Origin of the sequence: Rhodobacter ferrooxidans (assembly GCF_000176015.1) — a bacterium.
GTDB classification, from domain to species: Bacteria; Pseudomonadota; Alphaproteobacteria; order Rhodobacterales; family Rhodobacteraceae; genus Pseudorhodobacter_B; species Pseudorhodobacter_B ferrooxidans.
Genome location: NZ_ACYY01000025.1, coordinates 1 through 49,810 on the forward strand (window position 1 = coordinate 1; position 49,810 = coordinate 49,810).

Sequence of the window (49,810 nt, forward strand, 5' to 3'; positions counted from 1 at the left end):
CCCCGCCAGACTGTCGCCGCGCGCCCGTGCGGCAAAAGTTCAGCGCCATGCGGTGACTGAGCACCGGCCGCGCCAGTGCCGCCACATCGGCCACCGAAGGCGCCAGCCGCCCGTCCAGCAGCGCCCGCGCCCGCACCGTCAGCATCAGTGCCTGCGCCGCCCGCGGCCCGGGGCCCCAGCTGAGCACATCGCCAAGCCCTGCGCCTTCGGCCTCGCCGGGGCGGCAGGCGCGCACCAGATCGAGGATCGCCTCGACCACGGTATCCCCCACCGGCATCCGGCGGATCACCGATTGCGCATCCAGCACTTCGGCTGCGGTAAACACCTGATGCACCTGCGCATCTTCGGCGCCGGTGGTGGCGATCAGGATATCCCGCTCGGTGGCGCGGTCGGGGTAATCGACATCGACCTGCACCAGAAAGCGGTCCAACTGCGCCTCGGGCAGCGGATAGGTGCCTTCCTGTTCGATGGGGTTCTGCGTCGCCAGCACATGGAACGGGCGGCCCAGCGGGCGGTGTTGACCGGCAATCGTCACCTCCCGCTCCTGCATCGCCTGCAACAGCGCCGACTGGGTGCGGGGCGAGGCGCGGTTGATCTCGTCGGCCATCAGAAGCTGGCAGAACACCGGGCCTTCGATGAAGCGGAAGGCCCGCGCCCCCCCGGCCCCGGTATCCAGCACTTCCGACCCCAGGATGTCGGCGGGCATCAGGTCGGGGGTGAACTGGATGCGGTTGCCCTTCAGCCCCAGCACCGTGGACAGCGTATCGACCAGCCGGGTTTTCCCCAGCCCCGGCAGCCCCACCAGCAGCGCATGGCCGCCGCACAGGATCGAGCCCAGCACCAGGTCGACCACCTTGTCCTGGCCGATGAACCGGCGGTTGATGCTGGACTTGGCCGCGCCCAACCGGTCGGCAAGGGTTTCGATCCGGGCAATCAGGGCATCGGCCATGACAAGGCACTCCATCTGTGGTTAGGATCGCATTAGACCGAAAACCGGCACCGGGCACAAATGACAAAAGCATGAGCCTTGAAATGATCGTGAAACCATCGGCGGAAGGCGTGCTGGCAGCGGCCAGCCAGGCGGTCAAGAAGGGTCCGCCACCGCTGCACCTGTGGAATCCGCCGTTCTGCGGCGATCTGGACATGCGCATCGCCCGCGACGGCACCTGGTTCTATCTGGGCACGCCGATTGGCCGACCCGCCATGGTCAAGCTGTTCTCGTCGATCCTGAAGCTGGAGTGCGGCAAGTATTTCCTTGTCACCCCGGTCGAGAAAGTGGGAATAGTCGTCGATGACGCGCCCTTTGTGGCGGTGGATTTCGACGTGACGGGGGCGGGGCAGGATCAGATGGTGACCTTCACGACCCAGGTGGAGGACCGCGTGACCGCGGGGCCAGAGCATCCGATCCGGGTGGTGCGCGACCCTGTAACCGGCGAGCCGTCGCCCTATGTGATGGTGCGGGCCGGGCTGGAGGCACTGATCGACCGCAAGTCGTTCTACCGACTGGTCGAGATTTGCGAGCATGCCAAGCATCAGGGGGCCGACTGGTTCGGCGTGATCTCGGGCGGGCAGTTCTTCCCGGTGATCCCTTCGGCAGACCTGCCCTGATGCCGCGGTTTGCTGCCAACCTGACGATGCTGTTTGCCGAATATCCGGTGCTGGAGCGGCCTGCGCAGGCGCTGAAGGCGGGCTTTGACGGGGCCGAGGTGCTGTTTCCCTATGACCATTCCCCCGCCGACTGGCAGGCGGCGCTGCAGGGGTTGCCCTTGGCGCTGATCAATGCGCCGCCCGGCGACTGGGCCTACGGCGAGCGTGGCTTTGCCGCCGTGCCGGGGGCAGAGGCGCGGTTCCGCGACAGCTTTCTGCGGGCCATGGACTATGCCAGCAAGCTTTCGGTGGACCGGGTGCATGTGATGTCGGGCGTAGCCAAGGGGCCGGTGGCCGAGGAAGTGTTTCTGGCCAACATGGCCTGGGCCACGGCGCAGGCCCCCGAACAGGCGCTGACGCTGGAGCCGCTGAACCCCACCGACATGCCGGGGTATTTTCTGAACGACTATGATCAGGCGGCGCGGCTGATCGACGATCTGGCAGCGCCCAATCTGGGGCTGCAGTTCGACCTCTGGCACGCCGCCCGGCTGCACGGCGATGCCGACCGGGTTTGGGAACGCCATGCCGCCCGCGTCAACCACATCCAGATCGCCGGTTTCCCCGACCGCACCGAACCCGGTGGCGGCGGTTTTGATCTGCGCGGCTTTCTGGGTGCCTTGGATACCGCGGGCTACACCGGCTGGGTCGCCGCCGAATACCGCCCGCGCGCCCGCACCGCCGCGGGGCTTGGCTGGCTGGCGGCGCTGCGCCAGACCGACCTGATCGGGTCGTGAACCCTTGCCGAGCCGGGTGGGATCGCTATCATGTGCCGCCAGACCTTGAACCCAGGAGCCAGACATGACCCTCAACGCCCCCGAGACCGCCCTCGTCTCGACGTGGAAAGTCGCCTGTGACGGCGGCGAAGGCGCCTTGGGCCATCCGCGGGTCTGGCTGTCGATCCCCGAGGACACGGGCTTTGTCGAATGTGGCTATTGCGACAAGCGTTTCGTGCATGAAAGCGCCAAAGACCGGGTGAAATAGGCCCTCATCGGTCCGTGCCGTCCCTCTTCGGTGCGCGAAGAGCGACCGCAAGGAAGCAATGAGCAGCGAAGGGAAACCGCGCGATGAGTTTCGGCAAGGGCCACCATCTGCACCTGATCGACGGCTCGGCCTTCATCTTCCGCGCCTATCACGCGCTGCCGCCGCTGACCCGCAAATCCGACGGCCTGCCGATCGGTGCTGTGGCCGGGTTCTGCAACATGCTGTTCCGCTATGTCGAGGACAACAAGCAGGGCGACGCCCCCACCCATGCCGCGGTGATCTTTGACCATTCCGCCAAGACCTTCCGCAACGCGATTTACCCCGCCTACAAGGCCAACCGCCCCGAGCTTCCCGAAGACCTGCGGCCGCAGTTCCCGCTGACGCGGCAAGCCACCCGCGCCTTCAACATCGCCTGCATCGAGGCCGAGGGCTACGAGGCCGACGACATCATCGCAACGCTCGCCTGCCGGGCGCGGGCGGCGGGCGGCACGGTGACAATTCTCAGCTCCGACAAGGACTTGATGCAACTGGTGGGCGACGGGGTCGAGATGCTCGACCCGATGAAGAACCGCCGCATCGGCCCGGAGGAAGTGTTCGAGAAGTTCGGCGTCGCCCCCGACCGGGTGATTGACGTGCAGGCGCTTTCCGGCGATTCGGTGGACAACGTGCCGGGCGCGCCGGGGATCGGGATGAAAACCGCCGCCCTGCTGATCCAGGAATATGGCGATCTGGAAACCCTGCTGGCGCGGGCGGGCGAGATCAGCCAGCCCAAGCGCCGCGCGGCCTTGCAGGACAATGCCGAGCTGATCCGCATCTCGCGCCGTCTGGTGGCGCTGGATTGCGCCATGCCGCTGGAGGTGACGCTGGACAGTCTGGAAGTTCACCCGCCGCAGCCCGAGGCGGTGCTGTCTTTCCTGAACGCCATGGAGTTCCGCAGCCTGACCACCCGCGTCGCCGCCAGCCTGAAGGTGGCAGCACCACCGATGGAAGCAGCTCGCGGCGCCGAGGTGACGGGCGCGCATGATGCCCCCGAGGCCGCCCCTTCCCTGCCCTTCGACACCGCCGCCTATGAATGTGTGCGTGATGCTGCGGCGCTGGAACGCTGGATTGCGGCGATCCGCGAGCGGGGCGTGGTGGCGGTGGATACCGAAACCACCAGCCTGGACGAGATGCGCGCCGAACTGGTCGGCATCTCGCTCTGCGTTCAGGCCGGGACTGCCTGCTATATCCCGCTGGGGCATCGGCAGGGCGGCGGCGATCTGTTCGGCTCCTCGGCGCTGACCGAGGGGCAGATGCCCGTGGCGCAGGCTTTGGCGCTGCTGAAACCGGTGCTGGAGGATGATGCCATCCTCAAGATCGGCCAGAACATGAAATACGACGCCAAGATCCTTGCCCGGCTTGGCATCAGCGTCGCCCCGATCGACGACACCATGCTGATGTCCTATGCCATGCACGCAGGCCTGAACAGCCACGGCATGGATGCGCTTTCCGATCAATACCTTGGCCACCAGCCGATCGCGATCAAGCCGCTGCTGGGCTCGGGCAAATCCGCCGTCACCTTCGACCGGGTGCCGATTGATCAGGCGGTGGCCTATGCCGCCGAGGATGCCGATATCACCCTGCGGCTGTGGGAATTGTTCAAGCCGCAACTGCACCGCGCTCATGTGACCACGGTTTACGAAACCCTCGAACGCCCCTTGGTGCCGGTGCTGGCGCAGATGGAAATGGCCGGGATTCAGGTGGACCGCGACACGCTTTCCCGCATGTCCAACGCCTTCGCGCAGAAAATGGCGGGGCTGGAGGCGGAAATCCATGACATGGCCGGCGAGAAATTCAATGTGGGGTCCCCCAAGCAGCTTGGCGAGATTCTGTTCGACAAGATGAGCCTGCCCGGCGGCGAAAAGGGCAAGACCGGCGCCTATGCCACCGGCGCCGACGTGCTGGAAGACCTTGCCACCGAACACGAATTGCCGGGCCGGGTGCTGGACTGGCGGCAGCTTTCAAAACTGAAATCCACCTATACCGACGCGTTGCAAGACCATATCAACCCGGAAACCGGGCGGGTGCACACCTCGTATTCGCTGACCGGGGCGGTGACCGGGCGGCTGGCTTCGACCGACCCGAACCTGCAGAACATCCCGGTGCGATCCGAGGAAGGCCGCCGCATCCGCGAGGCTTTTGTGGCGCCGAAGGGGCGGCGGCTGGTCAGTCTGGATTATTCGCAGATCGAGTTGCGGATTCTGGCGCATGTGGCCGACATTCCGGCGCTGAAACAGGCGTTCCGCGAGGGGCAGGACATCCATGCCATGACAGCCTCGGAAATGTTCAACGTGCCGCTGGACCAGATGACCCCCGATATCCGCCGTCAGGCCAAGGCGATCAACTTCGGGGTGATCTACGGCATTTCCGGCTTTGGCCTCGCGCGCAACCTGCGCATCCCGCGCAGCGCGGCACAGGGCTTCATCGACCGCTATTTCGAGCGGTTCCCCGGCATCAAGGGCTACATGGACGACACCGTGGCCTTCGCCAAGGCCAACGGTTTTGTGCAAACCCTGTTCGGCCGCAAGATCCACACGCCCGAGATCAACGCCCGCGGCCCGGGGGCGGGCTTTGCCAAACGGGCGGCGATCAACGCCCCCATTCAGGGCACCGCCGCCGACGTGATCCGCCGCGCCATGGTGCGGATGCCTGCGGCAATTGCCGGGATCGACGCGAAAATGCTGTTGCAGGTGCATGACGAGCTGCTGTTCGAAGTGGCCGAGGACGCGGTGGATACGCTGATCCCCATCGCCCGCGAGGTGATGGAAACCGCCTGCGACCCGGCGGTGCATCTGTCAGTGCGGCTGACGGTCGAGGCAGGCCACGGTGCCAACTGGGCCGAGGCGCATTGACGACATCGCCACGTCAGGCCGTCGCCGTTCATCTTCGCCCAAATATCCATCCGGCCTCAGCCACCGCGCAATTCGGCCGAGATTCGCACCGGCCCCGCCACCCCCTTCAGCTTGGCGCGGTAGATCACCAGCCCCTCGGTCACCCGCATCACATAGGTGCGGGTCTCGGCAAAGGGGATGGTTTCCACCCAATCGACCACATCGACTTCCGCCCGGCGCGGGTCGCCAAACTCACCGATCCAGCGCCGTGGCCGCCCCGGCCCGGCGTTATACCCCGCCGCAATCATCGCCACCGAAGGCCCGAACTCGTCCAGCAACTGCTTCAGATACCCCGCCCCCATCGCGGCGTTGTAACCGGGGTCCGAGGTCAGCCGCCCCACCGCGTAAGGCAGGCCCAGCTTTTCCGCCATCAGCTTGGCGGTGGCGGGCATCACCTGCATCAACCCCCGCGCCCCGGCCTTGCTGCGCGCCGCGGGGTCGAACTCGCTTTCCCGCCGCGCAATCGCCAGCGCCAGCGCCCGCGACACCGCCAGCCCGTCCGGCACCAGATCGGTCAGCGGGAAATAGGCGCGCGGGATGATCACCCCGCGCTCTGCCGCCTGCTTGGCGATCAGCAGCGCGATATGCGGCTCGTGGATGGTCAGCGCCAGATCGGCCAGTTGCGCCAGTTCCCGGTCGGTCAGGCTTTCGGCCAGATGCAGGAAGAACCGCTTGGCCAGCGTGCGGTCGCCCGCCTTGGTCAGCAACAGCCCCGCCTCCAGCACCGAGGAATGGGCAAACGCCGCCTCGCGCCAATCGGCGGGGCGGGTGTTGTCCAGCAGGCTTGCGTCCAGCGTCAGCCCCAGCTTTTCGGCGGCGAGTTGGCCGTAATAGGCGGTCTGATAGCGGGCGGCGTTGCTGAAATGCCCCCGCGCCGCCTCGGCATTGCCGCGCGCCTCTTCGGCCCGGCCCTGCCAATAAGCCGCCTTGGCCAGACTGATCGGGGTCGATACCGCCGCCTGCATCCTTGTGAAATGCCGCAGGGCGGTTTCGGGGTCGTCCAACTTGCGCAGGGCGATGAAGCCCGACAGAAACTCCAGATCGGCATAGTCGGTGCCCTCGCTCAGCCCATGGCGCGAGGCGACGCGGTAGGCGCTCTTGCCCTGCCCCGCCCGCGCCAGAAACCGCGCCAGCACGCCGCGCCGTTCCGCCCAGGCCGAGGCATCACCCAAGCTGTCGCCACTGCGTTCCAGGATCAGCGCCGCCGCGTCTTCCTCCAGCCCCTGCTTCATCCGCCACAGAAACCGCTCATGCGCGAGGCCGGGATGCCCCGCCAGATCCGCAGGCACCGCCTTGACCAGCGCCGTCACGCCATCGGCCTGCGCCCGCAGCGCCAACCGCGCCTTGGCCAAGGCCCGCCAACCCGGCGAGACCAGCGGCAGCATCCGCCGCGCTTCCTCCGGCTTATCCTGCCACAACAGCCGGTCCAGCCGCGCCTCGTGCAACGGTGCCAGCGCGCGGGGATACAGCGCCAGCAGCGCCGCCTGATCCTCGGCGGTAAAGCTCAGCGCGCGCCAGGCCCGCTTGGCCTCCGCCTCGGCCTCGGCCCCGCGCCCCGCCGCCTGCAAGGCCTGCGCCAGCGCCAGGGCGCCGGTGCCGGTGACAGGCGAGGTGCCGTCGAAATAGCCGATCACCCGCGACGGCGTGGAAGACCGCGCCACCGCCACCTCGCCCTTCTGCCGCAACAGCGTCAGGCCCGGCCAATCCGGCCTGCGGGCCAGAAACGCCTCATAGTCCCCCAGCAAGCCTTCGCCCGCCCGCAGCCGCTGCCATTCGACGATGTCGCGCCCCACCGCCCCCGCCGGTTCCGCCGCCGCCTGCGCCCCCGGCCAGTCCTTCGCCTCGGCCCGGATCAGCGCCAGCTTCAAGGCGTCGGCCTGATCGGCACGCGCAGGCATTACAGCAAGAACCAGCGCCACAGCCAAAGCTGCGGCAGGCCAACACGGGCGCAAGATGCGGGAAATCAGGGTCATGGCGCGAATCTGCCACCTGCGCGCCGCCACCGCAACTCACATCGACGCCAGTGGCAAACCGCCGCCGGGGCAGGGCGAAAATCCTTCCTTCAAGGATTTTCTCTGCGCCAACTTGGCAAGGCCAGCGCCCGGCGCTAGGAAGGCCGGAACTGAACCGGGGCGACTCGTTGCCCCCTGATGGAGATGCGTGTCATGATCAAAGGGTCCATTCCTGCCCTGGTGACGCCGTTCAAGAACGTCGCGCTGGATCTCGACACGCTGAAACAGCTGGTCGAATGGCAGATCTCCGAGGGTTCCAGCGGCCTGGTTCCGGTCGGCACCACTGGCGAAAGCCCGACGCTCAGCCACGAGGAACACCGCACGGTGATCGAGGTGGTGGTGGCCACCGCCGCAGGCCGGGTGCCGGTGATCGCCGGGGCAGGCTCGAACAACACCGCCGAGGGTATCGGCCTGATCCGCCATGCCGAAAAGGTCGGCGCCACGGCCGCACTGGTCGTCACCCCCTATTACAACAAGCCGACGCAGGCCGGGTTGATCGCGCATTACACCGCCCTGCACGATTGCTGCAACCTGCCGATCATCATCTATAATATCCCCGGCCGCTCGGTGGTGGACATGTCGCCCGACACCATGGGCGCTCTGGCAAAGCTGCCGCGCATCATCGGCGTCAAGGATGCCACCGGCAAGATCGAGCGGGTGTCGCAGCAGCGCGCCACCTGTGGTGCCGATTTCATCCAGTTGTCGGGCGAGGATGCCACCGCCCTGGGCTTCAACGCCCATGGTGGGGTCGGCTGCATCTCGGTCACCGCCAACGTGGCGCCGAAGCTCTGTGCCGAGTTTCAGGCGGCCACCTTGGCGGGCGACTACGCCAAGGCGTTGCAATTGCAGGACCGCCTGATGCCGCTGCACGAGGCGATCTTCATCGAGCCGGGGCTCGTCAGTGCCAAATACTGCCTGTCCCTGTTGGGCAAATGCAGCGAGGACGTGCGCCTGCCGCTGGTCGGCCTGACCGAGGGTGCCAAGGAAAAGCTGCGCGCCGCGATGCGCCATGCCGGGCTGATCTCCTGAGCCACACCCCGCTGCACGGCGGCAATCTGCGCGGCGCGGTGCTGATGGTGGCCGCGATGGCGGGCTTTGCGGTCGAGGACATGTTCCTGAAATCCGCCGCCAAAACCCTGCCGGTCGGGCTGATCCTGATGATCTTCGGCACCGGCGGCATGCTGGCCTTTGCCGCCCTCGCCGCCCGCAAGCGCCAGCGCCTCCTGCACCCGGCGATCCTGTCGCGCCCGATCCTGACCCGGTCGGTGTTCGAGGTGATGGGGCGGCTGTTTTACACCCTGGCGCTGGCCTTCACGCCCTTGGCCAACGCCTCGGCCATCCTGCAGGCCACGCCCTTGGTTGTGGTGGCAGGTGCCGCACTGGTGTTTGGCGAAAGCGTCGGCTGGCGGCGCTGGCTGGCGATTGCCGTGGGGTTCGCGGGCGTGCTGATCATCCTGCGCCCGGGGCTGGAGGGGTTTACGCCGCTATCCTTGCTGGCCGTACTGGGCACGCTGGGCTTTGCCGGGCGCGATCTGGCCACCCGCGCCGCACCACAGGTCCTGTCGAACCTGCAACTCGGGGTTTACGGTTTCGCCATGATGGTGCCCACCGGGGCCGGGCTGCTGGCCTGGTCGGGCGGGGCGGTCTGGCCGGATGCCGTGACGGTGGGCCAGATGCTGGCCGCCACCGTGTTCGGCGTCGCCGCCTATTACGCGCTGACCGCCGCGATGCGGATGGGGCAGGTCTCGGTGATCACGCCGTTCCGCTATACCCGCCTGCTGTTCGCGCTGATCCTGGCGATGCTGGTGTTTGCCGAGCGTCCCGACGCGCTGACCCTGCTGGGGTCGGCGGTCATCGTTGCCGCCGGGCTTTATACCCTGCTGACCTCGCGCAGCCGCTAGACGAATCACCACGCCGTTCCAGCGACAATCCACCCCTGTGGCCGGAATTGTTGCTTAACAAATCCCTAATAGCAGCGCCGTCCCTGCCAAATCCGCCGCCCGCCGCCGCACCGTTTCGCGCCTGCGAACAATGCCCAAGCCGGGCCGCATGCGCGACGAAAAAATGGCAAAATCCGGGTGCTTTCTGGGCGCAAGGTCAGGTTGACCGCCACAGATGTTAAACCCCGTTAAAACCCCCGAGAGGAACCCGCCATGTTCATGCAAGACATCTCCCGCACCTCGCTGCACACCGCCGTTGCCGCTCCTGCCGCCCACGCCAAGACCGCACCGCAGACCCGGCTGTTCAGCGGCCTGACCGCCGGCACGCTGGTGGAAACCGCCACCGGCTGGCGCGGGGTCGAAACCCTGCGCAGCGGCGACCGGGTGCAAAGCTTTGATGGCGGTTTGCGTCAGGTGGTCGGGCTGGACCGCGGCTGGCTGCTGCCGGGCGAGGCGGCGCTGCTGCTGGTGCCGGGTGGCGCGTTCGACAATTGCACCGACCTGACGCTGGCCCCTGACCAGCACCTGCTGATCGACACCGAAGGCGATGCCGAGCTGCCCGATGACGCCATGGCGCTGATCCCCGCTGCCGCACTGGTCGGCTTTCGTGGCACCAGCCGCCTGACGAAGCACCAGCCGGTTGAACTGATCACGCCGCTGTTTGCCGATGTCGAGGCGATCTGGACCAACAGTGGCACTCTGCTGCACTGCCCGGCGATCAAGCATGGCGCAGGCCGCCTGCCGCAGGGCGACGATTTCACCCGGCTGGACCTGACTGCCGCCCGCGCCCTGCTGCGCCGTCTGGACAGCCGCAACAGCCCGCTGCCGGCCGCCCTGCGCTTTGCCTGACACCACGCGGGCCGCGTGGGCCAAAGCCTGCCAGTCGATTCTGAATCGACAGGCAGGCTTTGGTCGTTTGATTTTCCGCCTGTCGGGCGGCAAAACCGGTTCCCACTTTTGCCTGCCAGGCGTCAGTCCCCCCGCGGCCGCCGCGCCGCCATCTGCCCCAGCCGCACCACCCGCAGCGCCTCGACGAACGTGGCGGTCAACATGCCGAAGTTCAGAAAACCGTTGGTCGAGGCCAGACCCGCCAGCAACCGCCACTCGTTCGGCAACAAAAGGTCACCGAAGCCCAGCGTGGTATAGGTGACCAGCGAGAAATAGACCGATTCCTCCAGCGTCGGAAATGCCCCCAGGCTCCAGAACGCAAAGGCCCAGATCCAGACCCCGGTGGTCACCACCAGCAGCACCCACAGCGACACGCCGGTAATTACCAGGACCAGCTTCGGACGATGCGGCTCTCGCACCAGCCAGGAATGGTTGCGGGAAAACACCTCCTCCATCAGCAACGCCGACAGCGCGCTGATCAGGATCGACACCAATAGCAACCCGGTGCCAAGGGCAAGCTGGATGAACAACGGTTTCTCCTGCGGCAAGTTTTGCCTGACGTTACCCACAAGTCCCGGCTTGCCAAGGAAAATCCGCGCCCGCTGCGGCGGCAAATGCGCCGCACCCGGCAGAGGCGGCGGGCCAGCCATCTGGACTCTGCGCCCCCCCTCGCCTATCTGCATCGCATCATGGCCGAAAAATCCGACCCCAATTCCAAGCTGATCGCCGAAAATCGCCGGGCGCGTTACGATTTCGCCATCGAAAGCGATATCGAGGCGGGCATCATGCTGCTTGGGTCCGAGGTCAAATCGCTGCGGCTTGGCGGGTCGAACATCGCTGAAAGCTATGCCTCGGTGGAAGGCGGCGAGCTGTGGCTGATCAACGGCTACATCGCCCCCTATGTGCGGGCCAAGACCTTCGGCCACGAGGAACGCCGCCGCCGCAAGCTGCTGGTTTCCAAGAAGGAACTGGTGCGGCTGTGGAACGCCACCGCCCGCGAAGGCATGACCATCGTGCCGCTGAAGATGTATTTCAACGACCGCGGCATCGTGAAGATCAAGCTGGGCATCGCCAAGGGCAAGAAGAACCAGGACAAGCGCGCCACCGAGGCCAAGCGCGACTGGGACCGCCAGAAAGCCCGGCTGATGAAACAGAACGGCTGAAGGCCCTGCGGCAATGCATCGGGCTTGCCTGATCGCCGGGCGGCGTTTAAGTCGGTCAGGCAGTCGCAAGGAAGCCCATATGCAGCCGTTTTCGCCCGCCGACGACCCCAGAACGCTGGTCTCTACCGACTGGCTGGCCGCCCATCTGGCCAACCCCGACCTGCGGGTGCTGGATGCCTCGTGGTATCTGCCCGACGCCGGTCGCGACCCCCGCGCCGAATATGATGCAGGCCACATCCCCGGCGCCCGGTTCTTCGATCTGGACGAGATCTCCGATCAACGCTCGGCCCTGCCGCACATGGCGCCGACGCCCGAGAAATTCGTCAGCCGGATGCGGGCGCTGGGCATCGGTGACGGCCATCAGGTGGTGATCTATGACGGTTCCGGCATCTTTTCGGCGCCCCGCGTGTGGTGGACCTTCCGGCTGATGGGCAAGCTTGACGTGGCGGTGCTGGACGGCGGTCTGCCGAAATGGCGCGCCGAGGGCCGCGAGATCGAGGACATGCCACCAATGGTGCGCGACCGCCACATCACCGTGCAGCGGCAGGCGACGCTGATCAAGGACGTGACGCAAGTCGCCCATGCCGCCAAGCTGGCCGAGGCCGAGATCATCGACGCCCGCCCCGCCGACCGCTTTCGCGGCGACGCGCCAGAGCCGCGCCCCGGCCTGCGCGCGGGCCATATTCCCGGCTCGAAGAACCTGCCCGCCGCCAGTCTGGTCAACCCCGACGGCACGCTGAAATCGCCGCCCGAGTTGCGCGCGCTGTTCGAGGCCGCCGGGGTCGATCTGCACAAGCCCGCGATCAGCAGTTGCGGCTCGGGCGTGACCGCCGCCGTGCTGGATCTGGCGCTGGAACGCATCGGCCACCGCAAACACGCGCTTTACGATGGCTCCTGGGCCGAATGGGGCATGTATGACGACCTCAAGGTCGAAAAGGGATAGATGATGCTGAACGCGCTGAAACCGCAACCTGCCGACAAGATCCTGCAACTGATCCAGATGTTCAAGGACGACCCGCGGGCCACCAAGATCGACCTCGGCGTCGGGGTTTACAAGGACGCGACCGGCCTGACGCCGGTGATGCGGGCGGTGAAAGCCGCCGAAAAGCAGTTGTGGGAGGTCGAGACCACCAAGACCTATACCGGCCTTGCGGGCGAGCCTGCCTATAACGCCGCCATGGCGCAGATGATCCTGGACGGTTGCGTGGCCGCCGACCGCCTCGCCTCGGTCGCGACGCCGGGCGGCACTGGTGCGATCCGGCAGGCGCTGGAGCTGATCAAGCTGGCGGCCCCCGCTGCCACCATCTGGCTGTCCAACCCGACCTGGCCGAACCACCCGTCGATCATCCGCTATCTGGGCATGGCGATGACCGAATACCGCTATTTCGATGCCAGCACGGGCACGGTGGATTTCGCCGGGATGCTGGCCGACCTCGCAGGCGTGAAACCCGGCGACGTGGTGCTGCTGCACGGGTGCTGCCACAACCCCACCGGCGCCAACCTGACGCTGGACCAGTGGGCGCAAGTGGCTGACCTTCTGAACGCCAAAGCCGCCATCCCCTTCATCGACCTGGCCTATCAGGGCTTTGGTGACGGGCTGGAGGCCGACGCCGCCCCGACCCGGCTGATCGCCAGCCGCTGCCCCGAGGTGCTGATCGCCGCCTCGTGTTCCAAGAACTTCGGCATCTACCGCGAGCGCACCGGCGTGCTGATCGCCATATCGCCCGAGGCCGGCATGCGCGCCACGACCCAAGGCAACCTCGCCTTCCTGAACCGGCAGAACTTCTCCTTCCCGCCTGACCACGGCGCGCGGCTGGTGACGATGATCCTGAACGATCCGCGGCTTACCGCCGAATGGAAGGCGGAACTGGAGGAGGTGCGGCAGAACATGCTGACCCTGCGCCAAAACCTGGCCGACGCACTGCGCGCCGCCACCAACTCCGACCGCTTCGATTTCGTGGCCAGCCATCGCGGCATGTTCTCGCGCCTCGGCCTGACGCCCGAGCAGGTGGAAACCCTGCGCGCCGATCACGGCATCTACATGGTCGGTGACAGCCGCATCAACATCGCGGGCCTGAACGCCAAGACGGTGCCGATCCTGGCCCGCGCCGTGGCCCAAGTGATCGGCTAACTCACCTTTGCACAAATATCCCCGCCGGAGGCTCTGACCCCACCGTCAGGAGCCTCCGGCGGGATATTTGAGAACAGATGAAACCCAGTGCCTTTTCAAGGTTTATCCGCGTCAGCGCCTGCAACGCGGGCTCGATGCCCGCGGCGCAGGCTTCCCCGAACAGCAAAAGCCCGGGCGCGCGATGGCGGCCCGGGCTTTTCCTTCGCCGGTAGCGGGGGGGAGGGCCCCGTCCGGCGACGTGATCCCGGCCGGAGGGGAGGGCCCCCCGGCCGGAACCGATCACATGTTGTAGGCGCGCTCGCCGTGCGAGGCCAGATCGAGGCCCTCGCGCTCGTCTTCCTGTTTCACCCGCAGGCCCATCACCAGCTTGATCACCAGGAACAGCACCAGCGAGCCGATCCCGACGAAGGCCACGGTAAAGCCCACCGCTTTCAGCTGCGCCATGAAGGCAAAGCCCATGTCATAGGGGGCCACCTGCAGCGTGCCGGGAACCGAGGTGTAATCGGCCACCCCTGCCCCGCCCAGCGCCGGGTTGACCAGGATACCGGTCGCCAGCGCGCCGATGATGCCGCCAAGACCATGGATGCCGAACACATCCAGGCTGTCGTCCAGCTTCAGCGCCGACTTGATGTAGGCCACGAACAGGAAGCAGGCCACACCGGCAAACAGCCCCAGCACGATCGACCCCATCGGCCCGGCAAAGCCTGCCGCCGGCGTCACCGCCACCAGACCGGCCACCACGCCCGACACCAGCCCCAGCAGCGACGGCTTGCCCTTCAGCAGCCATTCCGCGAACATCCAGGCCACGCCCGCAGCCGCAGTGGCCACGAAGGTGTTGATGATGGCCAGCGCCGCAATCGAGTTGGACTCGAGGTTGGACCCGGCGTTGAAGCCGAACCAGCCGACCCACAGCAGCGCCGCACCAATCATCGTCATGGTCAGCGAGTGCGGTGCCATGTTGTCCTTGCCGTAGCCGACGCGCTTGCCGGCCACGATGCAGCCCACGAGGCCTGCCACACCGGCGTTGATGTGCACCACGGTGCCACCGGCGAAGTCCAGCGCGCCCCAGTTCCACAGCATGCCGTTGGCCGCCAGATTGGCACTGGCCGCTTCAACCCCGGCAGTATCGCCCGCGGCTTCGGCAATCAGCTTCAGCGTCTGCTGTTCGGCCAGGAAGTCCGGGCCGCCCCACCACCAGACCATATGGGCCATCGGGAAGTAGATCAGCGTCACCCACAGGATCACGAACACCATCAGCGACGAGAACTTGATCCGCTCGGCAAAGGCGCCGACGATCAGCGCCGGAGTGATGCAGGCGAAGGTCATCTGGAAAGCGACAAAGGTGTATTCCGGCAGCCAGACCCCGTTCGAGAAGGTCGGCACCAGCGTCGTTGCATCCACGCCCTTCAGGAACAGCTTCGAGAAGCCGCCAACCCATTGGTCAAGCCCGCCGCCGTAAGAAAACGCCATCGAGTAGCCATAGGTCACCCAGATCAGGCAGACCACCGCGACGATGGCAAACACCTGAGTCAGCATCGACAGCATGTTCTTGGTGCGCACCAGGCCGCCGTAGAACAGCGCCAGACCGGGAATGATCATCAGCAGCACCAGGATGGTCGAGATCGACATCCAGGCCACGTCGCCCTTGTCCACGGCCTTGACGTATTCGTAAAGCACCGGGCCTGCCGCCGCGGCGACCTCGGCCACAGCGGTGGGAACCACCTCGGTGACAGCTTCGGCCACGGCAGTGGTTGCGGCGTCAGTGGCAGCGGCAGCACCAGCTGCGGCATCGGTGACGGCCCCGGCGGCGGTGGTGGCGCCTTCGACGGCACCTTCCACAGCGCCGGTCACGGCTTGGGTGGCCGTATCAGCAGCCTGCTGCGCCCAGGCTGGCAAGCCGATGGCCGCGACCAGCGCGGCAAGGCCTGAAGGTTTCGCAAGGTTTCTCATGGTCGGTCTTTCCCCTTCCCGCACGCGGTCACAGCGCGTCATCATCGGTTTCACCGGTGCGCACCCGCACGGCATGTTCAACGTCCAGCACGAAAATCTTGCCATCACCGATCTTGTCGGTCTTGGCGGTGGCACGGATGGTTTCCACCACCTGATCGGCCAGATTGTCGCTGACCACGATCTCCAGCCGCATCTTCGGCACGAAATTCACGGCATATTCGGCGCCGCGGTAAATCTCGGTATGGCCGGACTGCGTGCCGAAGCCCTTGATCTCGGATACCATCATGCCGCGCACGCCGATGGTGGTCAGCGCCTCGCGGACCTCCTCGAGCTTGAACGGCTTGATTGCTGCAATGATGAGTTTCACCCGGGGCTCCCCTCTGCCAGATTCTGGGCCTTGAGCAGGCCCGCCTGCCAACAGAAGGCGGCTTTCGCAGGTGCAGCACAAGAAAACCCCGGTCGGCGCAGGGGCGACAACAGGCCGATTCCGCACAAAATTCGCACTTTCCGGGCGTGTTGCCGCTTTTTTAGGCGGTGGGTGGAATCGAATCAGACAGCGAAGCTCTCCACATTGCTTGCAACTCGGGATAAGCTGCCGCAAAACCAAGCACCAAACGCGGGCAGTCAGGCATGAGTGGAACAGGTAAGCGGTCAGCACCGCTGGTGGCGGATCGGCGCTACAAGGTGCCGAAGGGCGGCGGTGGCAGCAGCCCGCCGCCGCGCAAGTCCGCGCCCGCACCCCGCAAGCGCAAGCCGCGCCGCCCGGCCCGCCGCCATGGCCTGCTGGTCGGGCTGATCCTGCTGATCTGGCGGGTGATCTGGGGCATCAGCTGGCGGATCGGGCTGACCGTGGCGCTGGTGCTGGCCGGGGCCACCTTCTATTTCCAGCAGCAGTTGCCGGAGCTGAACGCCCTTCTGGATGGCCGGGCCCGCGGCTCGGTCACCATGCTGGACCGCGACGGCAAGGTGTTCGCCTGGCGCGGCGAGACCTTCGGCGGCCAGATCACCTCGGACACCGTCTCTCCCTATCTGCGCAACGCCGTGGTCGCCACCGAGGACAAGCGGTTTTACCACCATTTCGGCGTCAGCCCGCGCGGCATCGCCTCGGCGGTCAGCATCAACCTGGCGGCAGGCCGTGGCCCGCTGGAGGGCAACGGCGGCTCGACCATCACGCAGCAGGTGGCGAAGCTGCTGTGCCTGGGGGTGAAATACGACCCGGCACAGTGGAAAGACGAATCCGCCTACGAGGATGACTGCCGGGCCGGTGGCATCTGGCGCAAGGTCAAGGAGATCCCCTTCGCCCTGGCGATGGAGCTGAAATATTCCAAGGCCGACATCCTGACGATCTATTTCAACCGCGCCTATCTGGGCGCCGGCGCCCGCGGCTTCGAGGCGGCGGCGCAGCGCTATTTCGGCAAGTCGGCCAACGAGGTCAACCCGGCCGAGGCGGCGATGCTGGCGGGGCTGTTGAAGGCACCGTCGAAATACGCCCCCACCAACAACCTCAAACGCGCGCAGGACCGTGCGGCGGTGATCGTCGGGCTGATGCAGGAGCAGGGCTATCTGACCAACGCCGAGGCCGACGCGGCGCTGGCCAATCCGGCGCAACTGTCCGAAGCCGCGGCCACCAAATCGGGCGGCTTCTTTGCCGACTGGGTGATGGAATCCGGCCCCGCCTTCCTGACCCGCGAGACCACCGAGGATGTGATCATCCACACCACGCTGGACCAGCGGCTGCAAAAGGCCACCGAAGACGCGCTGGCCGCCGTGTTCGATACCAAGGTGCGCGAAGGCTCGCAGGCGCAGGCGGCCATCGTGGTGATGTCGGCCGACGGGGCAGTGCGTGCCATGGTGGGCGGGCGCAAGATCGCCGAGGCAGGCTCGTTCAACCGCGCCACGCAAGCGCTGCGCCAGACCGGATCGGCCTTCAAACCCTTCGTCTATGCCGCCGCCATGGACAACGGCTACAACCCGGCGGATTACGTGATGGACAGCCCGCTGACCATCAACATCCGCGGCTCCGGCCCCTGGACACCCTCGAACTACGACAATGAATTCAAGGGCATGATCACGCTGACCCAGGCCCTTGCCGAAAGCCGCAACATCCCGGCGGTGCGGATATCCGAGGCGATGGGCCGCGACACCGTGCGCCGCATCGCCGCCGGGTTCGGCTTGAAAAGCGATCTGGCGGCGGGGCCTGCACTGGCGCTGGGCGCCTCCGAGGCGACGCTCTTGGACATGACGGGCGCCTATGCGGGCATCCTGAACGGCGGCAGTTCGGTGAAACCTTACGGCCTGATCGACCTGCGGCTGCAGGGCGAACAGGAACCGCTGATCGGTCAGGGCGGCGGCATCGGCGAGCGGGTGATCTCGCCCGAGGCGGCGCAGCTTCTGACCTACATGATGATGCAGGTGATCGAAAAGGGCACCGGCAAGCGGGCGCGGCTGGAGGGGCGGCAGGTGGCGGGCAAGACCGGCACCACGCAAGCCGCGCGCGACGCCTGGTTCATCGGTTTCACCGCCGATTATGTGGCGGGTGTCTGGATGGGATACGACGACAACAAGCCGCTGACCGGCGTCACCGGCGGCGGCCTGCCGGCCGAGATCTGGCACGAGGTGATGGTGCGGGTGCATGAAGGCCTGCCCGCGCGGCCCCTGTCGGTGATCGTGCCGACATACCGTGCCCCGCCGAACTCCGGCACCGCCAGCACCGCGCCGGTGGCCCCGCAGGCGCAGCAACCCCCGCAGGCGCAGCAACCGCAGCCCGATCAGCGGGTTGATCCGGTCGAGCAGGTGCTGCGCGACGTGCTGGGCACTCTGGGCGGCAACAACTGACCGGAATGAAAAAGCCGGGTGCGGTTCGGCACCCGGCGGTTTTGTGCTGCGGCAGGCCGGCCCGGATCAGAGCCTTTTCAGATCCTCGATCAACCCATTGATGTCGCCCCGGCGGGCGTCCAGCATCGCGCCGACCTCGGTGCGTTCCGACGCCAGCATGTTGACGCCTTCGATGATGATGTTGAAAAACAGGTCCTTGCCGGACTTGTTGGACACATGCCAGCGCAGATCGAACGGCGCCTCGCCCCGAAGATGCGCCACCGAGATCACTTCGTAAAAGCTTTTCATCGGCCTGGCATCGACAACCTCGATCCGCCCGCCGATGAATTCACGGAAGCGGCGGCCGTATTTGCGGCTGATGTAGCCCTCGTAGGCCTTGGTGAAAGAGGCCATCTGCCCGGCACTGGCCGATCTTGCGGCCACGCCCAAAGCGGTGCGGGCAATCACCGGCACATCGGCATAGCGGTGGAAGATCCGCTCGAAGTCCGGAAACATCGCACTTTCCGACTTGCCGGAGTTGATCACCGAGTTGACCTCGCTGATCGCCCGGTCGATCAGGGCCCGCGCGGTGTTGATGTCCAGCGCGAGGACAGGCCGCGGCAGCATCAGCATCGCCGCACCACAGACAAGACCGCCGACAAGGCTGCGGCGGGTCAGGCCGATCTGAAATTCACTGGGCATAGGGATCCTCGATATCTTCGACTGCCACCGCCTGCCCCAGATCGAAGCGGCGCTTTTGCAGATACAGCAAACGCATCTGGGCATAGCTGTCAGCACTACCATAAAGCACCGAGTCGACCGTAGACGAAAACCGCTGGCGATCACCAAGTTTTGAAGCGAACTTCGCCACGGTGCCGACATAGCTTTCAGGTTTCTGCAACACCAGCGACAGCGGGTTCAACATCAGGTCCACCACCTTGCCGGCCGTGTCGCGTTCGGTCGATGGCCCCAGCAGCGGCAGTTCGACATAGGCCCCCTCGCCCAGGCCCCAGACATGCAGGGTCTCGCCAAAGTCGGTGCGTTTTCCCGGCAAACCGATCGCCGTCGCCGGATCGAACAGCCCGCCGATGCCCACCGTGGTGTTCAGCACAAAGCGCAGCGTGTTCTCGACCGCACGGTCCGGCCGGACCTGCAACAGGCCGTTGGCCACTTCGCCCGGCAGATCGAGGTTCGAAGCGAAATTGGTGACGCCGCGCCGCAGCGGCTCGGGCAGACCCTTGCCATAGGCATTGGCGAACGGGGCCACCAGAGCCTTGTCGGCCGCCAGGTTGAAGGCGTGGACCTGACGGTTGGCTGCTTCGTTGGGGTCCCAGATCGTCGCGGAAGGCGGCGGGGCCGCACAAGCCGCAAGCAGCAAAAGCGCTGCGGCAACCGTGGCGCTGCGCCGCTGTGACCGCCTGCCTTGAACCATCCCTGTCAATGCCGGTACCCCCGTCAGATTTCCATGCTCCATTCACGCAAAATAAGGGAATGGCAGGTCATTTTGTTCCAACGCTTACGCAGCCTTGTTGCGCAACACAACTGGCAAGCGTAACAATGGGGCAATTATGCCGAACAGTCCGTTTTTTTGCCGCCCCATCAGGAAAGTGCCCGCATGAGCCGCAACATTCTTGGCGCAGGCCTTGCAGAACTGCGTGCGGCAAGGCGCGAATCCTTCGCCTTGATCGGGGCTGTGCTGATCTTCAGCGTCGTGGTCAATATCCTGATGCTGACCGGCCCGCTTTACATGTTGCAGATCTATGACCGCGTGCTGGGCAGCCGGTCGCGCGAAACCCTGATCGGGCTTTCCTTGCTGGTGATGTTCCTGTTTCTGGTCATGGGCATCCTTGACCATGTGCGCGGCCGCATCATGGCGCGGGTCGGTGCGCGGTTTCAGGACAGGCTGGACCGGCGGGTGTTTCAGGCCTCGTTGCGGCGGTTGCAACTGGCGCCGGGCGATCCTGCCGCCGTCGCCGGCCAGCGCGATCTGGAGGCGGTGCAGCGGCTGTGGTCCTCGCCGGTGCTGATCGCGCTGTTCGACATTCCCTGGACACCGCTGTTCATTGCTGCGGTCTTCGTGTTCCACCCCTGGATGGGCTGGATGGCGGTGGCGGGCGGCGCGTTTCTGGTGGCTGTCACCATCCTCAACCAACGGCTGACCCAGGGGCCGATGCACCGCGCCACCATGGCCACGCTGCAGGCCGAACGCATGGGCGACAACATCAAGTCCGAGGCCGAGGTGGTGCAGGCGCTGGGCATGACCGGCAGCGCCTTTGACCGCTGGCAACGGGCGCGGGGCGTGGCGCTGGCGCAAAGCATCAGCGTGGCCGATCTGGGCGGCGCGTTTTCAACCCTGTCGAAAACCTTCCGGCTGTTCCTGCAATCGGCGATGCTGGGCCTGGGGGCCTGGCTGGTGCTGAAGGGCGAGTTGAGCTCTGGCGCGATGATCGCAGGCTCGATCCTGATGGGCCGCGCGCTGGCCCCGATCGAGATGGCGGTGGGCCAATGGTCGGTGGTGCAGCGGGCGCAGGAAGGCTGGGGCCGTCTGGCCGAGTTGTTCACCCGTATCCCGCCCGAAGTCAGCCACACCGCCCTGCCGCGGCCCCGCGCGGTGCTGGAAGCGCAGGGTCTGACCGTGGTGCCCCCCGGTGATCAGCAGGCGGTGCTGCGCGCGGTCAGTTTCCGGCTGGAGCCCGGGCAGGCGCTGGGGGTGATCGGGCCGTCGGGATCGGGCAAATCGACGCTGGCGCGGGCGCTGATCGGGGCGTGGAAACCGGCGGGCGGCAAGGTGCGGCTGGATGGTGCCACGCTGGAGCAATACGACCCGGATGTGCTGGGCAGCTATATCGGCTACCTGCCGCAGCGGGTGGCGCTGTTTGACGGCACGGTGGCCGAGAACATCGCCCGGCTGCAAGGCAACCGCGATGATGCCATGGTCGTGGCCGCCGCCAAGCGCGCCGCGGCGCACGACATGATCCTGGGCCTGCCGGAAGCCTATGATACCCGCGTCACCAGCCTGGGCGGGCGGCTGTCGGGTGGCCAGATCCAGCGCATCGGCCTGGCGCGGGCCATGTATGGCGACCCGGTGATCCTGGTGCTGGACGAGCCGAATTCCAACCTCGACAATGACGGGTCCATGGCGCTGAACCTGGCGATCCGCGCCATGAAAGCTGCGGGCGGTTCGGTGCTGATCATGGCGCACCGGCCCGCAGCCATTCAGGAATGTGACCTGCTGATGGTGATGGACAACGGCATGCGCACCGCCTTCGGCCCGCGCGACACCGTGCTGCGCGAAATGGTCAAGAACCATACCGAGATCGTGAAAAGCGCCGGCCCCGGAGGCGTGACATGACCGGGGTGCCCCCTGCCGCCGGCAAACCCGTCTGGTCGGCCACCCGGCCGCTTGTGGTCGGCTTTCTGACGCTGGCCGTGCTGTTTGGCGGCTTCGGTCTGTGGAGCGTCAGCACCAACATCGCGGGTGCCATCGTCACCTCGGGCCAGATCGAGGTCGAGCAGAACCGTCAGGTGGTGCAGCACCCCGATGGCGGCGTGGTGGCCGAGATTGCGGTGGCCGAAGGCGATACCGTGCAGGCGGGCGATCTGCTGCTGCGGCTGGACGGTGCCACGATCCATTCCGAACTGGCCATCGTCGAGGGGCAGCTTTATGAAATGCTGGCCCGCCGCGCCCGGCTGACCGCCGAACGCGATGATGCCGAAGCGCCGCAGTTTCCGCCTGAACTGACGGCCGCCGCAACTGCCCGCGCCGATGTGGCCGAATTGATGGACGGCCAGTTGCGGCTGTTTAACGCCCGCCGCGATTCGCTGGCCCGTCAGGGCGACCAGTTGGCCGAGCGGCAAAAGCAGATCGAAAGCCAGATCACCGGCATCACCGCCCAGAACGATGCGCTGACCACGCAACTGGCGCTGATCCGTCAGGAACTCGCCGATCAGCAGCAATTGCTGGACAAGGGGCTGGCGCAATCGGGCCGGGTGCTGGCCTTGCAACGTGAAGAGGCGCGGATGCGCGGCCAGGTGGGCGAGCTGACCGCCTCGGCGGCACAGGCCGGCCAGCAGATCACCGAAACCCGCATCCAGATCCTGCGGCTTGCCGCCGACCGCCGCGAAGAGGCCAGCACCCAGCTGCGCGACATCGGCAGTCAGGAACTGGAACTGGTGGAACGCCGCCGCGCCTTGGTGGAACGGGTGGCGCGGCTGGAGATCAGGGCCCCGGTGTCGGGCATCGTGCTGGGCTTGCAGGTCACCACGCCGCGCGCCGTGCTGCGCCCCGCCGACCCGGTGCTGTATCTGATCCCGCAGGACCGGCCGCTGATAATCGCCGCACAGGTGCCGACCATCCACATCGACCAGGTGCATGCGGGGCAGGAAGTGCGCCTGATGTTTTCGGCGTTTTCGGCCCGCACCACGCCCCAACTCAACGGCCATGTCGCGGTGGTTTCTGCCGATGCGCTGGTGGATCCTAAAAGCCAGACCAGCTATTACCGGGCCGAGATCGTGCTGGACCCGGGCGAGCAGCAAAAGTTGCAGGGCTTGACCCTGCTGCCCGGCATGCCGGTCGAGGCGTTCATCCGCACCGATGACCGCACGCCGCTGGCCTATCTGCTGAAACCCTTCACCGACTACTTCAACCGCGCCTTCCGCGAAACCTGATGCGGGCTTGCCGCCCTGCCCTGCCCCGGCTAGCCTGCCGCCAAATCAGGAGGCTGCCATGACCACGATCGACTCTCGCCTTGAAGCCCTTGGCGTCACCCTGCCCGCGGCCCCGGCGCCTGCGGCCAATTATGTGCCCTATGTGCTGGCGGGAAAACTGCTGCACGTCTCGGGCCAGATCAGCCAGAACGAGGCCGGGCTGATCAAGGGCAAGCTGGGCGCCGATCTGGCCGTGGAACAGGGGGCCGAGGCCGCCCGCCGCTGCGCCATCAGCCTGCTTGCGCAACTGCGTGCCGCCTGTGACGGCGATTTCGGCCGCCTGAAACGGGTGGTGAAACTCACGGGCTTCGTGAACTCCACCGCCGATTTCACCGACCAGCCCAAGGTGATCAACGGGGCTTCGGATTTTCTGGTGGCGGTGCTGGGTGATGCCGGTCGCCACGCCCGCTCGGCGGTGTCGGCGGCGTCCTTGCCGCTGGGCGTCGCGGTCGAGATTGACGCCATCTTCGAGCTTTCCTGATGCCCGTCGTCGCGCTTCCGCAAGCGTTTCTGCACATCCCGCTGGCACATCGCGCCCTGCACGACCGCAGTCAGCGCCGCCCGGAAAACTCGCCCGCCGCCATTCGCGCGGCCGTGGCGGCAGGCTATGGCATCGAGATCGACGTGCAACTGTCAGCCGACGGTCAGGCCATGGTGTTCCACGACGACGACCTTGACCGGCTGACCGCCGAGAAAGGCCCGCTGCATGCCCGCAGCGCCGCCGACCTGGGCCGGATTTTGCTGCATGACAGCGATGACGGCATCCCGACCCTGCCGCAGGTGCTTGCCCTGGTTGCCGGTCGCGTGCCGCTGCTGATCGAGATCAAGGATCAGGACCGCATGTCCGGCCCGGTCAAGGGTGTGCTGGAAGCCGCCACCGCCAAAGCCCTTGCCAGCTACCACGGCCCGGCGGCGGTGATGTCGTTCAACCCGCACAGCATCATCGCCATGGCCGCCCTCGCCCCCGCCATTCCGCGCGGCCTGACCACCTGCGGCTTTGACCCGAAGGAATGGGCGCCGATGCCGGAAGTCCTGTGCGCCGCCTTGCGCGAAATCCCCGATTTCACCCGCGCCGAGGCCAGCTTCATCAGCCACGACTGGACCGACCTCGACCGCCGCCGCGTGACCGACCTGAAGGCGCAAGGCACGCCGATCCTGTGCTGGACCATCAAATTCCCCACCGCCGAGGCCTTCGCCCGCAAGATCGCCGACAACATCACCTTTGAAGGCTACGCGGCGCCGTTCACGGCCTGAGGCGTCGCCCGCGTCCGGGCGGGGTGGCCGCCACTTCCGCCAGCCGCCGCACCGCCAGCCAGCTTGCCACCGCCATCAGCCCGGCGGTGGCCAGGCACAGCGGCAGGCCGCCGATCTGGTAGCTGAGGCCCGACAGCAGCGTGCCCAGCAGGCGGCCAGCGGCGTTGGCCATGGAGTAAAAGCCAGCGTGGCAAAGGCATGTGCGGCGCGGTTGTGTTCGATATTTCCTGAATACCGGAATATTTACCGGTCTCAAGTGAAGCTTTCACGACAAAGGGGCCCTGCGATGGGCTGTCCAGCACCAACGCGATGCCGCCAAGGCCCTGCTGGCGCGGCGCAGGATGACCGGCGCAATGCGCAAGGGGGGCCGCGGCGATCCGGCCTGTGCCGTCAGGCGGTTGCGGGTGCCGGCTTGCGGGCGACGATGTAGGGGTTCTGGCGGTGGGCGCCGAAACAGCGTTGGTCCACCACCTCGAAACCGGCGTCATCAATCGCCTGCTGCAACTGCGGGATACGCAGCGAATTTGCGGCGGGAAACATGCCGAACGTCCGCAGCACCCGAAACAGCAGGCGCAGCTTCAGCCCCATGTCGGCAAAACACCAGGTCTTGCTGATCAGCAGGCCGCCGGGCCGCAGGTTGGCATGGATGCCGGCCAGAATACCGGGCAGATCGTTGACCAGATGCAGGACGTTAAGCGCGAGGATCGCATCGAACGGGCCGCCATCAAAGGCGTGTTCGGCATTGCGCACGACGAAGCGCAGATTGTCGGGCGCGGGCTTGGCTTGGGCGATCCGGATCATCTCGGCCGAGAAATCCGTGGCGGTGAAGCTCGCAACCGCCGGGGCCAGATGGATCGCCGTGCCGCCGGTGCCGCAGCCGATTTCCAGCACCTTGTCGCCCGGTTGCAGCCGCGATGCGGCATCGGCCAGCAGCGCCTCGTAGGCGGCGGTGTCCTTGATCGGCCGGGCGGCATAGCGGTCGGCGATCCGGTTCCAGAACTTCTGGTTCTTGTCCACTGTCACGGCTGTATCCTTTGGAAGCGGTGCGGCGCGATCAGCCCGCAGGTCGGGATTGACGGGTGCCGCATGCTGGCTCAGGCGGTTTCAATTTCGCTGCAATTGCGCCGCAAGCCATCTGCCACCTTCAGCAGCCCGCTCAGGCCGCAATTTCCTTTCACCAGATCTTCCAGCGTCACCATGTCCATCTCGTGGTAGAAGGCCTCGACCGCGCGCGCGACATAGCTGCGCAACCGGCAGGTCGTGGACAGCGGACAGGTGTTGGTGTCGGGGTCAAAACATTCGGCAAAGGGCGTGCCGGACTCGAATGTCCGGAACACCTCGCCCATCGACACTTGCGCGGGCGGGCGTGTCAGATGCAACCCGCCGCTGCGGCCCCGGACGGTTTCGATGAAACCGTTGGTGTGCAGCGCGTTCACCACCAGCAGCAGGTGATTGAGCGATGCGTTGCAGGCCCGCGCGATCTCGGCGGTGCGCAGCGTCACGCCTTCGTTCACCGCACAGGCCATCAGGACGCGGGCCGCAAGGTTGGTCTTGGTGGTCAGGCGCATCAAAGTCGCTTTCGGGCTGAAACTTTTCCGGTGCTAGGGCACGGGGGTCAGGGCTGTCCTTGATGCAGATCAGGCCGGACCCAGGCCACACTTGATAACTGGCATCTGGAATAATAGTTTAAGCAGTAACGTGGATCAGAACCCGAAGCAATATCCTGTCAGCGATCCGGCAAGCGACCCGCTGCTGGCCCCCGGTCGGCGGCGGATGCGGCGCGCGGCGGTGCTGTCGGTGCTGGCAGGGCTTTTGTGGCCGGTGCAGGCGGCGGTGGTTGCCTGGGCTGTCGGCGGGCTGCTGACCGGGGCCGATGCCTCGGCGCTGAAGGCGGTGCTGCTGTTTGGCGGGGTCGGACTGTTGCGCGTGGTGCTGGGCTACGGCGCCGAGGCGCAGGCGCAGGCGGCGGCCCGTGCCGTCGTGACCGCCGCCCGCGCCCGCATCGTCGCAACCGAGGCGGCCCGGACAGGCGAAAGCGGCTTTGGCGGCGCGGGCAGCCTTACGGCGCTGGCGGTCGAAAAGCTGGACCTGCTGGCCCCCTATGTCACCCGCTATGCCCCGGCGCGGGCACGGGTGATGGTGCTGCCGCTGGTCATTCTGGCGCTGGCGTTCTGGCAATCCTGGGCTGTCGGCTTGGTGCTGCTGGTCAGCGGTCCGCTGATCCCGGTGTTCATGGCGCTGATCGGCCTTGCCGCCAAGGAGGCCAGCGCGCGGCAGATGGCCGAGATCGGCACCCTGAACGATTTTCTGGTCGAACGGCTGTCGGCGCTGGTGGATATCCGGCTGTTGGGCGCGGGCGATGCCGTGCTTGGGTCTTTTGCAGCACAGGCGGGCGATTTGCGGCGGCGCACCATGGCGGTGCTGCGGGTGGCGTTCCTGTCGTCCACGGTGCTGGAGTTGTTTGCAGCCATCGGCGTGGCGATGGTTGCGGTCTATGTCGGGTTTTCCTTGCTGGGGGCGCTGGAATTCGGGGCCTGGGGCGGCGCTGTCAGCCCCGAGGCGGGGATTTTCCTTTTGCTGCTGGCGCCCGAGTTTTACCAGCCGCTGCGCGATCTGTCGGCGGCCTGGCACGACAAGGCCGCCGCCGATGCGGTGCTGGACGAGATGGCGGCCTGGCAGGATGAACCGCGCCCGGCCCTGCCCGGAACCGGCGGGCCTGCCGCGCATCTGGCCGGGCCTGCAAGCATCGCGCTGCATGATTGCGTCACGCCCTCGGGCCGCGCCTTGCCGGCGATTGCCATCGCGGCGGGCGAACGGGTGGCGCTGGTGGGCGGCAGCGGGGCGGGCAAGACCACGGTGCTGCGGCTGATGGCGGGGCTGGAGCTGCCCGATCAGGGGCGCGTGATCGTGGCAGGCCAGCCGCTGACGGCGGCCAACGCCGATGGCTGGCGGGCAAGGCTGGGCTGGATGCCGCAAGCGCCGCATTTCCTGACCGCCAGCCTGCGCCAGAATCTGACGCTTGGGCGCGCGGGCGATCTGGAGGCGGCCTTGCGCACGGCGGGCATTGCCGATGCCGTCGCCGCCCTGCCGCAGGGGCTTGCCACCCGGCTGGGCGAGACCGGGGCCGGGCTGTCGGGCGGCGAGGCGCGGCGCATCACCCTGGCGCGGGCGGTTTTTGGCGCGCCCGACGTGATCCTGGCCGACGAGCCGACCGCCGATCTTGACGCGGCAACTGCGCAGATCGTGGCCGATGGCCTGCTGGCCGAAGCCGCACGCGGTGCCACGCTGGTGGTGGCCACGCATGACCGGGCGCTGGCTGCGCAGATGGACCGGGTCATTGATCTGGGGCATCTGGCATGACGGCACTTTGGGCGATCTTCCGGCTGATCCTGCGCGACCAGCGCAGCGCCTTGCTGCGCGGTGCAGCCCTCAGCCTGCTGGTGCTGGTGATGGGCGCGGCGCTGCTGGGCCTGTCGGGCTGGTTCATCACCGCCGCCGCCGCCGCCGGTCTGGCCGGAGCCGGTGCGGTGTTCGACGTGTTCCGCCCCTCGGCCATGGTGCGGTTTCTGGCGCTGGGGCGGGCCGCGGCGCGCTATGGCGAACGGCTGCTGACCCATGACGCCACCCTGCGGGCGCTGGAAAGCTTGCGGTTGCGGGTGCTGGCCGCACTGGTCGCGGCAGAGTATCTGCGGATGATCCGGGTGCGCGGGGCGCAGGCGCTGAACCGGCTGACGGCGGATATCGACGCCCTGGACGGGGTGCCGTTGCGGCTGATGCTGCCGCTGATTGCCGGGGTGGCAGCGCAGTTGCTGGCGCTGGCGGTCTTGTGGATACTGGTCGCCCCGGTCGTCGCGGTCTGGATTGTTGCGGGCTATCTGGTTGGTGCCGCACTGATTTTCGGCGGCATGGCCCGGGTCGCCATGCCGCTGTCACGCCGGGCCGAGGTGGCGGCACAGGCGTTCCGGGCGCGGCTGATCGACCTGATCCGGGCCCGGCGCGATCTGGCGGTCTATGGCCGGCTGACCGCGCAGGCAAAGGACGTGATGGCTGCCGAGGCGCGGGGGCTGGACCTGCGCTGCCAGTTGGACCAGGCCGAACGGCGGGCCGGGGCGGCGCTTGGCCTGCTGGCAACCGCGGTTGCTGCCGGGGCGCTGGGGATCGGCATGACGCTGGTGCAGGCCGGGCGGATCGCGCCGGGTTTTGCCGCACTGGGGTTCTTTGCGGCGCTGGCGCTGGCTGAAACGCTGGCACCGTTGCGGCGCGCGGTGGCGGATCTTGGGCGCATGGCCGATGCGGCCCGCCGGGTCCGCCGCGATCTGGCCCAGCCCTTGCCCGCCCAGCCCTTGCACACCCAGCCCTTGCCCGCAGATACCGATGGCGGCACCGATGGCGCGAGCGGGTTTGCGCTGCGGGTCAGCGGCGTGACCCTGCATCGCCCGGGGACCAGCCTGCCGGTGGTCTCGGGGCTTTCGTTCACCGTGGCACCGGGCGAAACCGTGGCGATCACCGGGGCCAGCGGCACCGGAAAATCGACCTTGCTGCTGGCCATCGCGGGGCTGCAACCGCTGGCTGCGGGGCAGATCAGCCTGGGCGGCTGGGCGGTTGCGGACTGGCCAGAGGCCGACCTGCGGGCGGGCCTGACCCTGCTGCCGCAACGCAGCACGCTGATGGCCGGAACCGTGGCCGAGGCGCTGCGGCTGGCCGGCCCCGCCGAGGACGCGCACCTGTGGCAGGTGCTGGCGGCCGTGCAGATGGACGGGATCATCCGCGAACGCGACGGCCTGGCCGCCCGGATCGGCCCGCGCGGTGAAGGATTTTCCGGCGGCGAGGCGCGGCGTCTGGCGCTGGCGCGCACGCTGCTGCGCCACCCGCGGATTTTGCTGCTGGATGAGCCGACCGAAGGTCTGGACGATACCACCGCCCGCGCCGTCTTGCAGGGGGTGCGGCAGCTTCTGCCCGACGCGGCCCTGCTGATCGCGGCACATCGGCAGGCAGAGACGGCCTTCGCTGACCGGGTGCTTGCGCTTTCTTAACATGTAAATTTCACACCAGTTTTTGATCTGAATCAAGGTTTGGTATGGCGCGGTCAATCACTATATTTGGAATTGAGACTTTGTATCGCAAGGATTCGCCCTGCGATAACTGGAGCTAAAGATATGGAATTCGGTATCGTCGAGCTGTCACGGCTGCAATTTGCCATGACGGCCATGTATCACTTTCTCTTCGTGCCGCTGACCCTGGGTCTGTCGATCCTGGTGGCGATCATGGAGACGGTTTATGTCATGACCAACCGACCCGTCTGGCGCCAGATGACCAAATTCTGGGGCACGCTGTTCGGGATCAACTTCGTCCTCGGCGTCGCCACCGGCATCACCATGGAGTTCCAGTTCGGCATGAACTGGAGCTACTACAGCCACTATGTCGGCGACATCTTCGGCGCGCCGCTGGCGATCGAGGGGCTGATGGCCTTCTTTCTTGAGGCCACCTTTGTCGGGTTGTTCTTCTTTGGCTGGGACAAGCTGAGCAAACAGGCCCACCTGACAGTGACCTGGCTGGTGGCCATCGGGTCGAACTTCTCGGCGCTGTGGATCCTGATCGCCAATGGCTGGATGCAGAACCCGGTGGGTGCCGAGTTCAACCCGCAGACCATGCGGATGGAGATGACCGATTTCTTCGCCGTCCTGTTCAACGAGGTGGCGCAGGCAAAATTCGTGCACACCGTCTCGGCGGGCTATGTCACGGCTTCGGTCTTTGTGATCGGGGTTTCGGCCTGGTATCTGCTGAAGGGGCGGCACATCGAACTGGCACGGCGCTCGATCACCGTGGCCGCGGCCTTTGGTCTGGCCTCGGCGTTCTCGGTGGTGCTGCTGGGCGACGAGTCCGGCTATTCGGCCACCCACAGCCAGAAGATGAAACTGGCGGCGATCGAGGCGATGTGGGAAACCCACGAGGCGCCTGCCCCGTTCAACCTGATCGGTTTCCCGGATCAGGAAGCGCGCGAGACCCATTATGCCATCCAGATTCCCTGGGCGATGGGTCTGATCGGCACCCGGTCGCTGACCACGGAAATTCCGGGGATCAACGATCTGGTGGCGCAGGCCGAAACCCGGATCCGCTCGGGTCTGATTGCCTATGACGCGCTGATGCACATCCGCGAGATGCGCGATGCGGCAGACCCCGCCGTGACGGCCACCTTCGAAGAACATTCGGCGGACCTTGGCTTTGCCTTCCTTTTGAAGAAATACGTCGAAGACCCGCGCACGGCGACCGAAGCGCAGATCGTTGCGGCCTCGAACGACACGGTGCCGACGGTCTGGCCGCTGTTCTGGGCCTTCCGTGTGATGGTGGCGCTTGGCTTTGGTTTCATCGCCACGATGGCCTATTTCTTCTACCGCGCCTCGTTCAAGGGCATGGACTTTCCGCGGCCGGCGTTGTGGCTGGCGGTGGTGATGATCCCGGCGCCGTGGATTGCCGCCGAGATGGGCTGGTTCGTGGCCGAGTTTGGCCGCCAACCCTGGACGGTGGACGGCATACTGCCCACGGCGATGTCGGTTTCCGCGCTGTCGATGACCGAAGTGGCGCTGACGCTGGCCGGGTTCGTGCTGTTCTACACCGCGCTGTTCATCATCGAGATGGGCCTGATGCTGAAATACATCCGCAAGGGCCCGTTCCAGGATGTTCTGGAAACCGACGCCTGGGTTCAGCGTCACCATGACCGGCTGGCCGGACGGCGCAACGCCGACGCCATCGCCACGCCCGCGGAGTAATCGCCATGATCTTGCACGAATTGCTGAGTTACGAACTGCTTCGGGTGATCTGGTGGGGGCTGCTGGGCGTCTTGCTGATCGGGTTCGCGCTGACTGACGGGTTCGACATGGGGGTGGGCGCGCTGCTTCCCTTTGTCGGCAAGACCGATGTCGAACGGCGGGTGGCGATCAACACCGTCGGCCCGGTCTGGGAGGGCAACCAGGTTTGGTTCATCCTGGGCGGTGGTGCGATCTTTGCCGCCTGGCCGCCGCTTTATGCGGTGTCGTTCTCGGGCTTCTATCTTGCGATGTTCGTCGTTCTGGCGGCCTTCATCGTGCGGCCCGTGGCGTTCAAATACCGCTCGAAGCGCGACGATCCGCGCTGGCGGTCGGCCTGGGATTGGGCGCTGTTCGTGTCGGGTGCGGTGCCGGCGCTGCTGTTCGGCGTGGCCGTCGGCAACGTCATACAGGGTGTGCCGTTCCACTTCACCGACGACCTCCATTCGATCTACGACGATGTGTGGTACATGAAGTTTCTTGGCCTGCTGGACCCGTTCTCGATCCTGGCGGGCGTGGTGTCGCTGGCCATGCTGGTGATGCATGGCGCTGCCTGGCTGACGCTGAAGGCCGAAGGGGCCGTGCAATGGCGGGCGCGGTCGATCGGCTCGGTTGCCGCACTGGTTGCGGTTGCGGCCTATGCGGCGGCCGGGGTCTGGCTGGCCTTCGGGATCGAGGGCTACCGCATCGTCGGTGATTATGTGACCGGTGGCCCGTCGAACCCGCTGCACTTCGAGGTCGAGAAAACCGCCACCTGGCTGACCGCCTACGCTGACCGCCCCTGGATCATCGTGGCCCCGGCCATGGGTATTCTTGGCGGGCTGCTGACCTTCTTCGGCCTGCGGGCCGGGCGCGAGGTTTCCACGCTGCTGTTCTCGAAAATGGCGATCCTGGGGGTGATTTCCTCGGTCGGTCTGACGATGTTTCCCTTCATCATGCCATCGTCCTCTGACCCGCAATCGTCGCTGACGGTGTGGAACAGTTCGTCCTCGCATTTGACGCTGTTCATCATGCTGATCTGCGCGCTGATCTTCATGCCGCTGATCCTGATGTACACCGCCTGGGTTTACAAAGTGCTGTGGGGCAAGGTCACCGAGGCCGACGTCACCGACAACTCCCACTCGGTCTATTGACCGGAAAGGACTGAAATCATGTGGTATTTCGCCTGGCTTCTGGGGCTTCCGCTGGCCGCCGTCTTTGCCGTGATGAACGCGATGTGGCTGGAGTTGAAGGAAGACGAGAAGATATTGAACCGCGACGGCTCGACACCGTCGCGCCCTGCGCGGCGCTGACCGCGCCGGCATGTCGGCAAAACGCCAGCGACCCGCTGCTTTGCCGACAGGACCTTTTCATCCGATCGGGGCCGGTTTTCCGGGCAATCTTGCGGATCGCAACGCGACGCCGCAACCGCAGGGTTCGAATGATGTCTTGAAACCCCGTGTTGACCCCATCGTTGCCCCCGTCGATCACGGCGAGGGGGCAAGGGCAGATGGGTCAGTTATTCCTGGAACCATGCCGGACCTTGGGCAAATTAAGCATATAAATCAACAAACCCATCAGAAAAAGATGTCCGACAGTTCCTGCGCGGCCTTGGGTGCCGCCTCGGCAACTGGAACAGACTCGGCCTCCGGTGCGCCGAAAAACCTCGCATGAAGGTCGCGTTCCTGCTGCATGGTATAGGTCCGCCATGCCGTGGCAAGCAGCGCTTCAGAACGGGATAGATGGTGGGTGTTTCTCTGGCTGGCCCAACGGTCCAGTGCCAGCGCGGTCAGTTCGAGAGAGGCAAAAGCGTTGGAATGGGCCGCCAGCGCCTTGATTCCCTCGGTGACTTCGCTCGCCGCATGGCCCTGCTGGAGGTGCACCGCCATCTCGAAGGCGTCAACTTTCGCCTCGATCCCGGCCAGATCGTCGCACAGGGTCTGACCAACAGTTGCCAGTTCCAGCAATTCTTCCCCGAAGCCGCCCGACAGATCGTCGCGCGTCAGATCGGCAATCTGACCCATCTTGTGCAGACCGACCTTCATCTCACCAAACAGCCGTGCGGCATGGCCGGCAAGATCACGCAGTTGGACTGAAATTTCCTTCAAGGCGGCCCCCTTGAGGCCAAGCTGCGAACAGGCAATCACCGCATTCATGCCGATCCTGTCCATTCGGTCCTGGATATCGTTCACCTCGCTGAGGAGATTGAGCAGGGAAGCCAGGCCAGAGCTCAGCCCTCCAGACAGGTTGAGGAAGTGTTCCTGGGTCGAACGGCATTGCCGCATGGCATTCTGCAAGACCCCAAGGTTGTATTGAAGGCTGACGGCAAGCCTTTCACGCTCGCCGCCGCCACCACTCATGGCACTTCGACCGATGATGGCGGTTTCATGATGTGCCCGATGCAAGGCGTCACGCGCGACGGAAATGGAGGCCAGATGCTGGGTTTTGGTGTTGCGAATCTGCGCGGCCGCGAGCGTCAGGATCTGCGCGCCGGGGGCCATGTCGCGGTCAAGATCGGTTGCCGCGGCCTGCAGGAAATGCGCGACATGCTCCAGGCGCTGCCGCGTGGCATCGCCGATCTGCAATGCCATTGCCGCCGTTGCAACCGCCCCCTGTTCGCTGCGAACATGCTGCATCAGGGCGCTGCCCTCGGTATTCGATTGGGCCAATGCAGTGCCGAACTGATCAAGATCGCCGCAAAGGTTGCCAATCGAGCGCAATCGCTGCGCGCCAAGGATGTGCTGCAGTTCTGCCGAAACCGCCTCGACTGCCGCCATGCGCAAACGCATGGAGCCCATCATCCTTGAAATTTCGGCAATGACGGTGCCCGCTTCGCTGACCAGCCCGGTCGCCGCCTCGGTGAAGGTGTTCAGCGCTGCGTTGCCGCCCCCCAGCGCCGCCGCGTTGACCCGCGCGTTCAGTGCGACGACCGACATCGTGCGCACGACCCAATGCAAGTCGCGCATGCCGGTGTCCAGGGATCGGGATCTTGCCGCCAGTTCGGAGACATGGTTGACCAGAATCATGGTCTTGTCCGCGGCCTGCCCCGCCAGATGCGTCAACCGCTTGGCCTTGTCGATCACCGTGCCAAAGGCGCCGTTGTCGGACGCGGTTGCAAGGCCGGTCATCGGCTCTGTCAGGGCCTCGAACCGCTGCACCGCACTTTCAAGGCCCTGGCCTGCGCGCAAGAACACCTCTTCCGTGGATTGTGCCAGCCTTGCGATGCCATCGGTCAGGCGACGCAGGCTGCTGGCAGAAAGCGGTTCGCGTCGTTCTGCCCCGTCCCAGCGCAAGTCCCGCGCCGTAGCCTGCCGATTCTGCTGCAACTCCTTCATGCCCGATCCTTCGCAGCGGCAGTCCGCAATTCGGAGAAACCGGCGATTTCTGCGGCAATGCGGCCCAATGGCACGATCTTGGCCACGCCGCCACGCGCCACCGCTTCGCCGGGCATGCCGTAAACCACGCAACTGGCCTCGTCCTGCGCCAGGGTGAAGGCGCCTGCGGCCCGCATCTCGGCCAGACAGCGGGCGCCATCGTCGCCCATCCCGGTCATGATGATGCCCATGGCATTTGCCCCTGCGGCCTGCGCGGCCGAGCGGAATACCACATCGACCGACGGCCGGTGGCGACTGACACATGGCCCGTCCTGAATGGCAATGCGGTATTGCATTGACGAGCGGCGCAACAGCATGTGGTAGTTGCCGGGGGCAATATACACATGCCCTTGTTGCAGTATGTCGCCATCCTTGGCCTCGCTGACCGTCACCCGGCACAGGGTGTTCAGGCGTTTGGCGAAAGCGGCGGTGAAATGTTCGGGCATGTGCTGCACGATGATCACCGGCGGCGTGGCTTCGGGCAGCACGGTCAGCAGATCTTTCAGTGCTTCGATCCCGCCGGTCGAGGCGCCGATCACGATCACCGGCGGTGTGGTCGGCACCGCGCGCGGCGGCAGCGGCGGCAGGATCACGTCGGCCAGCAGTTTTTCGCCCGGTGCCAGCGATGCCGCCGCCCGCTGTGGCTTGCGCAGACCGGGCAGCCGTGCGCGCGATTGCACCGCCGCCCGCAGCGCGTCGCCGATGCGGACCGCCGCCTCTTGCCGCTGCACCAACCCGTCGAGCTTCGGCTTTTCCAGCACTTCGGCGGCGCCAAGGTCCAGCGCCTTCATCATCGCCTCGGACCCCGAACCGGCGTGGCTGGAACAGACCACCACCGGAATCGGCCGCTGCGACATGATCTTCTTCAGGAAGGTCAGCCCGTCCATCTTCGGCAGTTCAAGGTCCAGCAGCATCACGTCGGGGATTTCGGCCCGCATCATCTCGACCGCCGCAAAGGGATCGGGGGCAGCCCCCATCAGCGAAAGGCCGGGGTCGGCGGCGATGATCGACGAAAACGCCGCCCGGATCGAGGCGCTGTCGTCCACGATCATCACGCGCAGGGCGTTGGGGTCTTTGGGCAGGCTGGCCTGGGTCATGGCGCGTCACCTCTTTTGAAAAGCCGCGGGCGCGATCTGGATCAGTGCGTCGTGGCGCACCACCATGGATTCGGAATGTCCGACCAGAAGATGCCCGCCCGCAACCAGGTGGGCCGTCAGCCGGTCGATCACCCGCGCCTGATCGGCCGGGTCGAAATAGATCAGCACGTTGCGCAAAAAGATCAGGTCGATGTCATGGTCCACCGGATAGCTGTGGTCCATCAGGTTCAGCCGGGCGAAATGCGTGCGTTGCCGCAGTTCCGGCACGATGCGCACCTGACCGGACTGCGCGCCGCTGCCCTGCATGGTGAACCGGGCCCGCAGCTCGGGGGGCACCGGGTCCAGCTGTTCTGCCGGATAGATTCCAAGTGCTGCGGTGGCCAGAACCTGGTTGTTCACATCGGTGCCGAGGATGCCGTAGTTCAGGCTGGCGTTGCGCCCGCGCATATCCTCCAGCAGCATGGCGATGGTGAAAACCTCGGCGCCGGTCGAAGCGGCTGCACTCCAGGCCTTGAGCATGTGGTGGCGCGAATGGGCCGGCCGGTTGCGCAGCGTCTGCGGCACCAGCCGGTCCACCATCAGATGGAAATGCTGCGGCTCGCGGAAGAAATCGGTCTTGTTGGTGGTGACAGCATCGACGATGACCGCCATTTCGTTGTTCAGACCACCGTTCTCGAACAGATGGTCGAAATAGGCCTGCATCGAGGCGAACCCCAGCGCCATCCGGCGCTTGCGCAGGCGCCCCTCGACCATGGTCTGCTTGTTGGCGGGCAGCCTGACGCCGATCTCGGCCTTGATCAGGTGCGCCAACCGATCAAACTGCGCCCGCTGCCGTGCGCCGCCCGGCCCGGTCTCCCGCAGCTTCCCGTCCACTGCCGCGGGTCCGGTGAAGTGGAAGGGGGCGGGCTGCGACGACATCAGGCCACGTCCCGTGCGGGATCCGCGGCATCGGGCAGGCCGAGCATGTGCGAGTCGAACATCCGGTCGATGTCCAGCACCGTCACGAAGGCGCCGTTGATCTTGCCCAGCCCGTCCACCATCTGCTGTTCCCAGCGCAGCAGCCGCGCCTGCGGCAGGGCGGTCAGCGGGCCGGGGTCAAGCTCGGTCACTTCCTGCACCCGATCGGCCTTCAGCGCCGCAACCAGGGTGTCGCTGCCATTGCGCACCCAAAGCACGACGATGCGCGTGGCCTCGGTATCGGGTTGCGGCGGCAGGTGCAGCACCGCCCGCAGGTCAACCACCGCTACGCCTTCGCCGCGCACGTTGATCACCCCCAGCAGATGCCCCGGCGCGTTGGGAAGCCGGGAAATCGGTTGCAAATCAAGAATTTCCTGCACCCGGGTCACCGGAACGGCGAACAGCTCGTCACCCACGCCCAGCGTCAGAACCTGCGCGCCCGCGGTCGGGGCACCCGGGTTTTCCCCGGATGCGCCGCCCCGTTCAAGGACATCGGTCATGCTGCGCGCCCCTTGCGGCCGTCCTGCCGGGTGAAGCCTTCGTCCATCTGATCCTCGCCCGATGCCATGTCGAACTCGAACCCGCCGCCCGCGGCCTTGCCCGGCATCGGCGCTGCCCGGCGCTTCGGCGCTGTTGCGCGTTTCTTCGGCGCGGCACCGCCTTCGGCATGCCAGGCCTCGACCGAGCGGCTGTCGGACAGCTGGAAGAAGTCGATCGCAGATTGCAGTTGTTCGGCCTGGCTGGAAAGCTCTTCGGCGGTCGAGGACATCTCTTCGGACGCCGCGGTATTTTCCTGCGTCACCTTGTCCAACTGCTGGATCGCCATGTTGACCTGCGCCGCCCCGGTCGATTGCTCCTGCGCCGAGGTCGAGATTTCCAAGACCAGTTGCGCCGTGCGTTCGATGTCCGGCACTAGGCCTTGCAGCATCTCGCCTGCCGCCTGCGCCGCGCGCACCGTGTTGCCCGACAGCGCCGAGATTTCCCCCGCCGCCGACTGGCTGCGTTCGGCCAGTTTGCGCACTTCGGCGGCCACCACCGCAAAGCCGCGACCATGTTCGCCCGCCCGCGCCGCCTCGACCGCGGCATTCAGCGCCAGCAGGTCGGTCTGGCGGGCAATTTCCTGCACCACCATGATCTTTTCGGCGATGGTCCGCATGGCTTCCACCGCCTTGGCCACTGCCGCACCGCTTTCACGGGCATCGTTGGCCGATTTGCGCGCCATCTTTTCGGTTTCCGAAGCGTTGTGCGCGCTTTGCTTGATGTTGGCGGCCATCTGTTCCATCGAGGACGAAGCCTCTTCGGTCGAGCTGGCCTGTTCGGTCGCCCCTTCCGAAAGCTGCTGGGCGGTGGCCGACATCTCTTCGCTGCCGGTGGCGACATTGCGGGCCGAGTTGGCCACATCGACCACCACATCGCGCAGCTTGCCGACCATGGTGTTCAGCGCCACCACCAGAGCCGCCACTTCATCGTTGCCGCGCGGCGTCGCGGTCTGCGACAGATCGCCCGCCGCCACCGATTCCGAAAGCGAGATCGCAGAACGCAGCCCGCGCGAGATCGAGATCACGATCCAGGTCGCGGCAATGGTGCCGATCAGCAGCAGCGCCGCCAGCAACGACATGCCCACGATCTGCGCCTGCTGCATGTTGGCGGCGGCGGCGGTCGAGGCGGCGGTCATCGCCTCTTCCTGCAACGCGATCAGCTTGTTCATCTGCTCTTCCATTGCCATCCAGGAGCTGCGCCCCTCGCCCTGGGTCAGCAGAATCGCGTCGGCGCTGCGGCCAGCGTCGAACATGGCGATCGCCCGGTCGTTCAGCGCCCCGAGATCCTTGTCCATGGTTTCGAATTCCGTCAACAGCACCGTGCCTTCTTCGTCGACGACGCCGCGCAGTTCCTCGGCCATCTTGGCTGCCGTGGCCCGTCCTTCGGTGATGCGTTTGGTGATATCGCGGCGCGCGTCAGGATCGACGGTCAGGAAATAGTCGCGGATGTTGCGCTGCACGCGCAGTTTTTCCAGCGACAGTTCCTCGGCCAGAACCAGCCGGCCGACATCCGCCTCGACGATATCGGTCATCGCCGCGTTGGAGCTGCTCAGATCGCGCAGCGCCAACAACTGGCCAGTGGCCGCCAGCGCCATCAGCAGCGTGAAAGTGGCGGCGAGTTTCAGTTTGATTGTCAGTTTCATGGTGTCAAATCCCTTCTTCCACCAGCCCGGTGGCCGCGCCCTGCGCCGCCCCTTGCGAGAAAATCCGTTCCAGATCCGGCAGGATGACGAAGCCGTCCTGCCACTTGCCGATGCCGCGCACGAATTCGGGCGGCCATCGCGTTCCCACCGCCGGAATAGGCTCCAGCGTCGCCGGATCGAAGGCGGTCACGTCGTGCACCTTGTCGGCCAGAATGGCGACCACGACGGTTTCGCCCGCGACCGGCACTTCCAGCACCAGCATCCGGGTGTCGGGCGTGGCCTCGGTCAAGGCCATGCCGAAGGCGACCCGCAGGTCGGCCAGCGGCACCACCGCGCCGCGCACATTGATCAGCCCGCCGACGAAAGCCCCGGCGCGCGGCACCCGCGTCACCGCCACCGGTTCCAGAATTTCCCGCAGGCAGTCTGCCGGCAGCGCCATGGTTTCGCCGCCCAGCCGCAGGGTGACGACGTTGATCGCCGCCTTGGTCTTGCTTTGGTTTTGCGCCTGGATGCTCATGCTGCCCGCTCCAATCTGGGGTTGCGCGCCCGTTCCTCCTGGGCGCGCCCCATCGCAACCAGTTGCGGCACATCAAGAATAAGCGCCACGCTGCCGTCACCCAGGATGGTCGCGCCGGAAAAGCACAGCATCTGCGCATGCAGCCGCGACAGTTGCTTGATCACCGTCTGGTTGTTGCCGACGATCCGATCGACCACCAGCCCGACGCGTTCGCCCGAGGACGAGACGATCACCACCTTCTGGAAATCCGTCAGCGGGGCTGCCACATCGAACAGGTTGCGCAGCCGCAGGAACGGCACCAGCGCGCCGCGGATGTTCAGGAAGGACGAGCTTTTGCCCTCTTCCTCGAACTCGGGCGGCAGTTCGACACATTCTTCCACCGCCGCCAGCGGGAAGGCGTAGTTCTCGCCGCCGACCTCGATCAGCAGGCCGTCGATGATGGCCAGGGTCAGCGGCAGCCGCAGCGTCACCGTGGTGCCATGGCCGGGTTCGGACTCCAGTTCGATCTGGCCACGCAGGGCATCGACGGTGCGTTTCACCACATCCATGCCGACGCCGCGGCCCGAAAGTTCGGTGACGGCGGCAGCGGTCGAAAAGCCCGGTGCGAAGATCATCTTCAGAAGGTCGGCCCGTGGCACCTGCGCATCGGCCGCGATCAGGCCTTTGGAGACCGCATGGGCGCGGATCTTTTCGGCGTCCAACCCGCGGCCGTCGTCGCGGATGGTGATCAGCACTTCGGCACCGGAATAAACCGCCCCCAGAGCGATGGTGCCGGTGTCGGGCTTGCCCGCAGCCCGGCGTTCGGCCAGCGTTTCCAGCCCGTGATCCATCGAATTGCGCAGGATATGCACCAGCGGATCGGCCAGAAGTTCGATCACCGTCTTGTCGAGTTCGGTATCCTCGCCGCTGGTGACAAAGGCCAGCGGCTTGTCCAGCGATTGTGACAGATCACGCATCAGGCGGCGGAACCGCCCCATGATCGAGCCGATCGGCACCATGCGGATCGACATCGTGGCATCGCGCATCCCCGAGGCAAGCCGCTGGATATCCTCGGCCACCGCCAACAGGCCGGGGTCGTGCAGCCGCTGCGCCAACGCCGAAAGCCGCGCCTCGGCGATCACCAGCTCGCCCACGCGGTCCATCAATTCATCCAGCCGGCCGGTTTCCACCCGCATGGTATCGGCACCCGCGGCGGCAGCGGCCTGCGGCGCGTCCGGCGCCTTTTCCTGCTCGGGCCGGGCCGGGCCGGTCGCCGCATCCGCAGACGGCCCGTCCAGCGGCTCCAGCTCGAACAGCATGTCGTCGCGGTGGAAAAAGAACACGTCTTCAATGGCTTCTCGGCTGACTGGCCCGGAAAGCACCACCTCCCAGCCGATCAGGCAATCATGCGGGTCCAGAGCGTCGAGCGAGGGCACCTCGTCCAGCAGAGCCCGCACTTCAATGGGGGCGAGGGCACCAAGTTCTTCCAGCAGCAGCCGCGGGTTGCCCCCCAGCTTCAGCGTGCCGCGGCCCAGCCGGAACCGCAGGCGCCAGCCTTGGTCGGGCGAAACGCTGTCGGCGGCATCGCCGTCCATCGCCTGCCGCAGCGCCGCCAGCAGCACATCGCTTTGCCCGCCTGCGGTCTGCGGCGCGTCGATCAACTGGCCGATCTGGTCGCAGGCGCGCAACGCCACGGCGATCAGGTCGGGGCCGACGCTGGCATTGCCCTTGCGCAAGCCATCGAAAACCGACTCGAACTCATGCACGAAATGCGCCAGATCGGCATAGCCGAACATCGCGCCCGAGCCCTTGATGGTGTGCAGATCGCGGAACACCGCGTTGATCACCGCCACATCGGTCGGTGCCCGCTCCAGATCGAGCAACCCCGCCTCCAGCGAGGCGATCAGCTCTGCCGCTTCCTGGCGGAACAAGCCGCCGACTTCGTCCATATCGCTCATGCGCCTGCCACCTTTTTCACCACGGCCAGCAACTGCGCCTGATCGAACGGCTTCATCATCCAGCCGATCGCCCCGGCATCGCGGGCCTGTTTCTTCAGATCTTCCCGCGACTCGGTCGACAGGAACACGATCGGCACCCCCACCGCCGCCGCCGAGGCGCGGTATTTGCGGATGAAGCTCAGCCCATCCAGCCGGGGCATGTTCTGGTCGGTCAGGATCGCATCGTATTTGCGCGCCATCGCCTTTTGCAGCGCGTCTTCGCCGTCCACCGCCTCGACCACGGCGTAGCCCGCACCGGTCAGGGTCAGCCGCACCATCTGGCGGACGGAAGGCGAGTCATCGACGGCAAGAATGGTTTTGGTCATCAGGGATTTGTCCTTGTTCAGGCGCTGTGCACGCCGGTCCAGAAACCGTCTTGCACGGTGATCTGCGCGTTCGCAGGGTTCAGGATGCCGAAATCGGCCAGGGCCGTGGCAAAGGCGCTGCCTTCGGGCAGGGCCACCGACATCCGCTTGCCCATCCGGTTGGCCTGCCGATGGGCGGCAACCAGGATCTGCACCACCGCAAGGTCAAGGCTTTCGACCGCCGCAGTGTCGATCTGCAGCGGAGCGACCTGCCCCAGCGCCGCCAGAATCTGTGCGGCCAGCGGTTCGGCCTGATGAATGTTTGCGTCTGCAGGAAGGGTCAAATGGTGCGCGTTTACTGTCATGACATGGGTCTTTTCACTGGCACCGGCGCTGCACCGGTTCCTGACCCTTGAACCCGAGTCCCTAAGAATCCGCTAAACATCGTCTGCCAAGGCCGAAATCGGCATGACCAAGCTATGTTGCATTTTTTTAACGCGCTAAGCGCCCCCGCCTTTGCCAGCGGCACCGAGGGCTGGATCGACAACGTCGCAGGCTGGATTCTGGCCGGATGGGTTGGGGATGCTGGAACAGGAAGCACTCGCGGAAGACTGCCGCGTCGCGCACTCAACTGTCAGCTTTGGTCGCTGATGATCTTGCCGCGCACCTCTGGGTGCAGAGGTGCTGCTGAACCCCTGTTCCTTGACCTTGGTCTTTCCGCAGCCCGGCGACGATATCCTGACGACCCATCAACTGGCTTGCCATCAGGGGATGTCACACGTCATCATCAGGCCCAGCGTCACGGACGCTCTGATTGACCGCTTCACCGCCGAAAATTCCGGCTGGTTCAGAACAGCCGACCGATCAAACTGACGCTGCAATGACGCAGATCGGGGAAGACGCTACCCAAGAACATCACGCGATCCTGGTTGCATGGGAGGCCGATTTTGACTGTTTCCAATCACACAAACCATACCAATCACACCAACCATACCAATCATACCAATCACACCGGGTTTTCGCCGGAAATGTCTGCCTTTGGTGAAGGCTCCTCGATCGCGATGTCGGTGGCGCGGCAGTCGGCGATGCTGGCGCAGGCCGGCCTGTCGCCCGTCCTCGCCGCACTGAAATGGCCGGATACCACGGAACGTCAAGCGTTCCGCACCCTGAACGGACGGCACCGGCAGCATCTGATCGTGAAGGCGCTGATGCAGGGTGTCTCGGTCGATTTCACTCCGGCCCTCCTCGCCGGGGTCGTCACGACGGCAACGCTGAACTGCAACACTCTTGCGCCGACGGTGACCCTGACGCTGGACAAGGGCAACAGCGCGCTGTGGGAAAGGCAGATCGCCCAGGTGCTGGCCCAGAGATGGCACCGGCCCGAGCGGATCGAGGAAATCGTCCTGCAGCAGTCCGACATCCTGTCGTTCCTGACCCTTGGTCTGCCCGTGGCAGGCGACACCCATCCCTGGCTGACCACGCTCTTGGATGCCGTGTTCGAGATGGCCTTCCGCGTCGTGGCCGAGATGAAGCACGCCTTTGCCATGCCCCGCCCGCATGAGCTTTCGCCGGATGTGGCCCCGGTGATCCGCACACCGTCGCACGGTTCCTTTCCCAGCGGCCACGCGACCGAGGCCTTTGCGGCAGCCGCCGTTCTTTCGGCGGTCTTTCCCGACCGCGCCCCGCATCTGCGGCAGATGGCGGCGCGCATTGCGATGAACCGCAGCTTTGGCGGCGTGCATTTCCCGATCGACCACTATGCCGGGGCGATGCTGGGCGATGCTCTGGGCGGTCTGGCCGCAAGGCGCGCCCTTGGCTTGAACATTTTCAAGGATGCGACGGTGAAATTGGCCCTGCAAACCTCGCTTCCGGAGGTTACGGCGACACTTCCTGCATTGGTCCCTCCATTGGTCCCTGCATTGGTTTTCGAGGCCGACGTCACGGTCGAGAGGTTTGCCCATGACTCGCCTGTGTTGCAAATGCCGGCCCCGGCAGGCCCGGCACCTTCTGGGGTTCTGGCCCATCTGGCCGACCTTGTGCGCGACGAATTGTGAAGGGCGGGGTTCGCCATGTTGAATGACATCACCTTCGACCCGCCCGTGAGCTTCGTTGGGACGAATGCCGCCCTGCTGCCCTGGAACTATGCCGAGGTGGCAATGCCCCAGATGATCGGCCGGGGCAGCGATCAGCCGCGCCTCGTGATGGCCTTGCCCACCGCAACCGCGCCGGCGCGCTATGCGGCCATCGGTCCCGGCACTTTTTCCGAACCGGCGGCGACAGTGGACTATATCGCCGGACTTCACGGGATCGACGAACTTGACCGGTTTGCCGACGCCGACACGCGCTGCTTTCTGGGGCCCGAGACAGATCTGAAACCCACTGATCCGGTAACGAACGACCCGGCCACAGTGTTCGAGATATTGGCTGAGCCGTGGGAGTTGATCACCGACCGACCGATCTCGCAGGCAGTGGTGATCATCGACGCCGGGATTGCGTTCTGGAACCGACGGTTTCGAGGTCTGGCCGGTCCGCGGTTCCGCGGCATGCGTTTTTTTGACTTCGACCAGCCCAATGCACCGTCCAACCTTCTGACCGACCTCGACATTGCAGCTTACTGCGATCTGGCGGATCGGGAAGGCAATGCCGCCGTCATGCAAAGGCTGGGCGCGCGATATCCCAACAGTGTGTTCGGACAGGCCGCCAATCCCGACCCGGACAGTCTGTGGCATGGCACGGCGATTGCCGATCTTGCGGCAGGCGCCGAAGTCGGCACCGCCGATGATGTCGCCTTGTTCGGGCTGGAACTGCCGCGCGCGGTGATCGCTGACTACAGTGGCGGCATACTGTCCGTGACGCTGGCCATGATCCTTCCCGCGGCAATCGCGATGACCAAAGACCTTGCCGACAAGCTGACCATCGTGATGCCGCTGGGCTTTCCGGCCGGCCCGCAGGACGGATCCCACCCGGCGGCCGTGGCCATCGACCGTGCCATGGCGGGGTCGGGTCGCAACAATAACTGCCTTGTCCTGCCCGCAGGAAACCACTTGCAAGACCGTTGCCACGCCCGGCTGACAGGCGGCGGGGCGCGGGCATCCGTCCACTGGGACCTGCCACCGGAAGACTACTCGACAAACACGGTCGCGATGTTCGGTGTGGCGGGCCAGCCGGTCAGCCTGGCTGTTGCGGCCCCCGGCCAGGCGGTGGCAACCCCGGTGACAATGCCGCAGGCGAGCTACTGTTTTGCCGTGCAGAACAATGAAAAGATCGGTGTCCTGGTCCGGGCGCTGGATACGCCGTCGCGGTCGCAGACCGGGCTTGCCCTGTGGCAGACGGCCGTTACCAAGGACCACAACGGCGCATCCTATGGGCGGTGGACGCTGTCTTCGGTGGCGGACATGGACCTGTGGCTGGCGCGCGATGACCGCGACCCGGTGGCCGACCGGGGCCGCCCGCGCCGTCCGTCGCGGTTCTGGGATGCCGGATATACCCGCACCGACGCAAATGGCGCCCTGATGCAAAGCGATGATCCCATGTCCGTTATCAAGCGCACGGGCACGCTGTCCGTCCTGGCAACCGCCCGCAACCCGGGCATTTTTGCCGTGCGGGCCATGGAACGGCTTGGGATGGGCGGCCCCGGACCGTCGGGCTATTCAAGTCGGCGCGAGGACGGGCAACCCGTCGCCAACGCGGCAATGGTTGATGAAGGTTGGCCGCACCGGGGGACCATGGCTGCGGCGAATGGCGGGCAGCGCCGGGTGCGGATCAGCGGCACGTCGGCTGCCGCCGGGTCGTTCGCGCGCATCACGATCCTGCCGAACGTGCCGCCCGGCGGCTGAGCCCGCGTCAGGCGATGCGCTGGCGCAGCGTTTCGGTATGGCCCAGAGCGCGCAAGGTGGCCACCGGGTAGTCCGGACTGAGCAGCGCCATCGGGGTGAAGTCCGGCTCCAGCCGCCGCAGACGGCTTGCGTGATGATCGGCACTGGCGCGATCATCGACCAGCAGCGCCAGCGCCACCAGATAGCGCAATGCCGGACGGTAGAACGGCATCTTGCGGTGGCACTCCAGCGCCGCCTCGCGCGCCATCGCGATCTGGCCGATGCTCAATGACGTCAGGCAGGCCTGCATGTCCCAGTTGAAACTGTTGGACATCCCCTGCGCCGCCGCCCGCGCCCGCTGGGCGAACTGGTCCGCCGCCTGATAGTCGCCATGATAGACCAGCGACTGGCCCAGGGCTTCCAGCGCATAAGGGTTCAGGTCCGAAAGCTCGGCCGCCCGCAGCGCAAGATAATGTGCCTGATCCAGATCATGCTCGATGTTCAGCTTGATCCGCGAGGCCAGCGACAGCACCACCGGATGATCGGCCATCGCGCGCAGGGCATCATCGGCAAAGGCCCGCGCTTCGGCCACGCCGTCCGGGCCATGATCGCGGAACTCCAGCGCTGACGTCAGCCGGATGAAGCCTCTCCAGGCCAGTGCCAGCCCGCGCATGTCGGTATCCTGCAGCCGCACAAGCATGTCGTCGGCCTGCGTCAGCCCGGATCGGTCGAACGAATAGATCAGCTTCACCGCACGCGACAGCGAGGCCGGATGACCAGGCATCGTGGCACTGGCGAGGCTCTCGACCACGCTGCTGACCACCTTGTTGACACAGCGTGAGGCTTCGACAGACTCCCAGACATCCGGTATCGACATTTCCAGCGACAGCCGACCGGTCCAGACGATCCGGCGGGCGGGAAGGCCGATGACGCGGATAAGAAGCTGGTCCTGCCCGGCATCGCCGAAACACTCCATTTCGACCAACGCGCTCAGCCTCGGCTGCATGGCCCGGTCGATGTCGGCATCAGACTGGATGACGTCGATGTTGCCGAACAGGATCAGATCGCCGGCGATCCGTTGCGCGACGGCGTGGGTCAGAAAGCGGCCGCGCGGCGTCACGCCCATGTTCGTCCAGCGCAGCATCACCAGCGGCCGCGCCAAATGTTGCACGGGCGTCCTTCCACCGGTCTGGGGTGTCAGCGGCTGGCCGGTCACGTGGCTTTCCTCCTGCCGGACGCGCCGGTCGCGCAGCCAGTCGGAAAACTCGGCGTCGCGGATGTCCAGATCGCTCAGAAACTCGCCTGCTGCCGTGGCATCAAGTGCGACTTCGGGCTGAAGCCACAGGGTGCTGCGGTCCGCCAAAAGCCTGCCCGCATGCGGACCCAGCGCCTTGCGCACATTGGACAATGCCTGTCGCAGGCTGCCCGAGGCCTGCTGCGGCTCGCGGTCGCTCCACAGCATGGCCTGCAGCCAGATCCGTGTCCGCCGCTGACCCGGAGACGCCAGCAGCAAGGCCAGAAGCCCGCGCTCCTTCATTCCGGCAGGGCTGATGTCTTCGCCATCGTCACCGAATACGCGGAACGGACCATTTAACCGCGCTCGCATCTGCCAACATCCCGTGTCAAAGGCCGTCACAACGACCCAAGGCTCCGAGCGTCAGCTTCCGACATGCTTGACCCAGCGTCAACCCATCCTAAAGGCGGCTCAATCCACGGCCTCTGGAAAGGCCGGTGTCCCGAAGGCGACAGCATCCGTGATGCGGCGCACCGGAAGACGCGCGACCTGGCTGTGATTGGCCACGACTTCGGCGCTTTTGGCGGTGTAGAGGCACAGGCACAGGCCGTCCGCCGGCAGATAGGTGGACCCCAGATAGTAGATGCGGTCCCCCTCTTGCTGCATCTGCCGCGCAGTTCGCCAACTGGCGGCCGACATTCCCAGAAGTTCAACCGTCGGCGTGTTGCCAACATCCCGCTCGACCAGAAAAGTCTTCATCTCATCTCTCCTCTGACTACTCGTTTCAAGGTTCTGCCCCTGCCAGCGTGGCCCATTCGGGCATCGTCAGGACTTGGGTTCGGCGGTACCGACAGGCAAAAGCGCCACATCCGGCGGCTGGACCTCGCGGATCAGCTTTTTCGCGATGGCTTCGCCAAAGCTGTCGAACCCTTCCACCGGCAAGACAAAGGCCCCCGCGCCGACGAGCAGCCGGTCATGGTACCACTCGGCAAGGTCCGCGACCTCGTTCTCGATGGCCAGAGCATTGACCACCACATGCATTTCTTCGGCCCGTTTGCGGGCTTTCGACAAGGGAATATGGCGGCGCGGACGCGGCGAGATGGTCTCATACCCGTCGCCCGAGACATTGACGATCTTGCGCAGACCACATTGTCCCGGCTGGGCGAGAAGATCCAGCGATTGCCAAAGCGCACGCCCCAGTCCGGTGTTGCCTTGGACCTTGCGGTTGATCCGCTCCAGATCAGCCGCCAGAGCTTCGGCCGATCCGGGGCCTGTCAGCCGTACCCAGCGCAGAATCTGAACCGCGATCTCGCTGTCGCCCCACAGCACCACCGCAACATCGACGATGCCAGCGACCTGCAGCGCCTGTTGCACGTCGCTGCGCCGGAATGCCGCCGCGTAGCCCTGCTGCTGCAAGGCAAACTCGGCCGCGTCGATGCTTCCAGAGCCGTCGATGGCCAGAACCAGATCGACATCGGCGCAGTCCCGCGCATGGCTTGTCCCGATCATGGCCGCCAGCGCCGGTAACGCAAGGGCGGAGATCACGACAAGGCGGGACGCCAACTTGCGCAAGCGCCGCCCTTGGATGCGGCGGGGTTTGCGGTCTTTGGTGCGGCGCGGGTTCATCTTTGATCTCCCCCTATTGCGATGTTGTCAGGCTCGGCCTGGTTGCGGCAAGGCGCAGCTTTGCCCGGATGGGTTCGGGCCGCAGTGCCATGGTCAGGATCGCGGCAAGAACGAGACCACCCCCCAGCAGCGCGGCCGGCGCTGGCCGCTCGGCCAGAAACACGATCCCGGCGGCCCCGCCGAACAGGCTTTCGGCCGAGACAAGGATGGCTGCCGTTGACGCCGAAACACGGGTCTGCGCTGCCGCCGTCAGCGCAAATGCAGCCGCCGTCGAGAATAGCCCCAGATACAGCGCCTCGGGCATGGCCCCCCACCAGTCTTGCGGGGCCACCGGGTCACCAGCCAGAACCAGCGGGACCGAAATCAGCGCCGCACACAGGCATTGCGCCAACGTTGTCGCGGCAGGCGTCGGAAACCGCTCCAGGTGGCGCCCGATCAGGATAATCCAGAAAGAATAGAACAGCGCCGAAACCAGACACAGTGCATCGCCGGTGTTGACGGTTGCCAGAGACCACCAGGCGCCGCTCATCAGCAGGGCCCCCATCAGGACCAGCACGGCCGAAATCACGGTCCGGCCTTGCAGACGATCACGCCAGAACAGAACGCCCAAGACCGGGGTCAGCACACAAGATGCGTTCACCAGAAAGGAGGCATTCGTCACGGTTGCCGTCTGGTACCCCCATTGCTGCGTCAGCAGCGCCAGCGCGAACATCAGGCTGCCCGGCCCGACACTGCGAAGCCACCCCTCCGGCCTGGGCCGAAGCCGCTCGCGCCAAACCGGCCAAAGCAGGGCCGGCACGGCGATGCTTGAGCGCAGAAAAACAGCGCAGACCGGGTCCACGTCCGACAGGATGGTCTTGTTGGCGAGGTTGCCAGACCCCCAAAGGAAGGCGGCCATCAGCAGCAGAAGGCTGGCGCGACGGGAATGATTGTCGGGAAGGAAGAACCTGCACCGCATCACATACGCCCCTTGGACTTGAGAACCCATTGCTTGAACCCCGATCGTGACGTTCTGAGTCCGAATATCGGGAAAGGCCCGTGGCAACTGAGACCCGGTCTAAGGGCGCGGCGTCATCGCACCGCAATCCACGCGTCAAAGCGCCAACTGCATCGACCCCGCAAAGCCGCAGCATCGAGCCATGGATACGCCACTGGCCCGAGGGACCATGGCGAGGGGCTACATCGAGAGCTACAACGGCAGCCTGCGCGACGAATACCTCCATCAGGCGATCTGGACCTGTCGCGGTTTCGTTCCGGTCAGGTGCTCATGTTATGCGGCCTTTCGTTCGAAGGCCACGGGGCTTTTCCAGCCCAATGCGGAATGCCGACGACGCGGGTTGCAGAAGCCGTTGATGTATCCGAATAGGGCCACTTCGACCTCTCTGCGGGTCTGCCAGTTTCTGCGCCAGATCATTTCTGCCTTGAGGGATTTGAAAAAACTCTCGACAGCTGCGTTGTCATAGCAGTTGCCTTTCCCGCTCATGGATGGCGTCAGGCCGTGTTTTCGCAGGACTTTCTGGTAATCGTG

44 protein-coding genes and 2 pseudogenes are annotated in these 49,810 nt (G+C 65.8%); 22 read left to right on the forward strand and 24 right to left on the reverse strand.

Annotation, left to right across the window (positions count from 1 at the left end; genetic code table 11):
• Window positions 1-949 (reverse strand): annotated as a pseudogene (locus RSW2DRAFT_RS14550) (AAA family ATPase); the annotation flags it as partial.
• A gap of 83 nt (window positions 950-1,032) precedes the next feature.
• Between RSW2DRAFT_RS14550 and RSW2DRAFT_RS14555 the strand changes: the two are divergent.
• From RSW2DRAFT_RS14555 to polA, 4 genes are all read left to right on the forward strand, one after another.
• A complete protein-coding gene (locus RSW2DRAFT_RS14555; RefSeq protein ID WP_008032276.1) occupies window positions 1,033-1,608 on the forward strand; it encodes a DUF1285 domain-containing protein in 576 nt (191 codons plus the stop codon).
• Entirely contained in the window at window positions 1,608-2,381 is a 774-nt protein-coding gene (locus RSW2DRAFT_RS14560) for a hydroxypyruvate isomerase family protein (protein ID WP_008032277.1), read from the forward strand. The genes RSW2DRAFT_RS14555 and RSW2DRAFT_RS14560 overlap by 1 nt, the downstream gene beginning before the upstream one ends.
• Before the next feature lie 64 nt (window positions 2,382-2,445).
• Window positions 2,446-2,628: a zinc-finger domain-containing protein gene (locus RSW2DRAFT_RS14565; protein WP_008032278.1), complete on the forward strand. Its 183-nt coding sequence runs from the start codon at window positions 2,446-2,448 to the stop codon at window positions 2,626-2,628.
• A gap of 83 nt (window positions 2,629-2,711) precedes the next feature.
• Entirely contained in the window at window positions 2,712-5,519 is a 2,808-nt protein-coding gene (gene polA / locus RSW2DRAFT_RS14570) for a DNA polymerase I (protein WP_008032279.1), read from the forward strand.
• 56 nt (window positions 5,520-5,575) lie between these two features.
• Here the strand turns inward: polA and RSW2DRAFT_RS14575 are convergent, their stop codons facing one another.
• Window positions 5,576-7,531: a lytic transglycosylase domain-containing protein gene (locus RSW2DRAFT_RS14575; RefSeq protein ID WP_050786833.1), complete on the reverse strand. Its 1,956-nt coding sequence runs from the start codon at window positions 7,529-7,531 to the stop codon at window positions 5,576-5,578.
• 192 nt (window positions 7,532-7,723) lie between these two features.
• Between RSW2DRAFT_RS14575 and dapA the strand changes: the two genes are divergently transcribed.
• The 3 genes from dapA to RSW2DRAFT_RS17260 all read left to right on the forward strand — a co-directional run bounded on the left by dapA (window position 7,724) and on the right by RSW2DRAFT_RS17260 (window position 10,359).
• A complete protein-coding gene (dapA, locus tag RSW2DRAFT_RS14580; RefSeq protein WP_008032281.1) occupies window positions 7,724-8,599 on the forward strand; it encodes a 4-hydroxy-tetrahydrodipicolinate synthase in 876 nt (291 codons plus the stop codon).
• Window positions 8,600-8,637: 38 nt separating this feature from the next.
• The gene (locus tag RSW2DRAFT_RS14585) at window positions 8,638-9,471 is read left to right on the forward strand and encodes a DMT family transporter (RefSeq protein WP_269630624.1); all 834 of its coding nucleotides are present in this window, start codon (window positions 8,638-8,640) and stop codon (window positions 9,469-9,471) included.
• 252 nt (window positions 9,472-9,723) lie between these two features.
• Window positions 9,724-10,359: a Hint domain-containing protein gene (locus RSW2DRAFT_RS17260; protein ID WP_008032283.1), complete on the forward strand. Its 636-nt coding sequence runs from the start codon at window positions 9,724-9,726 to the stop codon at window positions 10,357-10,359.
• Between the two features lie 122 nt (window positions 10,360-10,481).
• Here RSW2DRAFT_RS17260 and RSW2DRAFT_RS14595 read toward each other — a convergent pair whose 3' ends face one another.
• Complete coding sequence (locus RSW2DRAFT_RS14595; protein WP_008032284.1) at window positions 10,482-10,928, reverse strand: ion channel; 447 nt, start codon at window positions 10,926-10,928, stop codon at window positions 10,482-10,484.
• Window positions 10,929-11,087: 159 nt separating this feature from the next.
• On the opposite strand from RSW2DRAFT_RS14595, the gene smpB reads away from it, so the two are divergent.
• From smpB to RSW2DRAFT_RS14610, 3 genes are all read left to right on the forward strand, one after another.
• Entirely contained in the window at window positions 11,088-11,561 is a 474-nt protein-coding gene (smpB, locus tag RSW2DRAFT_RS14600) for an SsrA-binding protein SmpB (protein ID WP_040672348.1), read from the forward strand.
• Window positions 11,562-11,640: 79 nt separating this feature from the next.
• Window positions 11,641-12,504: a 3-mercaptopyruvate sulfurtransferase gene (gene sseA, locus RSW2DRAFT_RS14605; protein WP_008032287.1), complete on the forward strand. Its 864-nt coding sequence runs from the start codon at window positions 11,641-11,643 to the stop codon at window positions 12,502-12,504.
• A gap of 3 nt (window positions 12,505-12,507) precedes the next feature.
• On the forward strand, window positions 12,508-13,692 hold the full coding sequence (locus RSW2DRAFT_RS14610; RefSeq protein WP_040672349.1) for an amino acid aminotransferase: 1,185 nt from the start codon (window positions 12,508-12,510) through the stop codon (window positions 13,690-13,692).
• Window positions 13,693-13,971: 279 nt separating this feature from the next.
• Here RSW2DRAFT_RS14610 and RSW2DRAFT_RS14615 read toward each other — a convergent pair whose 3' ends face one another.
• Complete coding sequence (locus RSW2DRAFT_RS14615; RefSeq protein WP_008032292.1) at window positions 13,972-15,642, reverse strand: ammonium transporter; 1,671 nt, start codon at window positions 15,640-15,642, stop codon at window positions 13,972-13,974.
• A 28-nt stretch (window positions 15,643-15,670) separates the two neighbouring features.
• Window positions 15,671-16,009 (reverse strand): P-II family nitrogen regulator, encoded by a 339-nt coding sequence (locus RSW2DRAFT_RS14620; RefSeq protein ID WP_008032294.1) that lies wholly within the window; start codon window positions 16,007-16,009, stop codon window positions 15,671-15,673.
• 263 nt (window positions 16,010-16,272) lie between these two features.
• On the opposite strand from RSW2DRAFT_RS14620, the gene RSW2DRAFT_RS14625 reads away from it, so the two are divergent.
• The gene (locus RSW2DRAFT_RS14625; RefSeq protein ID WP_008032296.1) at window positions 16,273-18,477 is read left to right on the forward strand and encodes a transglycosylase domain-containing protein; all 2,205 of its coding nucleotides are present in this window, start codon (window positions 16,273-16,275) and stop codon (window positions 18,475-18,477) included.
• A gap of 66 nt (window positions 18,478-18,543) precedes the next feature.
• On the opposite strand, the gene RSW2DRAFT_RS14630 is transcribed toward RSW2DRAFT_RS14625, so the two are convergent.
• Window positions 18,544-19,158 (reverse strand): MlaC/ttg2D family ABC transporter substrate-binding protein, encoded by a 615-nt coding sequence (locus tag RSW2DRAFT_RS14630; protein ID WP_008032297.1) that lies wholly within the window; start codon window positions 19,156-19,158, stop codon window positions 18,544-18,546.
• On the reverse strand, window positions 19,148-19,888 hold the full coding sequence (locus tag RSW2DRAFT_RS14635; RefSeq protein WP_156790748.1) for an MlaA family lipoprotein: 741 nt from the start codon (window positions 19,886-19,888) through the stop codon (window positions 19,148-19,150). The genes RSW2DRAFT_RS14630 and RSW2DRAFT_RS14635 overlap by 11 nt, the downstream gene beginning before the upstream one ends.
• 183 nt (window positions 19,889-20,071) lie before the next feature.
• Here RSW2DRAFT_RS14635 and RSW2DRAFT_RS14640 point away from each other — a divergent pair, with 183 nt between their 5' ends.
• The 4 genes from RSW2DRAFT_RS14640 to RSW2DRAFT_RS14655 are packed head-to-tail and all read left to right on the forward strand — an operon-like array spanning window position 20,072 to window position 24,417.
• Entirely contained in the window at window positions 20,072-21,808 is a 1,737-nt protein-coding gene (locus RSW2DRAFT_RS14640) for a type I secretion system permease/ATPase (RefSeq protein WP_008032299.1), read from the forward strand.
• Window positions 21,805-23,124, forward strand: coding sequence for an HlyD family type I secretion periplasmic adaptor subunit (locus RSW2DRAFT_RS14645; RefSeq protein ID WP_008032300.1), 1,320 nt, complete (start codon window positions 21,805-21,807; stop codon window positions 23,122-23,124). Before RSW2DRAFT_RS14640 ends, RSW2DRAFT_RS14645 begins: the two co-directional genes overlap by 4 nt.
• A gap of 58 nt (window positions 23,125-23,182) precedes the next feature.
• Window positions 23,183-23,644: a RidA family protein gene (locus tag RSW2DRAFT_RS14650; protein ID WP_008032301.1), complete on the forward strand. Its 462-nt coding sequence runs from the start codon at window positions 23,183-23,185 to the stop codon at window positions 23,642-23,644.
• Window positions 23,644-24,417: a glycerophosphodiester phosphodiesterase family protein gene (locus RSW2DRAFT_RS14655; protein ID WP_008032302.1), complete on the forward strand. Its 774-nt coding sequence runs from the start codon at window positions 23,644-23,646 to the stop codon at window positions 24,415-24,417. The genes RSW2DRAFT_RS14650 and RSW2DRAFT_RS14655 overlap by 1 nt, the downstream gene beginning before the upstream one ends.
• Here RSW2DRAFT_RS14655 and RSW2DRAFT_RS14660 read toward each other — a convergent pair.
• The 3 genes and pseudogenes from RSW2DRAFT_RS14660 to RSW2DRAFT_RS14670 all read right to left on the reverse strand — a co-directional run.
• Window positions 24,407-24,601 (reverse strand): annotated as a pseudogene (locus RSW2DRAFT_RS14660) (organoarsenical effux MFS transporter ArsJ); the annotation flags it as partial. The gene RSW2DRAFT_RS14655 and the pseudogene RSW2DRAFT_RS14660 overlap by 11 nt on opposite strands.
• A 206-nt stretch (window positions 24,602-24,807) precedes the next feature.
• Window positions 24,808-25,440, reverse strand: a complete 633-nt coding sequence (locus tag RSW2DRAFT_RS14665; RefSeq protein WP_008032307.1) for a class I SAM-dependent methyltransferase — start codon at window positions 25,438-25,440, stop codon at window positions 24,808-24,810.
• Between the two features lie 71 nt (window positions 25,441-25,511).
• On the reverse strand, window positions 25,512-25,985 hold the full coding sequence (locus tag RSW2DRAFT_RS14670; RefSeq protein ID WP_008032308.1) for an RrF2 family transcriptional regulator: 474 nt from the start codon (window positions 25,983-25,985) through the stop codon (window positions 25,512-25,514).
• A 130-nt stretch (window positions 25,986-26,115) separates the two neighbouring features.
• Between RSW2DRAFT_RS14670 and cydD the strand changes: the two genes are divergently transcribed.
• The 5 genes from cydD to cydX all read left to right on the forward strand — a co-directional run bounded on the left by cydD (window position 26,116) and on the right by cydX (window position 32,512).
• Window positions 26,116-27,777: a thiol reductant ABC exporter subunit CydD gene (gene cydD / locus RSW2DRAFT_RS14675; protein WP_008032311.1), complete on the forward strand. Its 1,662-nt coding sequence runs from the start codon at window positions 26,116-26,118 to the stop codon at window positions 27,775-27,777.
• Window positions 27,774-29,450, forward strand: a complete 1,677-nt coding sequence (locus tag RSW2DRAFT_RS14680) for an amino acid ABC transporter ATP-binding/permease protein (protein ID WP_008032313.1) — start codon at window positions 27,774-27,776, stop codon at window positions 29,448-29,450. The genes cydD and RSW2DRAFT_RS14680 overlap by 4 nt, the downstream gene beginning before the upstream one ends.
• A 123-nt stretch (window positions 29,451-29,573) precedes the next feature.
• A complete protein-coding gene (locus tag RSW2DRAFT_RS14685; RefSeq protein ID WP_008032316.1) occupies window positions 29,574-31,184 on the forward strand; it encodes a cytochrome ubiquinol oxidase subunit I in 1,611 nt (536 codons plus the stop codon).
• Window positions 31,185-31,189: 5 nt separating this feature from the next.
• Complete coding sequence (cydB, locus tag RSW2DRAFT_RS14690; RefSeq protein ID WP_008032318.1) at window positions 31,190-32,353, forward strand: cytochrome d ubiquinol oxidase subunit II; 1,164 nt, start codon at window positions 31,190-31,192, stop codon at window positions 32,351-32,353.
• An 18-nt stretch (window positions 32,354-32,371) separates the two neighbouring features.
• Window positions 32,372-32,512 (forward strand): cytochrome bd-I oxidase subunit CydX, encoded by a 141-nt coding sequence (gene cydX / locus RSW2DRAFT_RS14695; RefSeq protein ID WP_008032320.1) that lies wholly within the window; start codon window positions 32,372-32,374, stop codon window positions 32,510-32,512.
• 264 nt (window positions 32,513-32,776) lie between these two features.
• Here cydX and RSW2DRAFT_RS14700 read toward each other — a convergent pair whose 3' ends face one another.
• From RSW2DRAFT_RS14700 to RSW2DRAFT_RS14740, 9 genes are all read right to left on the reverse strand, one after another.
• On the reverse strand, window positions 32,777-34,327 hold the full coding sequence (locus RSW2DRAFT_RS14700) for a hypothetical protein (protein ID WP_156790749.1): 1,551 nt from the start codon (window positions 34,325-34,327) through the stop codon (window positions 32,777-32,779).
• Between the two features lie 203 nt (window positions 34,328-34,530).
• Window positions 34,531-35,670, reverse strand: a complete 1,140-nt coding sequence (locus tag RSW2DRAFT_RS14705) for a protein-glutamate methylesterase/protein-glutamine glutaminase (protein WP_008032324.1) — start codon at window positions 35,668-35,670, stop codon at window positions 34,531-34,533.
• Between the two features lie 6 nt (window positions 35,671-35,676).
• Entirely contained in the window at window positions 35,677-36,588 is a 912-nt protein-coding gene (locus RSW2DRAFT_RS14710) for a CheR family methyltransferase (protein ID WP_008032328.1), read from the reverse strand.
• Window positions 36,588-37,127: a chemotaxis protein CheW gene (locus RSW2DRAFT_RS14715; protein ID WP_008032331.1), complete on the reverse strand. Its 540-nt coding sequence runs from the start codon at window positions 37,125-37,127 to the stop codon at window positions 36,588-36,590. Before RSW2DRAFT_RS14715 ends, RSW2DRAFT_RS14710 begins: the two co-directional genes overlap by 1 nt.
• Complete coding sequence (locus tag RSW2DRAFT_RS14720; RefSeq protein WP_008032332.1) at window positions 37,124-38,809, reverse strand: methyl-accepting chemotaxis protein; 1,686 nt, start codon at window positions 38,807-38,809, stop codon at window positions 37,124-37,126. The genes RSW2DRAFT_RS14715 and RSW2DRAFT_RS14720 overlap by 4 nt, the downstream gene beginning before the upstream one ends.
• A gap of 4 nt (window positions 38,810-38,813) precedes the next feature.
• Window positions 38,814-39,326: a chemotaxis protein CheW gene (locus RSW2DRAFT_RS14725; protein ID WP_008032334.1), complete on the reverse strand. Its 513-nt coding sequence runs from the start codon at window positions 39,324-39,326 to the stop codon at window positions 38,814-38,816.
• A complete protein-coding gene (locus tag RSW2DRAFT_RS14730; protein ID WP_008032336.1) occupies window positions 39,323-41,263 on the reverse strand; it encodes a chemotaxis protein CheA in 1,941 nt (646 codons plus the stop codon). The genes RSW2DRAFT_RS14725 and RSW2DRAFT_RS14730 overlap by 4 nt, the downstream gene beginning before the upstream one ends.
• Window positions 41,260-41,628, reverse strand: a complete 369-nt coding sequence (locus RSW2DRAFT_RS14735; RefSeq protein ID WP_008032338.1) for a response regulator — start codon at window positions 41,626-41,628, stop codon at window positions 41,260-41,262. The genes RSW2DRAFT_RS14730 and RSW2DRAFT_RS14735 overlap by 4 nt, the downstream gene beginning before the upstream one ends.
• Before the next feature lie 17 nt (window positions 41,629-41,645).
• Window positions 41,646-41,951 carry an STAS domain-containing protein gene (locus RSW2DRAFT_RS14740; RefSeq protein ID WP_050786834.1) on the reverse strand — a complete coding sequence of 102 codons (306 nt, stop codon included), beginning with the start codon at window positions 41,949-41,951 and terminating at the stop codon, window positions 41,646-41,648.
• A 684-nt stretch (window positions 41,952-42,635) separates the two neighbouring features.
• On the opposite strand from RSW2DRAFT_RS14740, the gene RSW2DRAFT_RS17265 reads away from it, so the two are divergent.
• Both RSW2DRAFT_RS17265 and RSW2DRAFT_RS14755 read left to right on the forward strand, forming a co-directional pair.
• A complete protein-coding gene (locus RSW2DRAFT_RS17265; RefSeq protein WP_050786835.1) occupies window positions 42,636-43,661 on the forward strand; it encodes a phosphatase PAP2 family protein in 1,026 nt (341 codons plus the stop codon).
• A 15-nt stretch (window positions 43,662-43,676) separates the two neighbouring features.
• Complete coding sequence (locus tag RSW2DRAFT_RS14755; protein ID WP_008032343.1) at window positions 43,677-45,443, forward strand: hypothetical protein; 1,767 nt, start codon at window positions 43,677-43,679, stop codon at window positions 45,441-45,443.
• 7 nt (window positions 45,444-45,450) lie between these two features.
• On the opposite strand, the gene RSW2DRAFT_RS14760 is transcribed toward RSW2DRAFT_RS14755, so the two are convergent.
• The 5 genes from RSW2DRAFT_RS14760 to RSW2DRAFT_RS17530 all read right to left on the reverse strand — a co-directional run.
• The gene (locus RSW2DRAFT_RS14760) at window positions 45,451-47,028 is read right to left on the reverse strand and encodes an AfsR/SARP family transcriptional regulator (protein WP_008032345.1); all 1,578 of its coding nucleotides are present in this window, start codon (window positions 47,026-47,028) and stop codon (window positions 45,451-45,453) included.
• A 99-nt stretch (window positions 47,029-47,127) separates the two neighbouring features.
• Window positions 47,128-47,415 (reverse strand): nickel-binding protein, encoded by a 288-nt coding sequence (locus RSW2DRAFT_RS14765; RefSeq protein WP_008032347.1) that lies wholly within the window; start codon window positions 47,413-47,415, stop codon window positions 47,128-47,130.
• Between the two features lie 66 nt (window positions 47,416-47,481).
• A complete protein-coding gene (locus RSW2DRAFT_RS14770; protein WP_008032349.1) occupies window positions 47,482-48,282 on the reverse strand; it encodes a DUF1194 domain-containing protein in 801 nt (266 codons plus the stop codon).
• Between the two features lie 13 nt (window positions 48,283-48,295).
• Window positions 48,296-49,240 (reverse strand): DMT family transporter, encoded by a 945-nt coding sequence (locus RSW2DRAFT_RS14775; protein ID WP_008032352.1) that lies wholly within the window; start codon window positions 49,238-49,240, stop codon window positions 48,296-48,298.
• Window positions 49,241-49,552: 312 nt separating this feature from the next.
• Window positions 49,553-49,810, reverse strand: a 258-nt coding sequence (locus RSW2DRAFT_RS17530; RefSeq protein WP_156790750.1) for an IS3 family transposase, incomplete at its 5' end; no start/stop codon positions are given.

Excerpts from the sequence above, each read along its gene's own strand:
- smpB (WP_040672348.1), top strand. The coding sequence starts at position 11,088 with ATGGCCGAAAAATCCGACCCCAATTCCAAGCTGATCGCCGAAAATCGC.
- RSW2DRAFT_RS14705 (WP_008032324.1), bottom strand. The coding sequence starts at position 35,670 with ATGACCCAGGCCAGCCTGCCCAAAGACCCCAACGCCCTGCGCGTGATG.
- RSW2DRAFT_RS14555 (WP_008032276.1), top strand. The coding sequence starts at position 1,033 with ATGATCGTGAAACCATCGGCGGAAGGCGTGCTGGCAGCGGCCAGCCAG.
- RSW2DRAFT_RS14575 (WP_050786833.1), bottom strand. The coding sequence starts at position 7,531 with ATGACCCTGATTTCCCGCATCTTGCGCCCGTGTTGGCCTGCCGCAGCT.
- RSW2DRAFT_RS14770 (WP_008032349.1), bottom strand. The coding sequence starts at position 48,282 with ATGAACCCGCGCCGCACCAAAGACCGCAAACCCCGCCGCATCCAAGGG.
- cydB (WP_008032318.1), top strand. The coding sequence starts at position 31,190 with ATGATCTTGCACGAATTGCTGAGTTACGAACTGCTTCGGGTGATCTGG.
- RSW2DRAFT_RS14765 (WP_008032347.1), bottom strand. The coding sequence starts at position 47,415 with ATGAAGACTTTTCTGGTCGAGCGGGATGTTGGCAACACGCCGACGGTT.
- RSW2DRAFT_RS14670 (WP_008032308.1), bottom strand. The coding sequence starts at position 25,985 with ATGCGCCTGACCACCAAGACCAACCTTGCGGCCCGCGTCCTGATGGCC.
- RSW2DRAFT_RS14760 (WP_008032345.1), bottom strand. The coding sequence starts at position 47,028 with ATGCGAGCGCGGTTAAATGGTCCGTTCCGCGTATTCGGTGACGATGGC.
- RSW2DRAFT_RS14775 (WP_008032352.1), bottom strand. The coding sequence starts at position 49,240 with ATGCGGTGCAGGTTCTTCCTTCCCGACAATCATTCCCGTCGCGCCAGC.
- RSW2DRAFT_RS14610 (WP_040672349.1), top strand. The coding sequence starts at position 12,508 with ATGCTGAACGCGCTGAAACCGCAACCTGCCGACAAGATCCTGCAACTG.
- RSW2DRAFT_RS14640 (WP_008032299.1), top strand. The coding sequence starts at position 20,072 with ATGAGCCGCAACATTCTTGGCGCAGGCCTTGCAGAACTGCGTGCGGCA.
- RSW2DRAFT_RS14735 (WP_008032338.1), bottom strand. The coding sequence starts at position 41,628 with ATGACCAAAACCATTCTTGCCGTCGATGACTCGCCTTCCGTCCGCCAG.
- RSW2DRAFT_RS14615 (WP_008032292.1), bottom strand. The coding sequence starts at position 15,642 with ATGAGAAACCTTGCGAAACCTTCAGGCCTTGCCGCGCTGGTCGCGGCC.
- RSW2DRAFT_RS14655 (WP_008032302.1), top strand. The coding sequence starts at position 23,644 with ATGCCCGTCGTCGCGCTTCCGCAAGCGTTTCTGCACATCCCGCTGGCA.
- polA (WP_008032279.1), top strand. The coding sequence starts at position 2,712 with ATGAGTTTCGGCAAGGGCCACCATCTGCACCTGATCGACGGCTCGGCC.
- RSW2DRAFT_RS14755 (WP_008032343.1), top strand. The coding sequence starts at position 43,677 with ATGTTGAATGACATCACCTTCGACCCGCCCGTGAGCTTCGTTGGGACG.
- sseA (WP_008032287.1), top strand. The coding sequence starts at position 11,641 with ATGCAGCCGTTTTCGCCCGCCGACGACCCCAGAACGCTGGTCTCTACC.
- RSW2DRAFT_RS14645 (WP_008032300.1), top strand. The coding sequence starts at position 21,805 with ATGACCGGGGTGCCCCCTGCCGCCGGCAAACCCGTCTGGTCGGCCACC.
- cydX (WP_008032320.1), top strand. The coding sequence starts at position 32,372 with ATGTGGTATTTCGCCTGGCTTCTGGGGCTTCCGCTGGCCGCCGTCTTT.
- RSW2DRAFT_RS14730 (WP_008032336.1), bottom strand. The coding sequence starts at position 41,263 with ATGAGCGATATGGACGAAGTCGGCGGCTTGTTCCGCCAGGAAGCGGCA.
- RSW2DRAFT_RS14625 (WP_008032296.1), top strand. The coding sequence starts at position 16,273 with ATGAGTGGAACAGGTAAGCGGTCAGCACCGCTGGTGGCGGATCGGCGC.
- RSW2DRAFT_RS14680 (WP_008032313.1), top strand. The coding sequence starts at position 27,774 with ATGACGGCACTTTGGGCGATCTTCCGGCTGATCCTGCGCGACCAGCGC.
- RSW2DRAFT_RS14560 (WP_008032277.1), top strand. The coding sequence starts at position 1,608 with ATGCCGCGGTTTGCTGCCAACCTGACGATGCTGTTTGCCGAATATCCG.
- RSW2DRAFT_RS14725 (WP_008032334.1), bottom strand. The coding sequence starts at position 39,326 with ATGAGCATCCAGGCGCAAAACCAAAGCAAGACCAAGGCGGCGATCAAC.
- RSW2DRAFT_RS14700 (WP_156790749.1), bottom strand. The coding sequence starts at position 34,327 with ATGACCGGCCTTGCAACCGCGTCCGACAACGGCGCCTTTGGCACGGTG.
- RSW2DRAFT_RS14710 (WP_008032328.1), bottom strand. The coding sequence starts at position 36,588 with ATGTCGTCGCAGCCCGCCCCCTTCCACTTCACCGGACCCGCGGCAGTG.
- RSW2DRAFT_RS14630 (WP_008032297.1), bottom strand. The coding sequence starts at position 19,158 with ATGCCCAGTGAATTTCAGATCGGCCTGACCCGCCGCAGCCTTGTCGGC.
- RSW2DRAFT_RS14715 (WP_008032331.1), bottom strand. The coding sequence starts at position 37,127 with ATGACCGATGTCCTTGAACGGGGCGGCGCATCCGGGGAAAACCCGGGT.
- RSW2DRAFT_RS14635 (WP_156790748.1), bottom strand. The coding sequence starts at position 19,888 with ATGGTTCAAGGCAGGCGGTCACAGCGGCGCAGCGCCACGGTTGCCGCA.
- RSW2DRAFT_RS14685 (WP_008032316.1), top strand. The coding sequence starts at position 29,574 with ATGGAATTCGGTATCGTCGAGCTGTCACGGCTGCAATTTGCCATGACG.
- RSW2DRAFT_RS14565 (WP_008032278.1), top strand. The coding sequence starts at position 2,446 with ATGACCCTCAACGCCCCCGAGACCGCCCTCGTCTCGACGTGGAAAGTC.
- RSW2DRAFT_RS14720 (WP_008032332.1), bottom strand. The coding sequence starts at position 38,809 with ATGAAACTGACAATCAAACTGAAACTCGCCGCCACTTTCACGCTGCTG.
- RSW2DRAFT_RS14650 (WP_008032301.1), top strand. The coding sequence starts at position 23,183 with ATGACCACGATCGACTCTCGCCTTGAAGCCCTTGGCGTCACCCTGCCC.
- RSW2DRAFT_RS17265 (WP_050786835.1), top strand. The coding sequence starts at position 42,636 with ATGTCTGCCTTTGGTGAAGGCTCCTCGATCGCGATGTCGGTGGCGCGG.
- RSW2DRAFT_RS17260 (WP_008032283.1), top strand. The coding sequence starts at position 9,724 with ATGTTCATGCAAGACATCTCCCGCACCTCGCTGCACACCGCCGTTGCC.
- dapA (WP_008032281.1), top strand. The coding sequence starts at position 7,724 with ATGATCAAAGGGTCCATTCCTGCCCTGGTGACGCCGTTCAAGAACGTC.